A 57,671-nucleotide genomic window follows, 5' to 3' on the forward strand; every position below is an offset into this window, starting at 1 on the left:
GTCTGACCATAAAGAGGGAATTAGATCGCGTTGTGTGGTGATGTGCACGGTGTTTATCTATTTGTTTTTGATAATAATTCAAATAATACCGCGTTTTTACCGTGTAAAATTTGCCGTAGGATGGCCAAATCAATTTCAATTCATTGGATAAATAGCCATGTCACAGATACATTTTCAACAGGGCCCAATACGCCCACCATCAGAAGCAGACAGTTTGCTTATCAGAACCACACAAGGGTGCCCGTGGAATAAATGTAAGTTCTGCACCCTTTTTGAAGGCATGGAGTTCTCTATTCGTCCGGTTGAAGATATTAAGCGTGATATCTGGGCGGCGAGGGCGTTTTATAAAAACAGAACCTTTGATAGCTGTTTTTTGCAAGATGGCGACTCATTCGCCATGGAAACCCAAGACTTACTTGACGTGCTCAATACACTGAAAGAGGCTTTTCCGGAGCTTAAACAGATCAGCTCTTATGGCCGGGCGCAGACCATGACTAAAAAATCGCCAGCGGAGATGAAAGCAATCTGCGATGCTGGGCTAAACATGCTTTACTGCGGTATGGAGTCGGGATCTATCGAGGTTCTAAAACTGATGAAAAAGGGGATCACCCCGAAATCAATCTTGAAGTCAGCCGAATATGCCAAGCAAGCGGGTATGAAAATGATGACCTTCATTATCCTTGGCTTAGGTGGAAAAGAACTGTCAGAGCAACATATCGCAGCAACGGCCGAGCTACTGAATCAAATCAACCCAGACGAAATTCGCATACTCTCGCTGGCGGTTAAATCGGGAACTGAATTGGATGAGTTAGTACAAAACGGCCAATTTACACCACTAACAGAGCGAGAGATGCTTGAAGAACAATATCAGCTTATCAGCAAGCTAGACGGCATAACGGGTAATTATGGCAACTTCCATGGCATCAATGTATTGACGGAACTTAATGGACAATTACCACAAGATAAAGAGACATTTTTGCGCACCATTGAGCACTTTATGATGATGAGTGAAAACGACCAGAATAACTTTGTTTTAGGTCGCCGCATGCACTATTACGCCACACTGAGTGATATGCGAAATCAGCTTATGTATGACAGCGTACAAAAAGAACTAGACCGAATTAAGCTGCAAAATCTTGGCAATATTGACGATATTTTCTATCAACTCCGCCAACGTATGATCTAATAGTAAGGAACAGCGCAATGATAAACAATCTAGATAATTGGACGATTCAAAATGAAAACCCAGAGCACTGGTCGTTTAAAAATGAAGTGCTTACAATGCAAGTTCAAGAGGGCAATATCTTTGGTGCTGGCGCTAATGATGTAAAAAACATCTTTATTTATCCGGTAGACAAGCCAGAATACAGCGCGGAGGTGACGATTAATCTAGATCCGAACCTCAGTTTCGAGCAGGCTGGACTAGGGATTTACTGGGACAATGATAACTATATAAAAATCAGTAAAGAGATGTTTATGGGTGCGCGATCGCTGGTGTTTGTTGTAGAACAAAATGGTCAGCCTGATATTAAACATCGCTTATTATTCGGTGAGTCGACAGTATCGGTAAAGCTTGAAAGAAGCGACACTAAAGTTCGCGCTTATTATCGAACGCAAGATAACGACACATGGCAGTCAATTATAAGCACTGCCGCACTATCAGGGCACGAGCAAGGCGTTATGCTTTACACCTTTAGCGGCAGAATCACTGTGCCCAACTTTGCTGAATTTAGTGAGTTTGAGCTAACTGATTTGAACTAATGTGCATCCCGCATAAGATGAACTGGCCTGCTCCATTAATAAAGATTGAGTGGGTTAGTTAAGTGACGTTGCCATACTTTTAATGATCCATGTGTTGCTGAATTAGCAATTTCGCTAAAACGGAATTGTCCAAAAGTGATTTAGGCGCTTAAATAATACTTGCCTACAAACTTCTCTAATACAAAAAAAGCAGCTAACCACGGTTAGCTGCTTTTTAAAATTCTTTAATTCTTATGTGTATTCAGAAGAATAAGTTTCTGAATAAGAATGAGAATATAGTTCAAATAGGTTTCCAAATGGGTCTTCTAGATAGACCATTTTGTAAGGCTTATTATCATCTTCTGGATGATAGCGCATGATGTCCATTCTGACTTTACCGCCGAATTTTTCAACTCGCTCGATAACGCCTTCAAAGTCATCTGTTTCTAACGAGTAATGGAAGATACCGATTTTAGTGAAGTCGACATGATGTCTTTCTTCGCGGTCTTTCATTTCAAATAACTCAAAGCCGATGCCATCAGAAGTGACGAGGTGGGCGATGTTAAAACCTTTAAAACCATCACCAAATACCGCAATACACATTCTACCAATGGCAGTTTGTTTTTCTTCGATGACTGCTGAATTGCCCATGACAATTTCAAGACCTAATGCTTGGGTATAAAACTCGACGGCTTTATCCATGTCACCAACCATAATACCTACATGACTCATTTTCATAATAATCTCGCTTTATACGTTAATTGCTAAGTTGTTGCTTGTTCGTTTTGATGGAAGAAGTATAGGGCGAAGTAATGATTTAATAAAATTATCAAATTTTATAAAGATAATAATATTTTGTTATTAAATGTATAGTTGGATCTAGTGCATGCTTGGGTCAATTGTATGCTTGGGTCAATTGTATGGTTGGAGCCGAAAGAGATTTGCTGAAGCGGTTCGTGGTTAAGGCTTAGCACCTTTCGCCAGTCATCAGCTAACTGGCTTTAAAGGAGGTTTTGACTATAAAAGTAGATTACTGAGCTTTCATTGCGCGCCAAAATAATTCAAAGCTTGCTTGTCGCTGACTTGGGTCGTTGCCCCATTGTGGGTTGTCAGTAAAATAGCGAATAGCGGCAAGGTATTGGCCGTGACAGTTTTCAAGCATTAGCGCAACAGGAAAATCAGCAATAATCTTTTGTTGCTGGCCTTTACTAATAAGCTGAACAACAAAATGCAAAATACCGTTCATGGCTTGATCGCGGATTGCGGCATCAATGTCGTTGGACATAGAAAATTGTAAAAAGAAACGCTGCTTAATCGGGTGTTTTAAGGCCCAATCAATCGCTTGTTGCCAAAGGTATTCGGCATCGGTTTTTAAATCTTCGCCAGCATTGTCAAAGGTGGACAATGCTTGAGTAATGTCATCAGCAAATTCTTGTTTAATTGAAACAAATAAATGATTGAGTAAATCATCTTTACTGGGAAAGTGATGAAATAATGTCCCAGTGGCGACAGCGGCTTTTTTAGCGATGGATGCGGTGGATGTGCCATGAAACCCTTGCTCAACAAATAGCTGTAAAGCGCTATCGAGTATCGCTTGTTTCTTGTCTACTTTAGGTTTTTTGTTGGCTACAGTTTGGGTCATATGCTGTTCGTATTTTCAATGAGCTATTTATTAATGGGCTCTTTATTAAAGGAGTGTTGATGAATGAGCGATTTATTAATCGGGATTTTGAGCGTGCGAGTTTATCACCAAGGCGATAATCGCACACTCAATTATTGGTATTTATCTAGCGCGTTAGCGTAAGAAAAACTTCATCAACAAGGCTTGGATTTTAGTGCCATAAGGCGGGTGCACCAGTAAACCTGAATTGAACTTGCCGCTTTTTAACACCGTTTTCGCATGGCTAAAAGTCAAAAAGCCTTCTTTACCGTGATAATGGCCCATACCTGATGGGCCAATGCCGCCAAACGGCGCGTCATCGGCTGCCACATGGAAGATAGTTTCGTTAATACATACGCCGCCAGAGTGAGTTTGTTGGATAATATTTTGCTGGGTTTGACTGTTAAAACTCATGATATAAAGCGCTAATGGGCGTTCATTGTTATTGATATATTCAATGGCTTCATCAAGGTCTTTATACCCGATTATCGGCAGTAATGGCCCGAAGATTTCTTGTTGCATAATGGCCATATCTGCACTGACATTGGTCACTAGCTGTGTTGGTAATTTACGTATTTCGCTATCAATGTTGAACTCAGTCGCTGGGTGAATGGTCGCGCCTTTTTGTTTGGCGTCATCAAGTACCGCGAGTAAGCGACTGTATTGGCGCTGGTTAATCACATTGCCATAGTCTTCATTACTGGCAAAATCTGGGTACATGTTATTAAAACGAGTTTTGTAGGCACTGATTAGCGCATCGATTTTGTCTTCTGGACATAAAATATAATCGGGTGCGACGCAGATTTGGCCTGCATTTAAACACTTACCGTAAATAAGGCGCTCAACAGCAGTATCGATATCAATATCAGGCGCTACAATGACTGGTGACTTACCGCCTAGCTCAAGAGTCACTGGGGTGAGGTTATCAGCAGCTGCGCGCATGACATGGCGACCCACTGTTGTAGAACCTGTAAATAATAGGTGGTCAAAGGGTAGGGCTGAGAATTGCGCGGCAACATCGGCTTCGCCTTCCACTACGACCACTTCATCTTGGCTAAATATCTCTGCTAATAAGCGAATCAATACTTGGTTGGTGGCTGGGGTAAATTCTGACATTTTAAGCATGGCGCGATTACCTGCCGCAATGGCGGTAATTAACGGGCCAACAGCCAGCATGACTGGGAAATTCCACGGCACGATTATGCCAACAACGCCAAGGGGTTGGTAATGCACTGTGACCGAAGAAGGGGACAGTAATAACCCTGCATGGCGTTTATTGGGTTTCATCCATGATTTTAGATGTTTCAGACTGTAGTTGATGTTATTCACACAAGGCATGATGTCTGAAATCATGGTGTCATTGGCTGAGCGATGGCCATAATCTGTGGCTAATGCACTAACAAATTGCTCACTATAACTGAGCAACCCGGCTTTGAGTTTATTGAGTTTATCAACTCTGGATTGGTAACTAGGCGCAGGCATTGACTGATAGGCTTGGCGTTGCTGCTGAAGTAATAGTTGTAATGGACTTTGCTGAGCATTGTTAGCGGCCATATTCATAAAGCGCTCCTAGAGTGATATTGATGCTGACATCATTTTAATTAATTCAAACCGACTGATTAGTCGGTTTAGTATGTGCTGGGTTGGGATTAATTGCAAGCCTTTGGATTATTGTGCTGGGTCAAGGTGGTTTTTTGCTATTTGCACTACACTTTAATTAGGAGGATATTTAAGTAGTTTGTATCTGAGGCTGTCATGCTAAATTTGATGCTAACTATGATTGTTATTTATCACTATAGCCATGATTACATTGGTGATGCTTACTTTATAGCGTGAGCTATATTCAGCTAACGATATTCACATCGGTAAGTTGGATAAGTTAGTTTAATGCTCAAGCTTAGTTATTTTATCTACAGGAGGAACTCACATGCGTTCACGTTCAATATTATGGCCAACAGATTTTTCTGAAACGGCATCCCATGCGCTGCGATATGCCATTGAAATGGCCAATTTATATGAAGTGGGTATTCGTATTTTACATGTGGTTTCTCAGCCCCTTGGTGACGAGAACTACATGATTTTGGCTATTACTCCTGAGGAACTCGCTAAAAGCATGGAAGAGGCTGCAGCCACCAAAATGCAAAATTTACTTGCTGATTTAAATACTGACTTGAAGGTCGAAACCGTAATTAGGCGTGGTGATGCCATTGAAGAAATTGTCGATGAGGCCAACAAAGGCGACATTGGTATGGTGGTGATTGCCAGCCATGGACGCAGTGGTCTAGCGCATTTTCTGCATAGTAATGTTGCTGAAGAGGTGGCTAATCAGGCCAGTTGTCCTGTGCTTGTGGTTAAGTAGCGCTAGTTAACAAGTGCTAACTAGCGCTAACTCGCATTGGTTGATCATTTAGTGCCCGCTATTAGTTATTCTTCATTAGCCAATATGCCATTAAGATAAGCGTTTATATCCAATTACGGTAATCTTGCTTAATGGTTTGCATGGCTTTTTCGGCAATGAATAAGGCGTCTTTTTCAGCGATATAGGGCAGAGTTAAGCTGCCGCTAGCTAGGCCAATTTCGATATAGGCATGACCGCTGCGTTGTTGCCCTTTTGTTTGGGTGATAGATACGTGCTGTATTTTTTCATAAGGGATCCGTTTCCAATGATGGCCAAATAAGCCGCTATGTTGCCATAACACTTCATCTTCAATCACATAGCCCCACTGCTTGTACCGCAAAAATGTTAGTCCCATAACCGCAGTAGCAATCAATAAAGCCACTTCAGAGATCGGATTTAAGCCGGTAAAGATTAAAATTAATAGCGCTGGAATGTACATTAACAAGCCGCGTCTTAAAAACCATGCCAAAGCAATAGCTTGGTATCGCGCTGGGATATTAGTTGTCCCGCCTGCTAATTGCGGTATTTGCGCCAATATTGCAGCAATCTCTGCAGTTTTAACGCTGGGCAGTAACATATGCTCAGTAGTTTTTTGCTCAACCTCTTGGCCTTTAACCTGCTTAAAATACAGTGTCCATAAGCCTAATAATTTAGCTAAAAATGGCTGACTAAAGTGCACTAGCTGCACTCGGCGAATAGCTAATGCGTCTTGCTGGTGGGAGATCACCCCGCCGCTGCGCTGCAGGGTTTGTTGCTGTTTTTCTAATGTATAAGGATGATATTTAAGTACTGCCGCCACAATAGAAATTATTGAAAACAGGCAATACACCAACAACAATGTCAGCATAATGGCAATGGCTTGTAGAGCAATACTTGGGCCGCTATAGCTGACAACAGCGCTCCAAAATTGTTGAATAATAGGAAGCTCGACTATCTGCTCCCATTTAATTTGTCCCATAATGGGGCCTGCTATCACCGCAAACCAAATCAAATTATTTTGATAAAAACCAAATTGGATTAGCTGCTTTAAATTACGCACTACAATCGTGTTGTGGGTTTTATTGCTAGGTGTGTTAACACTATCGGCAGTGTTTTCAGTGCTGATTTCATCGATAGCGTCATTAGTTGCAAGTTGATGCTGGGGAGCGAGTTGCAGTAATTGCTGTTTAAGCTTGCTGGCTTGGGTTGAGTCAAGCGCCGATAAATGCGCTTCGTCATCTTTTGAGCCTGCAGTTTCAACGATTAAGGTGCCGAGCTTAAATGGCTTGAAATAAAATGGCTGGCTGTAACGAATATTTTGAATTTTGTTGAGTGGGATTTCATCTTTGCGGGTAAAAAACAGCCCACGTTTAATATTGAGTTGTTGCCCTGAAAGCTTAAAGCGGTATGTTCGCCATTGAATGAATGAGAATATTGTCAGTAAAAGTATTGCTACAACAAAGCCGAGTAGACCCATTTGTAAATCAAAACCACTCTGCCAACCGGCATACACCACAGGAATGATGGCGTAACCATTAGATAAAATGGCTTTTGCGCTGCCAAAAATAAAGCTTAGCATTGACCAAGGAGACAGCGATTGCCATTGGGTTAAGGCATTGACATTTTTGTCAGCTGTAGTGGATTTTGAGCTTGACGTTGAAGTCGCTTTTTTTGCTTGTGATGAAGGATTCTCAGAGGTTTGCAGTGAAGAATGCGCTACTGAAATCTTGTTATCTTTTTGAGGCTCATTTGGCTGGTTACTCATCAGCGGCCTCTTTTGTTAGCGGCTTTTCAGTGTTTATTGCAGGGCTTATATTTGAGCTTGTATCTGAACTTATGTCAGAGCCTATATTAGAGCTTATGTCAGAGCTTATATCTGAGGAGAGCGGTTGTTGATGATAAGAGGCTTTATTCAGTAAGTGCTGCCTTAACTTTTCTGCCAAGGTAAAGCTCAGTCCCGGGAGGAAAATCTCTGCCGCGCCACTGCCAGCACTGAAGCACTTTATGGTGGCTAAGTTGAAGCGCCTTTGCAATGGGTTTTGCGACAAACTCACGTGCTGCAAGCGGCTATAAGGTAAAGCTGTGGTCTTTATCCACCATAAGCCTTGGCGTATTAATATTTCATGTTCAAGTACGCCGTAGCGCAACTTTTTAGCCGCCAAAAAGCGGATCAATGTCAGCACGACTCCGGCAATCAATACTCCACTAATGATGAGGTATTCATTACGCCCTAAGGCTTGGTTTAATGTCATGACGACAACTAACGCGGCTAATATTAACAGTAACAGCCCAATGCTTTGGCTGAATATTTGCTTCGGGTAGTTTTTATCTACCTTGGTTAATGTCACTTCTGTATAGCTCTGCCACTTTGCCTCAGCTATGAGCAGTTTTTCTGAGGTGCTAGCTACTGTCACATCTGATTCTGGTGTGGCCGACATATATAAATCCTTTTGCTAAGTTAGTCGCAACTGTTTGCTAAAAGCTTGTTTACTAAAAGCTTGATTGGTAGAGATTGATGAATAATAAGTGTCGATTAGTCTTTCTTAACCACTCATAATCCATTACTTTAAGCTTATATAGTATATGGGATTGAGTAATATGGAAAAAGTAACTGCTGCAGCGGCTAATAATGGATTTTTAGTGCGACCTGTCTCTAAAGCGCAAAAAGCATTTTTACGTAAAATCTATCTGGCGGGACTCATTGAGCAGCAACAGCATAATTTGTTGTCATTACAAAAGCAGACCCAAATGCCAAGACGCACCTTGCAAGACAACATAGCAGCTTTCACTGACATAGGCATTGATGTGCAATTTGTACAGCAGGGGCAAAGACACAATGCGGGTTTTTATCAGCTGCTGGATTGGGGGCCGATTAATGGAGCTTGGGTAAACAGTCATTTTGATAAAATTACATTAGCACTTGAGCTATCTTTAACTGGCGACGCTATGGGTTAATGCCTGTTCACTATTACATATTCTGTTTCTGCCGGCTCGTTTAGCTTGATATAGGTGTTTATCGGCTTGTTCAATTAAGGCTGGTAATTGATAGATTTCAGCATTACTGGTCACTATGCCAATACTGGCTGTAACCTGCACTTTAACGTGTTGGTGCTGCAAATTGAGTTTGGCAATATTTTCACAAATCCGCATTGCTAAACTATCGGCCTCTTTTGCAGCCGTTTGCGGTAAAAAAACAATAAACTCTTCGCCACCCCAGCGCGCCACAATATCATTTTTTCGTAGGGTATCTCTAATGATAGATGCGACTTTAACCAAGACTAAATCACCAAAAATATGCCCATATTTATCATTAATATCTTTAAACTTATCGATATCAATCATTACGATAGAAGGGGTATTACTCGGCGATTCCATAGTGCCATTGGCTTGATTAAATTGCGGCTCCACTAATTGGTAAAAAGCGCGGCGATTATTAAGCAGGGTTAACGGATCCATTTGAGCCATCTTTTCTGCGATCAGTTTTTCATTTTCGATTCGTCTAAATCGCTCAGTTAATGCTAATGCCAGTAAAAGTACATCAATACCTACCCCTATTTCAGCAGCGCGATAAGTAAAGTCATTAAATGGAATATATGACCACACCGCAAGCGCGGTTATGGCAATACCTATCATTGATGATATTGAAGCCAGTAAAAATAACCGTGCGGAAATATTGCCGAAATTTAATGACAGCACCCCTAATACAATCATCAAGCCACTGAATAACAGCATCAAATCAAAAGCAAAAATCAACCCTAATACTCGGTCTTGCAGTATCACTGCCAACAGCATCAATATTGGAAAAAGTACGCATAAGCTTTTTAAGATCTTATGTAATAGCGGCAGTTGATATCGCAGACGTAAAAAGTGGCACGCGAATACAATGCCACTGGAGCAGAAGGTGACCATAAGGATTGGCACAGCCCATTGTTGCCAATAAGGCGAATTTGGCCAAAGCCATAACGAACCATGACCGCTATATGCCATATTTAATATTAGAAAGTTAAGCAGGTATAGGCAGTAGTAAAAGTAGCTTCTCAGACGTAAGCCTAAAAATAAAATAAAGTTATAAATCAGCAGCGCAATAATCGCGCCGTATAAAAAACCGTAACTATAGGAGTTAAATATACTGTTTTGAGCGCTTTGGCTTTCATCAAATAAATATACCGGAATGACCATGGCATCTAAGGTTTGAAGCCTAATTAATACCGTGGTTATACCTGGTGGATAGCTATATTGAAAATTATAGCTGGGTTGAAAAGTCGGTTGTTTATAAAATAGCGATAGATCACCTTGGTGCTCAAAATGAGCAATTCTATCTGAGCTTAGCCAATAAGCACTGACTTCATCGAGCCAGTAATTATCAAAGTGGATGATGCGGTTTATCTGAGTTTGAGTTGGATTATTAATGGATAGACTAATCCATACAGGGTTAGAGCCGATGCCGTAGTTGCTAATTTCCTCGCTGCCTGACTGGAAGTGGCCATTACGGAATAATTGATAAGCTTGCGATGCGTTAATACGATCTGTTTCGGTGTAATACCCTATAGATTGGCCTATTGGCGCGGTGTAAGTCTCAGTTAAGTTGAGCTTTTCAGCATGGGCATTGCTGATGTTGAACATGGCAATGCTTAAGCAGAACATAATGCTTAGATTGACAAGCAGATCCAATATCCATTTCATAAGTGCAATAAACTACCTTTATCTTTTATAGACTAACAGTGCTAAAACCGCCGATAAGATAGTGGCGGCGCTGCTGCAATGACGGTGTTGGGATAAACATTAAGGCGGTTCACCTAGCTTAATAAAACAGCTTACGTTGTAATTTTAGGCTCTCATAAAGTTTAGTGAGTTAATGTTAGAAAAGTGTAAAATAATGTATTGATATACTAAAGGATTAGTCACAAAGTGTCGGTTGTCAACGTTAGCCTCTCTTTAAGAGGCAAAAGGAGGGCGGGGGTGAAACAAATCGAGTTTAAATTATCTGATCAGCACAGCAGTGACAATCAAAATAGCCCCTGCGCTAAATCCAAGAGCCATGGCGCGCCAATAACGTATATAAAGGGCTTTTTATCACGCGGGGAGCAGCAACAGTTGCTAGCCGATGCCGATAGCTACCTCTTTGAAAAACCGATAATTACGCTTTTTGGTAAACAGCATCCTATCCCTCGCGCTCAAGTATGGTTTGCTGATCCTGGTTGTGAATATCAATATTCTTCTTTATTAATTTCACCGCAGCCTTGGCCACACTTATTAGCAGATTTAAGGCAGCGGCTGCGGGATGAACTGCAGTTTAATTGCAACGGGGTATTGGTTAATCGTTATCAAAACGGTTTAGATTCTATGGGCTGGCATAGTGATGATGAGCCTGAAATAGTAGCCAATAGCGCAATTGTGTCAGTCAGTATTGGCGCCAGTCGAACTTTTGCCTTACGGCATAAAAGCCTCAATATAAAACAAAACGTTGAGCTTGAAAGCGGTGATTTACTCATTATGCATCAAGGGATGCAATCACAGTGGCAGCATGCAGTACCAAAGCGTTTAAAGGTTAAGAACTGTCGGTTAAATCTAACCTTTAGGCAGTTAATTGTCGGCTATCATCAATTGAAGGGATAATTCATCAGCGTAATCTTTAACTTACTAGGTTAGCTTGCATTGTTAACTAAAATTGCCACTTAAATCAGATTGCCGACTGGCTAGTTTGATTTATGGGGAGTTAAGCAGTAGTCTTCAAACTTTAAAATGTAGTTATAAAGAGTTTGTTATGTCAGTTGAACAAATCATTAGCGATAAACTGAACCAGTCTTTTAGTCCGATACATTTAGATGTGCTTAATGAAAGCAATCGCCACCATGTGCCGCCTAACTCAGAAACACACTTCAAAGTGGTGGTGGTGAGTGAGCAGTTTGAAGCGCAGCGATTAATTGCCCGCCACCGAGCAATAAATGCTGTGTTAGCGGATGAGTTAGCCAACGGCGTGCATGCACTTTCCATTAATGCATATACTCAGGCTGAGTGGCAAGCATTAGATGCAGTGCCTAAAACGCCAAATTGTAAAGGTTAATCCATAAGGCCATTTATGGTCATTGTAGATTAAGGTAAACTAGCCAAATTAGCTTAAAAATCAAAACCTTGTCTTTAGATGAGGTTTTTTGCTTTTTAGTCTTTAGTGTTTTAATAAAAGTAATAAGTATCGGTCATCAGTTTGTCACACAGACAGGTTATTACATGAAGATAACTCCGGTTTATCCCATGTTTACATAGCTGTCTGGTTTCAATTTTGATGCTATGATGCCAAACATCTTTTACTTAGCCTTAAGGAATGAGTCATGCCTTTACTTGATAGTTTCACTGTTGATCATACACGAATGGAAGCTCCTGCTGTGCGTGTCGCAAAGCATATGAGTACACCTAAAGGTGACACCATTACGGTATTTGACTTGCGTTTTTGTACGCCAAATAAAGATATTTTAAGTGAACGTGGTATTCATACCCTTGAGCACTTATTTGCCGGTTTTATGCGTGATCATTTGAATGGTGACTCGGTAGAAATTATTGATATATCGCCAATGGGTTGTCGCACCGGTTTTTACATGAGCTTAATTGGTCAGCCGACAGAGCGGGTTGTTGCCGATGCGTGGCTTGCAGCAATGGGTGATGTACTTAAAGTGGTTGAACAAAGTGAGATCCCTGAATTAAATGAGTATCAGTGTGGCACTTATGACATGCACTCACTTGATCAAGCCCAAGATATTGCTCGTGCAATCATTGCCGCTGGTGTAAGTGTCAATCGTAATGATGACCTTAAATTGAGTGACGACATTTTAGGTACGCTATAGGCTAGCTGTTAATCCTAGGTTTTAGTTTGACACCAAAGCGGCTTCGGCCGCTTTGTTTTTTTTGTGGTTAATTTTATTAAAATACTGTTTTTATTTGCATGAAAACGTTATTGTTAAAAGTTAGTAATAGGATGTTATTTATAATAATAAAGGCGTAGCGGATTGCGATGCCGATGATGTATTTTGGGAGTTAACCATGTCTAAAGGCCAATTCAGCTTGTCTGTAATTGCTTCTGCTGTGCTGTTTGTGTGTCATTCTTCAAGTTTTGCTGCAAGCTCTGTGACGGCATCCTTGGATGAATCAAATAATACTGTTGTACTCGACCAGCCTCAGACAGCTCCATTTCATTATCGCAGCAGTACAATACCCCTAGCATTGTCAGGAATGACAATCATGCCTGCTGCCATGGGGCAAACCACTGACATCAGTCATCGCGGCGCGGTCAATGGCATTGCGATTTCTCAAGATAGAGTATCCTTTTCACCGTCTCCTTATTCAGCGCCTCATTTAGTGTTACAACCGAATTTAGCCTTACAAACCCAAGTGACTACAGCCAGCATGACTGGAGTGACAAAAGGCGGTAAAGGGGCTTTTGGTAGTGTGGATTACACCACGGCGCAGATCAGCCCAACAAAATTAGATGCTCAGGCTAACATCGAAATTAATGATAATGGTGGTGGCCGCGTGGGCGCCATTGCCAGTGGCTTAAATAAAGAATACGGCATGCTGTTTGCGGTGGATTACCAAAATACCGCCGAAGAAACAGGTTTTGTGACCAACCTTGATAGCGACCACAGCCAAACCGATATCATGTTCAAAATTAATGCTGATAGTCTTGCTGGCGCTAGAAACCCACAAACGACAGAGTTTATGTACCAATACACTAACTCAGAAAATGATCACTCCAATATCGGTTTAACCAGCCAAGATTGGCAGGCTAAACCGGGTAGGGCGTATTCGGCTACCGAAAATGATAACCGTGAAGGCCAGCGCCATAAGTATCAAGTGAGCCATATTGTTAATCTTAGTGATGGCTCGGTGGTGATGTCCGATTTTTATTACCAATCCTATGATGAGCAAATCTCGCAATTAAACTCGTTATCTGGCGTGTTTATTGGTACAACAGAATTATCAGCGATTTCAGCTTTTGATAAAGCCCCGACTACAGGCGGTTTGGCTTTAGGCTCTATGCTTGAAGATAATCAATATTCGGGCTATGGCTTGCAAACGGAAGGTGTAAGTCAATATGGCGCTCATCAAGTGACCTATGGTGCGCTGTTTCATTCAGATAAAGCCAAAATGCGTTTTGGCCAGCAAGATTGGACCTGGAGCCAAGATAGAAGTCTTGCGAGCACCAATATTGATAATGCGCTGCTAGCTTATATCGACGATGTTAACGTACTCATTACCAGCGCTGACGCCAAACTCAACTATGGCGCTTTGTCGATAAACTTAGGCTTGAGCTTTGAAAGTGTCAGTACTACTCGCGAAATTGACGTTGAAGCCTATGGCATAGAGGCGGCTGATTTTTCTGATGATGGCTGGATCCCGGCAATCGAAATTGCCTATACCACAGGTGCTTGGAAAGCGGCTGTTTCAGCTAAGCAAGCTTGGACAGCTGCATCAGCGGGCAATGCATTGCAACAAGCGCAGGAGTCGCTGCAGTATCAATTAGCACTTGGCTATAGCAATGATGCACTAAATGTTGGTTTAAATGCTTACGTACAAGACTTTGATAATCAACATGTGACTTGTATGTGGAGTATGGCGTGTGATTATTCACAGCGTTATGTACAAGACAATTTTAACGATACGTCCGTTAACGGCATCGACTTGTCGGTCGATTACACTGTCGGCTTTGATAGCTTTTCAATCCCTCTTTCTGCTCAATACCAATACAGCCAAGCTGAGTTTGGAGACTCTGGTTTTAACGACTTAATCGGTCTTTATGTAAAAGGCGAACAACTTCCTTGGGTACCTGAGCAACAATTAGCTTTAAATGCGGGCTTAATAATGGGGCAATTTAGTGTCATCGCCCAAGCTTTATATCAATCAGAAATGGGTTATGCCACTGCCATTAATGGCGGTGAACAAATTGATACACAATGGAAGCTAGACTTAGCAGCTAACTATCATATTTCTAATGTGCACGAAGTTTATTTGCGTATAGAAAACTTACTTGACGAGGATTTAGTCAGTCAACAGTCTAATTTAGGCATTACTTCTCAAGGCGAGATGCTGAGTTACCTTGGATATCAGGCCAGATTTTAACTGTCTCACCTCTTCTTCCTCTTGTAGGTGCTTGTTTTAATTCTGCTTTAGTATGGGCTATTTTAGCTCGTACTAAAGCGAATTTTGTTAACAAATCCGTAAATCACTTCTTATATTATTTCTTTTAAAATTAATGTTATAGTGCCTGTGTTACTGAAATATTGCATTCAATGACGTTAAATCAGACTGTTCCACACCCTATTTGAGTGAATTGTTTAAAAATGAACAATCTAAAAATTCAATCACTGGTTTTTTTCGTGGCGATAGCGCACATTTTGGGGTAAAATGCGCGCGACCAGCGTGATTGCGATCGCATTTCCGTGATAAATCTGCGCTAGCTCAACACTGAAGTGTTTGTTAACACTTTGTTTTCTTTTGGGTAGGAACGCGGCGCATTGTCTTTCCTTCAAACGTAGTGCTTGTGGATATGATTACAATAAAGAAAGGATTGGAACTACCTCTAGCAGGTGGCCCTGAGCAAGTTATCCATAATGGCCCAGCCATTAAGAACGTAGCGACTTTGGGTGAAGAGTATATTGGCTTACGTCCAACGATGAAAATCAAGGTTGGCGAAAAAGTCTTGAAAGGTCAGGTGATTTTTGAAGATAAAAAGAACCTTGGCGTTAAATATACTGCTTTAGCTAGTGGTACTGTATTAGAAATTAACCGGGGTGCGAAACGTGTACTTCAGTCAGTGGTTATTGGCGTTGAAGGTGATGATAAAGTCAGCTTTACTCAATATAGTGCTGATGAACTTAACACGTTAGATGCTAACGTTGTCAGAGAAAACTTGATTGAATCAGGTCTTTGGACAGCTTTACGAACTCGCCCTTTCAGTAAAGTACCTGCTGTTGATTCAGTCGCTGCTGGTATTTTCGTCACCGCAATTGATACTCAACCACTTGCTGCAGATCCTGCTGTAGTGATTGCTGAGCATAAAGATGATTTTGCTAACGGCTTGACGCTACTAGCGAAATTAACAGAAGGCAAACTTTTCCTTGCTAAAGCGCCTGGTGCTGATATCCCTTCTGGCAATGCTCAAGTTGAAGAGTTTGCAGGTATACATCCTGCTGGCCTAGTGGGCACTCACATTCATCATCTTCTTCCTGCTTCTGCAACACGTACGGTTTGGCATATTGGCTACCAAGACGTGATTGCTGTTGGTCAATTATTCACTCAAGGTGAACTTAACACTCAACGTGTTATTGCGATTACTGGCCCTGAAGCTAAAAACCCACGTTTAGTTCGTACAGTATTAGGTGCTAGCACTGTTGAATTAACTGCTGGAGAAATTGAAACTGACAATGTTCGAGTTATCTCAGGTTCAGTATTAAGCGGGCGCCAAGCGGCGGGTCCTCATGGCTATTTAGGTCGCTATCATCAACAACTTAGCTTGTTGAAAGAAGGCAATGAAAAAGAATTATTTGGTTGGGCTATGCCTGGTGCTGATAAGTTCTCTATCACTCGCGCATTCTTAGGTCACTTAAACCGTACAGGTCTGTTCAATATGACCACAACTACGGGTGGTTCAGATCGTGCCATGGTGCCAATTGGTAACTATGAACGTGTTGTTCCATTAGATATCTTACCGACAATGTTACTTCGCGATCTTGTTTCTGGTGATTATGACGGTGCTGCTGCACTGGGCGCACTAGAGCTAGATGAAGAAGATTTGGCATTGTGTACCTTCGTATGTCCAGGCAAGTATGACTATGCATCATATCTGCGTGATTGTTTAGATACGATCGAGAGGGAAGGCTAATGAGCTTGAAAGATTTTATCGAGCGTATTGAACCGCAATTTGAAAAAGGCGGCAAGTACGAGAAGTGGTACGCCCTTTATGAAGCGGCTGCTACTGTGTTTTACACTCCAGGTAAAGTAAACAAAGGCACCACGCACGTGCGTGACAGCCTTGATCTAAAACGTATGATGATTACGGTTTGGGCCTGTACTTTCCCGGCAATGTTCTTTGGTATGTACAACGTTGGCTTGCAAGCTCAAGATGCGCTGATGGCTGGCTTTGCAACTCCTGATGTATGGCAAGTCAGCCTATTCAGCCTATTTGGTACTGAATTAACCGCAAGTTCAGGTGTGCCTGCACTGATGTGGTATGGCGCTTGTTGGTTCCTACCTATTTATGCGGTGACTTTTGCCGTTGGTGGTTTCTGGGAAGTCTTATTCGCGTCTGTACGTGGCCATGAAGTTAACGAAGGTTTCTTTGTAACTTCCATTCTATTTGCGCTGACCTTACCAGCAACTATTCCATTATGGATGGTTGCACTGGGTATTACCTTTGGTGTTGTGGTTGCAAAAGAAGTGTTTGGCGGCACAGGTCGTAACTTCTTAAACCCAGCGTTAGCGGGTCGTGCATTCTTATTCTTTGCGTATCCGTTAAGCATGTCAGGTGACACAACATGGGTTGTGGCTGACGGTTTCTCTGGTGCTACGGCATTGAGCCAAGCTGCACAGGGCACGTTTGAATATACTAGCGCTAACTGGTGGGATGCCTTCTTAGGTTTCATTCCAGGTTCCGTGGGTGAAGTCTCTACCTTTGCTATTTTGCTAGGTGGTGCAGTTATCGTTTATACCCGTATCGCCTCATGGCGTATTATTTCAGGTGTGATGTTGGGCATGATTGCAGTTTCTTACCTACTTAACTTTATCGGTAGCGACACTAATGCAATGTTTGCAACACCTTGGTATTGGCATCTTGTTTTAGGTGGATTTGCCTTCGGTATGATGTTTATGGCGACGGACCCAGTTTCTGCGTCTTTCACTAACAATGCTAAATGGGCTTACGGTATCTTAATTGGTGCAATGGCAGTGTTTATTCGCGTCATTAACCCAGCGTTCCCTGAAGGAATGATGTTAGCCATCCTGTTTGCTAACTTATTTGCACCGTTATTTGACCATTTCGTGGTTCAAGCAAATGTGAAGCGGAGGATTGCTCGTGGCCAGTAATAAAGAATCAATCGGCAAAACATTATTTGTTGTAATCGGCCTGTGTTTTATCTGCTCAATGTTGGTATCAACTGCAGCAGTATTACTTAAGCCAATTCAGCAAGAGAATAAATTGCTAGATAAGCAAAAGTACATTCTTGAAGCGGCAGGTTTAGTGGATACTAAAGCTGGCAAAGTTGAGAAAGACGTTATTATTGCAAAGTATGGTAAGTACGTTGAAGCTCGTCTTGTTGATTTAAAAACCGGTGAGTTTGTTGAAGGTGATGCTGATACTTTTGATGTTGAAAAAGCGGCACGTACGCCTGCAACGTCTTTTAAGCCTGAAAATGACATTGCCTCTGTTAAGCGCGTTGCAAATCAAGGTGTTGTTTATCTAGTTAAAGATGACAACAATGAACTACAAACCGTGATTATTCCTGTTAAAGGCTACGGTTTATGGTCAACCATGTTTGCATTCTTAGCGGTTGAAGCGGATATGAATACCATTCGCAGCTTAGTGTATTACGACTTCACTGGTTCTGGTGAAACACCGGGCCTAGGTGGTGAAGTTCAAAACCCTCAGTGGATTGCTAAGTGGGAAGGTAAAAAACTTTATGACGACAATGGCGACTTAGCTATTCAAGTCACTAAGATCCCGACAATTGCATCTTCAGTTCACGGTGTTGATGCCTTATCTGGTGCGACGTTGACCAGTAACGGTGTTCAGTACTCGCTAACGTTTTGGTTAGGTGAAGAAGGTTTTGCACGCTTTATCGAAAAAGCACGCAATGGAGGACTAGGCTAATGGCTGACGTTAAAGAACTTAAACAGGTTCTGACTGGACCTATCATTAATAACAACCCAATTGCTCTGCAAATTCTGGGTGTATGTAGTGCACTGGCTGTTACCGCTAAAATGGAAACGGCTATTGTAATGACATTAGCATTGACTGCGGTGACCGCGTGTTCGAACTTATTTATTTCGTTACTACGTAATCATATTCCAAGCAGCGTTCGTATTATTGTGCAAATGACAATTATTGCTTCATTAGTAATTGTTGTAGACCAAGTATTGCAAGCTTACGCCTATGACGTAGCGAAGCAATTATCAGTATTTGTTGGCTTGATTATCACCAACTGTATTGTAATGGGTCGCGCAGAAGCATACGCAATGAAAACGCCGCCTCTGATGAGCTTTATGGACGGTATTGGTAATGGCTTAGGCTATGGCGCCATCCTATTATCAGTTGGTTTCTTCCGTGAACTACTCGGTAATGGTTCATTGTTCGGCGTTGAAATCCTCAGCAAAATCTCTGACGGTGGTTGGTATCAGCCTAATGGCTTGTTACTTCTTCCTCCAAGTGCGTTCTTCTTGATCGGTATGCTGATCTGGATTATCCGTACTTATAAGCCAGAGCAAGTAGAAGCAAAAGGGTAGGCGCAATGGAACATTATATTAGTCTGTTAATTCGTTCGATTTTCATTGAGAACATGGCGTTAGCCTTCTTCCTCGGTATGTGTACTTTCTTGGCGGTATCAAAGAAAGTCACCACTGCTATGGGTCTAGGTGTTGCGGTAATTGTGGTACTGGCAATTTCAGTGCCTGTTAACCAAATCATCTATCAAGGTTTACTGGCTCCTGGCGCATTAGCTTGGGCCGGTGTACCTGATGCAGATTTGAGCTTCTTGAAGTTCATTACCTTTATTGGTGTTATTGCTGCATTAGTACAGATTCTGGAAATGGCATTAGATAAGTACTTTCCACCTTTGTACAACGCATTAGGTATTTTCTTACCATTGATCACGGTTAACTGTGCAATTTTTGGTGCGGTTTCATTCATGGTTGAGCGTGATTATAACCTTGGCGAGAGCTTGGTATTCGGTATCGGCTCAGGTGTTGGTTGGGCATTAGCAATTGTATTGCTTGCCGGTCTACGTGAGAAAATGAAGTATTCTGATGTGCCTAAAGGGCTACGTGGTTTAGGTATTACCTTCATCACTTCTGGCTTAATGGCGCTAGGTTTCATGTCGTTCTCAGGTGTGTCTCTTTAAGACACCCGTACGACGTATTAATTTGAACCTTAAAGGATAAGTTAATGGATATTCTTAAAGCTACTCCGATAGATGTTTATCTAGGTGTGAGTATGTTTACCGCGATTGTACTGGTTTTAGTATTAGTGATTTTATTTGCTAAATCTAAACTAGTAGCCAGTGGTGATATCACTATCTCAATTAATGATGATAGCGAAAAAGCAATTAAAACCGGTGCTGGTAGCAAGCTGCTCGGCGCACTAGCTAACAATGGTATTTTCGTTTCAAGTGCTTGTGGTGGCGGTGGCTCATGTGGTCAGTGTCGGGTAAACATTAAGTCTGGTGGTGGTGATATTCTGCCTACTGAACTTGATCACATAAGCAAAGGTGAAGCACGTCAAGGTTGTCGTTTAGCCTGTCAGGTTAACGTTAAAACTGACATGGAAATCGAACTTGATGAAGAGATTTTCGGCATCAAAAAATGGGAATGTGAAGTTATCTCTAACGATAACAAAGCGACGTTCATTAAAGAGCTTAAGCTGCAAATCCCTGATGGTGAGTCTGTGCCGTTCCGCGCGGGTGGCTATATTCAAATTGAAGCCCCAGCTCACCACGTTAAATATGCTGACTTTGATGTACCAGCGCAATACCGTGGCGACTGGGAACACTTTGGTTTCTTCAACTTAGAATCTAAGGTTGATGAAGAAACTATTCGTGCATACTCAATGGCTAACTACCCAGAAGAGTTTGGCATCATCATGTTGAACGTGCGTATCGCTACGCCGCCGCCAAGAAACTTAACTTTACCTTGCGGTAAGATGTCATCGTTTATTTGGAGCCTCAAAGAAGGTGACAAAGTAACGATTTCTGGTCCATTTGGTGAGTTCTTTGCTAAAGATACCGATGCTGAAATGGTGTTTGTCGGTGGTGGTGCAGGTATGGCGCCAATGCGTTCACATATCTTTGACCAACTTAAGCGTTTACAGTCTAAACGTAAGATGAGTTTTTGGTATGGTGCTCGTTCTAAGCGTGAAATGTTCTACGTAGAAGATTTCGATGGCTTAGCGGCTGAGAATGAAAACTTTAAGTGGCATGTTGCGTTATCTGATCCGCAAGCGGAAGATAACTGGGATGGCTACACAGGCTTTATTCATAACGTATTGTACGAAAACTACTTACGTGACCATGACGCACCAGAAGATTGTGAGTTCTACATGTGTGGACCTCCAATGATGAATGCTGCGGTAATTGGTATGCTTAAAGACTTAGGCGTTGAAGATGAAAACATCTTACTCGATGACTTTGGTGGTTAGTGACTAACTGCTAACCCTTTGCAAAAGACATTGAACGTCATAAATTGCAGCTAGCTGACACGGTGGTCACCATTGTTAAGCTAGCTGCAATTTTTATTTTAGGGACTTTGTAGTTTAGTCGTTGTTGCTTTAGCCACTGTTGCTTTAGCTAAGAATGATTTAAACATTAACCATATAAAAATTGAGAATTTGAACATTTACATGATAAAAATTTCGATGAAGACGCTGGCAGTATTTTTTGGTTTGTTGATTTTAGTCGGCTGTGGAACTGAAGATAAGATAGTGTCACTGTCAGGCAATACCATGGGGACCACTTATCATATAAAAGTGGTACGTAATGAGCGCCTGCCAACCACTCAACTACTACAAGCTGAAATTGATATCGCTCTTGAGTTAGTTAATGATCAAATGTCCACTTACAGACCGAAGTCAGAACTATCACGTTTTAACCAGCTAGGTGTTAATCAACGCCTGAAAGTTTCAGCGGATACAGCCAAGGTTTTAAATGAAGGCTTACGCCTTTACGACACGACTCAAGGCGCGCTGGATATTACCTTAGGGCCATTAGTTAACCTATGGGGCTTTGGTCCTGATAAGCGCCCAACAGCGATCCCAAGCGCTGAAACGATTGCCGAGATGAAAGCTAAATCGGATATTCATGGTTTTAGTGTCAAAGATTTAACTGTCACCAAGTTAAGCCCTGATCTCTACATTGATTTATCTTCCCTTGCTAAAGGCTATGGTGTCGATAAAATTGCTGCACTACTCAATAAATACCAAGTAGAGGGATACTTAGTGGAAATTGGTGGTGAGATTAGCGTTAAAGGTGTTAAAAATGACGGCAGCCCATGGCGTGTTGCAGTTGAGAAACCTTCGAGCCAAGGGGCGGCTATTCAACAGGTGATAGAGCCTGGTAATATGGCGCTAGCGACATCTGGCGATTACAGAATTTATTATGAAGAAAACGGCGAGCGTTTTTCGCATTTAATTGACCCTAGAAGCGGTTATCCAATAAAGCATAAGTTAGCGTCAGTAACCGTTTTGCACCCTAGTAGTATGACTGCAGACGCTTATGCAACTGCAATGATGGTATTAGGTACGGAAGAGTCTTTAGCGTTAGCTGAGCGTGAGAAACTGCCAGTTATGCTGATTGAAAAAGACGACGATAATTATGACGTATTTTATAGTGAGTCGTTTGCACCTTACATTCGTTAATGGCATTTAAAGATTTATTTGATGACCAATTTAGCTTGGAGAATATGATGAGTACTTTTATCGCAGCATTTGTGGTGTTGTTATTATTTTTTTTATTAATGTCCGTGGGCTATATCGTGAAGCGCAAGGCGGTTGAAGGCAGTTGTGGTGGTTTAGGTGTTTTGGGTATTGAGAAAGCTTGTGATTGTGATGACCCATGCGATAAACGCAAACGCCGCATGGCTGAAGCTGAAAGAGAAGCAAAACTGAATCAAAACCGGATTATCTAGTGCGCCAGCATTAACTTTAAGCCCACTTTCAAGTGGGCTTTTTTACGACTGTTACAAAATTTACAAAACTAATTACAGCTAACATTTACCCTTACTAGTGTGATTATTGTCACTATTAAAAACCAGCAGAATTAGCTAGAGATGTGATTCTATTAAGAAATATTCAAACGTGAAAATGCTGAAGCGAGATAAGAACCTAAGTTATAATGATAATAGTTATCAATGACTAAGTTTATGATAATAAAGGGGAATTGTTTTTTGAAGTCACATGTACTATGCTGGTCGAAATTGATCCAGATCAATCTAGCATTTAAGGACTAAATCATGAAAGGCCATCCAAAAGTAATTAGTCAGCTTAATCGTGTACTGACATGTGAGCTCACTGCCATTAATCAATATTTTCTTCACGCGCGTATGTTCAAGCATTGGGGACTCGAAAACCTCAATGAGAAAGAATATAAAAAATCTATTCAAGATATGAAACATGCAGACAAGTTAATTGAGCGGGTATTGTTTTTGGAAGGTTTACCTAACCTTCAACAATTAGACAAGTTACGCATTGGTGAGCATTGCGAAGAAATGTTTGATTGTGATCAGCAAGCGGTAGTCGAGCAGTTGGTCGTTTTACGAGAGGCGATTAAGCTTTGTGAAACAGAGCGCGATTACGTTACTCGTGATTTATTAGAAGATTTACTTGAAGATGAAGAAGAGCATCTAGACTGGATTGAAACCCAAAAAGAGCTGATTAACCAAACCGGTATTCAGAACTATCTTCAATCACAAATTAAAGATTAATAGGACATTATCATGAAAGGTAATCCAGAAGTTATTGCAGCTTTAAATGCATTATTAACCGGTGAGTTGTCAGCGATGGATCAATACTTTGTACATGCACACATGTACGAAGATTGGGGATTTGATGAGCTTTATACGCGCATCTTACATGAGTCAGATGACGAAAAAGCCCATGCTGCTAAGTTAGTTCAGCGCATTCTTTTCTTGGAAGGCACGCCAGATGTTGCAAGTCGTGAAGCATTAAACATCGGTAAAGACGTAGAAGAGATGCTTAAAAATGACTTGAGCTACGAATATCAAGTTGCTGATCATTTACGTGAAGTCATCGCTTTATGCGAAGTAAAAAGCGACTTCCAAACCCGTGAAATCTTAGAAGTACTACTTGATGATACTGAATCTGATCACATGTATTGGTTAGAAAAACAAATTCGATTAATTGATCGCGTTGGTTTACAAAATTATCTGCAAACCAAAATGTAATCATTGAGTTTGCTTCAAAACAAAATGTAATCATTGAGTTTGCTACAAAACAAAAGCCTAACTGAGTTAGGCTTTTTTTATGGGATTTTTAAGCGTTATATGTATTGGTAACGCTATAGTTTGAACTGATTAATCATATTGGTTAGCTCCACATTGATTGTGGCAATATTATCCGTTTCATTTCGCTGCATAATGCCTTCATCATTTAAGGTTTCAACCATATCGTGAATTTGGTGCATGCTTCGATTAATTTCCTGAATAACAATATTTTGCTCATTTGCTGAAGTGGATATCTGGCTATTGAGGGCATTGATTTGAGCAACAATAGTACTCATGGTTTGTAAATTATCAGAAGTATTACTGACCTCAGTAACCGTGTCTGAGCAGGCTCGTTCAGTACTGCCAATGGCCGACACCACCGCAGTGGCTTCAGCTTTTAATTTTGCCAGCGCGATTTCAATTTCACTGGTACTTGTTTGGGTGCGACTGGCAAGGGCGCGCACTTCATCTGCAACCACAGCAAAACCACGCCCTTGCTCTCCGGCCCTTGCAGCTTCAATCGAGGCATTAAGCGCTAACAGGTTGGTTTGCTCTGCAATACTCCCAATCACATCAACAATGCTTTGAATACTGCTGGTTTCATTATTCATGTGCTCGACATTACCAGCAGTTTGATGGATTTCAGCAGCTAAACCTTGGATACCCACTTGGGTTAAGTTAATGGTCTTCAGTGATTGCTCGCCAGTAATATTAGCCTCATTAGTATGCTTGGCTGCGGTTTCGGTATTCTCAACCACAGTGACAGCGGTATTTGATAGCTCTTCAATGGCGGTCACAATTTGGGTTGTTTCATTGGTATGGGCTGTCAAAATTTGTTCGCTGTTTTGGCTATAGTGCTGCAGCTTATCAATACCGGTAGATAATTTAATTGTCGATTTATTGATGGCTAACAACATGGTTTGTAGTTGTGAAATAAAGGCGTTAATTCCGAGGGAAATTTTTCCGATATCGTCATCATTTTTGACTTCCAAACGACGGGTTAAATCACCATTACCTTGAGATAAGCCAGTGACTAAGTCACGTAGTTCATTAATCGGTTGATAGAGCTTATTCAGTAGTATTAATAACGCCACAACAGATAAGCCAAGTACCAATAATATGATGCCGCTGAGTTTTAATGTGGCATTAACAAGCGGTGCGAAAGCTGTTGCTTCATCGAGGGTGACAATCACATACCATTGGTTGTTATCAATTAAAGGGATTTTTTGACTAGCAATAATCGTGCTAACGTCATTTATATCACTGAGCGCCCATGAGCTATCCTGACCGAGAATACTTTGATAGATCTCGCTTAGTTGGCTATTGCTGCTGATATTGTCTTTTTGATTAGTTAAGGCTGAATTAGAGGCTAACACTAAGCCATTTTTATCAATAATAAAGCCAGTGGCACCTTCAATATCTGCTAATGCTTGTAGTTGCAGTTGCAAGTAGTCAAAACGTAAATCCGCCATGATGATCCCGCCATCAATTGGGTGCATAACCCCGACCATAGGTATACCGTCTGTACGGGTAAAAAACACTTCGCTGAGGGACAAGGTATTTTTTTGTTTGCCGTTTTGGTACCAAGGACGAGTGCGGGGATCATATTTATCGACTACACCGACGCCGTCAGGAAAAGACTCTGAAGCAATAGAGGCAAAGGATTGGCCATCATCAAACCCCATAATGACTTTAGAGACGCCACCTAATTTGGCTGTGTATTGAGTCATGGCGACATGGCCGGCATCCACATTGTTATGACGGTATAGACTCGCGAGTTCAGTTACCGCGGAAGTGGTGCGATTAAATGAGTTTTCTATTTCACTGACTTTGGTTTTTATTTGGTGGTGGATGTCGGTTGTCAGCTTGTCTGTTATTTGTTGTTTTAATAATTGGTGAGTGACCAGCCCGCTAATGATCAAGGCGAAAGCTAATAGAATTGTTAACGCAAATAGTAAACTCGCTTTAAAGCCAAACTTGTTCATAACTCACCTAATTGTATTATTATTTTTGTTTGATTGTACCTGCTTATAAATCAAAATATACCCTAAGCTCATAAAAAAGTTAGTGATTTGCATCATGTAATGTTGATTTTGTTTTTGTGTTGTCTGATGTTTAGTGTTCTTACTGTTATTTATTTGTATTGCAAATTAGCGCTATTTTGTAATTTGAAGCTTTCAACGCGACTGGTGATAAAGGTTTAATTTGAACACTGTTTTTATATACAGTATCATGATGTCATTCAGTGACTTCTTTATGAAAACGCCATGCGTAAAATTATCCACATTGATATGGATTGCTATTATGCCGCAGTTGAAATGCGTGATTTTCCACAATTGCGTGGTAAACCTATTGCTGTAGGTAGGCGCAGCGATCGCCGTGGTGTTATCAGTACCTGTAGTTATGAGGCGCGTAAATATGGCGTTCGTTCTGCTATGTCGAGTTATCAGGCATTAAAACTCTGCCCAGATTTGATATTGGTGCCAGGCAGGATGGAGGTTTACAAAGCGGTTTCGCTGCAAATCCGTGAAATATTCCATCGTTATACAGAATTAGTTGAGCCGTTATCATTGGACGAGGCGTATCTTGATGTTACTGATTGTGATGCATGTAAAGGTAGCGCCACCTTAATTGCTGAGCAGATCAGAGCTGAAATCTTTACGGTAACCGGGCTTACTGCTTCCGCGGGAGTCGCACCGATTAAGTTTTTAGCTAAAATAGCTTCTGACTTAAATAAGCCTAATGGTCAATATGTGATCACGCCTGCTGAGATCCCTTCGTTTATAAAATCATTATCCTTAAGTAAAATCCCTGGGGTGGGAAAAGTAACCTCGGCTAAGCTTGCAGCGCTCGGGCTTGAAACCTGTGAAGACGTGCAGCGCTACCCGAGTGACAAGCTCATCAGCGGTTTTGGTAAATTTGGCCGCGTGTTAATTGAGCGCACTCAAGGTATCGATACACGTCAAATAAGCCCAAATCGTATCAGAAAGTCGGTTGGGGTTGAGACCACCTTAGCCCAAGATATTTTTACTATAGAGCAATGCAGCAATGTCATGCCGCAGTTAATCCAAGAGCTTATTAGCCGGGTGCATCGCAGTGCTAAAGACCGGCAAATTCATAAACAGGTAGTAAAACTTAAATTTAACGATTTCAAGCAAACTACCATTGAGCATCGCAGTGATGAAATGTCGCTTAACTTATTCCAGACATTGTTAACTCAAGCACTAGAGCGGGCCAATGGCCGAGGTATAAGATTAATCGGTGTCAGTGTTGGTTTAGCTGATAATAGCCAGCCAGAAGTGGTTACAGATGATAATAGCGAGCAATTAGATTTGCAGTTCTAGTGATTATCGCTAGAAACAAAAAGGCTGCCTTTTCTTATATCAAGAATAGAGCAGCCTTTTTATTAAGCGCGTAATTTAATAGAGAGTTAAAGCTCAGCCTTTTGCTGGAATACGCTCTAGTACCGCAAGCAGTAGTTCCCAATATTGGCCAACAGTGGTGATATTCACCATTTCGTCTGGGCTATGTGGGAAACGAATGGTTGGGCCAATAGAGACCATATCCATGGTTGGGTATGGTTCTTTAAATAGTCCACATTCAAGACCGGCATGGATAACCATAATCGTCGGGTCTTTCTTATAAATATCATTATACGTTTCACGGACAATGGCCATCACTGGTGAGCTATTATCAGGCTTCCAACCAGGGTAAGCGCCTGATAGATCAATGCTAGCACCTGAAAGGTTTGCTAATGCCGTTAATTGCGTTTCAATTTGCACTCGGCCTGAGTCAATCAATGAGCGGATAAGACATAGCACTTCAACAGATTCGTTGTCAGTGTTAATCACTCCGACGTTAAGCGATGTTTCAGTCACACCTTCAACTTCATCGCTCATACGCATTACGCCGTTAGGGCAGGCGTGCAGTAAATCGATTAAGGTATTTTGCGCATCTTCACTCATGACTTTTGCTGGAGCGTCAATGGCTGCAAGTGTTAGCAACATGTCAGGGTCAGCAATTGCCAGCTCTTCACGAACAATCGCTTGATATTGAGCAATGGCTTGCTCAAGCTTGGCTTTATTTTCGCTTGGCAGCATAAAGTTGATGCTAGCTTCACGGGGGATAGCATTACGTAAAGAGCCGCCAGTGAAGTTAACTAATTCAATTTGTAAATCATCACCATAACTAAATAAGAAACGGGCTAATAATTTATTGGCATTGCCGCGACCTAAATGAATGTTGACGCCTGAATGGCCGCCCTTTAAACCTGAAAGGGTTAAGCTAAAGCTGGCATTGCTTTGCTCAGGTGCTTGCCATGACATAGGAACGCTTAGCTGTGCATCAACACCGCCAGCGCAACCCATGTAGATTTCGCCTTCTTGTTCTGAGTCAGTATTAATTAAAATATCAGCATCAAGGTAACCAGCTTCAAGGCCGAAAGCGCCAGTCATGCCCGCTTCTTCATCAATGGTAAGCAGCACTTCTAATGGACCATGTTTAATGTTGTCAGCGCCAAGAATTGCTAACGCTGAAGCCATACCAATACCGTTATCAGCACCTAAGGTGGTGCCCTTGGCTTTTAGCCATTCGCCATCTACATAGGCTTCAATAGGATCTTTTTCAAAATCATGCACTTTATCGGCATTTTTTTGTGGAACCATATCAATGTGGGCTTGTAATACCACAGTCTTGCGTTCTTCCATTCCAGCATACGCTGGCTTTTTAATGATCAAGTTACCGACTTTATCTTCGACGACAGGCAAACCTTTCGATTTAGCCCATTGCTGGATATGTTCACTAAGTGCTTGTTCAAACTTGGATGGATGCGGAATCGCACAAATTTGTTCAAACCATTGCCATAATGGCTGGGGATATAATTGATTAATGGCGGTCACGAAGACTCCCTAAATGCTATGAATGTGGGAATAGATGCGCTGAAGTTTACCATATTGTCGTTACTAAGTAGTGACCTAGAGCAAGTAGAGAGGCTGGATTAAATTAATTTTTGTAAATATATTTTAACTCTATCGTAAAGCTAAGCTTATATACTTTAACCACCATTGGTCGTTATGATTTGTGATTCAGCACCTGAAATTACTGATTAGCAAGCAATAATAACAATCTATTTAAAAAGGATGCCCCATGTTTCAAGTCAATATCGTTGATGTAGCAAATGATCAAGCCATTTTTGAAGGCCATGGCTGGGACGCCGTAGTGGTAGTCGCCACCGATTTAGCCGCCATTGCCCAAGATGAAATAAAAATACTCGCCAAGCATGCGAAACAAATCGATCAGCGCATTGGTCAGTCGGCAACATTGTTACTGGCGCCCGGACTTGCGGGTGGCAGACTGATTGTCGCCCCAGTTGTTAATGCCACTAATGAATACAGTGATGTGAGTGTGTTTGCCAAAGCAGCTAGAGAAGGCATTGTTATTGCTAAGGCTGCGGGAGCAAAACAACCGCTGTTGGTGGTAGAAACCAGCCAAGATAAGCGCTATCAATTTGCTAAACAGGTTGCTGCACTTGCCTGTGGTCAGGAACTATGGCAATCACTGGAGCTGCGAGAAGCCACAGCAATTACCCCAGCATTTAGCGCCATTGGTTTGCTTGGCAGCGACAATTGCAGTGGCCTGCTCAATGCTGTCGAAGCCGGTAAGATTTTGGCAAGGGATCTATGCGGCACTGAGCCAGAAAGAATGGCGGCGCCAGCATTTGCTGATTATTGCGTTGAGGCGCTAAAAGACAGTGGTTTAGCAATCAGAGTCATTGAAGAACGTGAAGAGTTAGAGCGCGATTACCCGCTGCTTTGCGCAGTAGGGAGAGCCTCATTTAATGTGCCTCGGCATCAACCTCGCGTGGTTAAACTGGAATATGTGGCAGAGGGCGCCATTGATCGCACCTACTTGTTTGCTGGTAAAGGAGTTATTTACGATACTGGCGGCGCAGATATTAAAGTCGCCGGTGGCATGGCGGGTATGAGCCGAGATAAAGGCGGCGCTGCAGCGGTGGCAGGCTTAATGAAAACCTTATCTATCTTAAAGCCCAAAGGCATTAGAGTGATAGCAGAGTTAGGTTTGGTGCGAAACAGTATTGGCAGCGATGCCTTTGTTCCTGATGAAATCATTACCAGCCATGGCGGTGTTAGAGTGCGTATTGGTAATACTGATGCCGAAGGGCGCTTAGTGCTGGCAGACTTATTATCTCACTTAAGACTTCAGGCAATGACAGCAATTAAGCCGCAAGTATTTTCTGTGGCAACCTTAACCGGCCATGTGGTGCGCTGTTATGGCGGCTATACCGCACTAGTCGAGAACAAAGTGGCACAACAAGCTGGTATGGGTCACACCCTAGCTGGCATTGCTGAGCAATGGGGCGAACCATTTGAGTTATCTAGCTTGCGTCATGATGATTTTGCCAAGGTACATAATATCTCTGGCCAAGGGGAGTTATTGTCATCTAATAACGGCCCTTCTGCCATTACTGCCAGAGGCCATCAATATCCCGCAGCATTTTTAATTAATGCTTCAGGCTTGGGCCAACATGGCACAGGCTCTGCCATGCCATTGCCTTTTGCGCATCTTGATATTGCCGGTAGTGCCACAGAAGGCCATAGTTTGTATGGGAAACCCACAGCCTCGCCTTTGGTAACTTTATTACAAAGCGTTTTGGGCGGCAATGTGTAGTTTGTTTTTTGCTCAACCACTATATATTGTGCTATTTAGTGGTTGATTGTTTGCTAATGAGAACTCTAAATTCTTAATTTGTCATACAAGTGTGCTTTTATTTCATTTTTTGATTGAAATATAAAATAATTAAATAAATACTTGTAATAAAATTACACTTTGGTATTATTCCTCTCGTTGGACAGCGACGGTGCTTTCCAATTCTAGTTAATCCAGGATGGATATAGTCTCCAAGGAATCGAGTGATGAGTTGTCTCAATGGATTGAGAAAAGTTTGTTCCAAGGAACCGAGCCAAGCAAGACTAGGTTTTCGCAACTTTATTTGGAGTATGATTATGTCTTCTACAGACAGCTATACTATTTATGGACAAGGCACTTGGTTAAATCCAGCTGTTCTGTCTTTTGGCATTTATGCCATGACGTTTAAGGGCTAACCCTCCTTATTCATTGATTTACCGTATCAACCCTTTTTTCTGTCGCCTTTGGGCGGTTTTAGACAACAAGTAAATTGGTTCTCTATTGCCAATTTACTTTTTAAGTTTTATCACTTAATTGTGATGCAGTTTTCCTCTCCCCATACGGAAAACTTTTAACTTGTCTGCCTACTCTTTTGAGTAGGCATTTTTTTTGCCTGAAATTTATCAACCACTGGCTTTTCATTGAGTTAAATTGTCTTTCATACGAATATAAGTGTTTAGTTATCTAACATGGCTATAAACCTTATAAGTACCTATAATCCGAACGAATTAATTCACCTCTGATTTTGACTGTAATTAGCCAGTAGCGGCTATAGCAGCCAATTACACCCCCTTTTCAAGGAACAAGGCTTCATGTTAGAGAAACTGTTTAAACTCAAAGATAATCAAACGAATTTAAAACAAGAAGTTGTCGCGGGTCTCACTACCTTTCTCACCATGGCTTACATTATTTTTGTTAACCCTATGATGTTAGCTGATGCCGGCATGGATCATGGTGCAGTGTTTGTGGCCACTTGTTTAGCCGCGGCAGTGGGCTGTTTAGTGATGGGCTTAGTGGCCAATTACCCCATCGCATTAGCGCCGGGTATGGGGCTTAATGCTTTCTTCACTTATACCGTTGTCGGCGAAATGGGCTATAGCTGGGAAACTGCACTTGGCGCAGTATTTATGTCTGGTATTTGTTTCTTAATTTTATCTTTGGTGAAAATTAGAGAATGGATAGTTAACAGTATTCCAATGAGTCTGCGATTAGGTATTGCCGCGGGTATCGGTTTGTTCTTGGCCTTTATTGGCCTTAAAAGCGCCGGTATTGTGGTGGCAAGTCCGGCAACATTAGTCACTATGGGGGATATCACTTCATTCTCAGCTGTGATGGCTGCGGTGGGGTTTTTCTTGATCATTGCTATGGTACAGCGTGGCTACAAAGCGGCGGTGATATTAAGTATTTTCATTGTCACAGCCATTGCATTGTTAGCTGGTGAAGTGAGTTATAACGGCGTTATGTCGATGCCACCATCGATAGCACCGACATTCATGAAAATGGATTTATCCGCAGTGCTTGAAATCAGTATGATTTCAGTGATATTTGCCTTCTTGTTTGTGGATTTATTTGATACCTCAGGCACCTTGGTTGCAGTCGCGCAGCGTGGCGGATTTTTAGATGAACAAGGGCGTTTACCAAGAGTGAAACGCGCCTTAAGTGCAGACAGCTTAGCCACCATCGCAGGGGCGACGTTAGGAACATCAACGACCACTAGTTATATTGAAAGCACGGCAGGCGTTAGCGCCGGTGGCCGTACTGGCTTAACCGCTGTTGTCGTCGGTTTGTTGTTTATTGCTGCATTATTTTTTGCCCCACTTGCCGGCATGGTACCCGCTTATGCTACCAGTGGCGCCTTGTTTTATGTGGCGATTTTGATGATGTCTGGCTTAGTCAATGTTGAGTGGGAAGACTTAACAGAAGCGGCGCCTGTGGTCATTGTGTGTTTATTGATGCCATTAACCTTTTCAATTGCTAATGCCATAGGGTTTGGTTTTATCTCTTATGCGGTGATTAAACTACTTACTGGCCGTTTTAAAGAGTTAAATCTTGGTATCTTGTTTATTGCGGCACTATTTTTAGCTAAGTTTATTTGGGGTTAACCTTGGCTTTGCTCGCCATAACACCTGCTGAGTAAGCTCATGTGTGGGTTATCAAGCTGTAATTAAGCAGCAATGATAAATTAGTGATTTTTGTTAAGGGTTATGCAATGCATAGCCCTTTTTTATGCTGTATAACAAATAAATATAGTATTTGTTTACTCAATTATGGGCTTTACTATGAATTATTCGCTGAATTAGGTATAAAAATATTTCAGTCAATATTTTTGAGTTTGAAAAGGCAGTCATGACTTACAAGCGGGTCGTCGTAAAATTAGGTACCAGTGTCTTAACTTCGGGCAGTAACAAGCTCGATAAAGCACATATGGTGGAACTGGCCAGACAAATGTCTGTGCTTGTGCGTTCAGGTATTGAAGTTGTATTGTGCACATCTGGCGCAATAGCGGCTGGTCGCGAACATCTGCAATACCCCGTATTGCCCGATACTATGCCCAATAAACAATTATTAGCCGCCGTGGGTCAAAGTCAGCTTATTTTAGCTTGGTCAGAACTGTTCAGTATTTATGGTTTGCACGTGGGGCAATTATTGTTAACCCGCGCCGACTTACATGATCGTGAACGCTATCTAAATGCTCGAGATACACTCAATGCATTGTTAGATAATAATATTATTCCGATTATTAATGAAAATGATGCCGTTGCCACCAATGAAATTAAAGTGGGCGACAATGACAATTTATCAGCTAGGGCCGCATTATTATGTGATGCTGACTTATTAGTGTTATTGACTGATCAAATCGGCTTATTTGATGCCGATCCACGCAATAACCCCGATGCCAAGTTAATTACTTCAGTGGTCAATATTGATGATAACTTACGCTTGTTAGCGGGTGGCGCTGTTTCAGGTTTAGGCACTGGCGGCATGGCGACTAAGTTAGAAGCGGCCGATGTGGCTAGGCGAGCAGGTGTTGAAGTGGTCATTGCTTCAGGTCATTTGCCTAATGTGATTTCACAAGTAGTCAGTAAAGAATCGGTCGGCACTCATTTTAGTGTCACTAAAAATCCCCTTGAAAGCCGAAAACAATGGATTTTAGCTGGCCCTGCAACAGAAGGGCGGCTGATATTAGATGATGGCGCCTGTAAAGCGGTCGTTGAAAATGGTCGCAGCTTATTGCCTAAAGGGATTGTCAGCGTAGAAGGGCAATTTGAACGTGGCGCAACTGTGTTGATTGCCGATAAATCAGGTCACGTGCTTGCTAAAGGCATGAGCCGTTATTGTGCTAAAGCATTAACGATAATTGCAGGAAAGCACTCCAACGAGATTGAAACATTACTTGGCTATGATTACGGCGTAGCAGCAATACATCGTAATGACATGGTGGTACTAGATAGTGAATAAATTAAAGGACGAAAACATGTCACAGCAGCAATATTTAACCACGCTAGGTAAGCAAGCAAAAGCAGCAAGCTTTGCCCTTGCTAATTTATCGAGCCAAAACAAAAACGCTTTGCTTCGTTGTATTAGCGAGCAACTAACGCTAAATACCGAAGCGATTTTAGCGGCGAACGACCAAGACGTGCAGGCAGCAAGAGCCAATGGTTTAACCGATGCGATGATCGATAGATTATTGCTAGATAGCGAGCGATTAGCTGGCATTATTGCTGATATTGAAAATGTGATTAATCTTGCCGATCCTGTGGGCAGTGAATCAGCTAGCCAGTTATTAGATAACGGTTTACGTTTAACTCAACGCAAAGTGCCACTGGGAGTTGTTGGGGTGATTTACGAAGCACGCCCTAACGTCACTGTTGATATTGCCGTACTAGCACTAAAAACCGGTAATGCAGTGATCCTTCGTGGCGGTAAAGAAACCTTAACCTCAAATAAAGTTTTAAGTGAGGTGATCCGCACAGCGCTGACATTACAAGGTTTACCTGAAGATGCTGTGCAGCTGATTAACTCTACCGATCGCGACTTAGTGACTGGCTTACTGCGCCTTGACCAATATGTGGATATGATTATTCCTCGCGGCGGCCAAACCTTACAACGCCTTTGCGCTGAAAAAGCCACTATTCCGGTGATTTTAGGCGGCATTGGTATTTGTCATTTATACCTTGATAAATCAGCGGATTTATCTCGCAGTGCTGAGGTGATCATTAATGCAAAAGTGCAGCGTCCAACAGTGTGTAATGCCTTAGATACCTTACTGGTTCACGAAGCTGTTGCGGCTGAGTTTTTAGCAGATTTGTTTACGCAGATGTCGGCATTAGGCGTGAGTTTTTATACTTGTGAAAAAACGCAGCAGTTATTTGCAGCAAGTCAGTTTGATATTCATCCTGCAACGGATGAAACCTTCAGTACTGAGTGGTTGTCATTAACACTTGGGGTTAAGATTGTGACTGATATTGACCAAGCAATTACCCATATTCGTCAACACTCTAGCGGTCACTCTGAAGCGATTTTATCTGACGATATTAATGCGACCTGCCACTTTATGAATCAAGTAGACTCAGCAGCGGTATATGTCAATGCCAGCACCCGTTTTACGGATGGCTCGCAATTTGGTTTAGGGGCTGAAGTGGCGGTCAGTACCCAAAAGCTACATGCTCGCGGACCAATGGCTCTTGATGCACTAACGACTTATAAGTGGTTGGCAACTGGTGATTATACTTCTCGCAGCTAAAATAAACTAACCCAAGCCAGATTTGAAGCTGACGATGCTGTGAGTGACAAACTGACTTGATTTGCGCTTAAAACTTAAAAAGCACCTCGGTGCTTTTTTTGTTTTTTTGAGCACTGAAATAGCAGCAGCTTTGAAATGTGCCGCTAGAGGTTATTGTCGCCAGAGGTTATTGCCGTTATAGGATTATTGCAGGTATAGCCCATGGCTGGTAATCGCAGGAGTAGATAAACGTATATAAGTGGTGTAACACCAAATCAAAAAGCTGCTCAGCGTCATAAATATGCTTACAAGCCTAGCTGCTTGAACATACTCCATGATAAGCGGGAAGTACTTTTCTTGTATGCTATTAGTGAAGTAGACCGCAGGAAAAACAAAAATACATATATACATGGCGGGGTATTGGGTTGAGATATCACCGTTGAGATATTCATAAAGCATAATAGCCGCGGTAAGCATTAAGCTATAGCTGCGAATTTTATTTTCAGTGGTGTCACTTAAATTCCATCTCGGCATTCCCATTGCCAATCTCCTCCTTGAAGCATCCTTTGTATCTTGTACACCGTATTAACTGCACACCTTATTAATAGCAACTAACTGCCATGTTGACAATAAAGTTTAAATTTTAATCGTTTAAATATCGTAAAATGCTTTAACCACTGCTACTTATTATGCTTATGGCTGATCTTTAAACTGGATTTTCTCAACAGCTGTGGGATTACCTTTTGCAATATTAACCCCGTTAAAATAAAGCATAGACCAATATAGGTACTGCTGGCGATTTGCTCTTTTAAGATTAGCGCGATAAACCCAACAGACAGCACAGGGGTTAAAAATACAAGCGTGGTGATGTTAGAGGTTTTCTCGGTGCTTTTAAGTGCCATAAGCCATAAAACAAAGGTGATACCCATTTCAAATAGCCCCACATACACTCCAGCAGTTAGCGCTTGCCAACTCAAGTCGCTTATGGGTTGATGGATTAGCATGGCAATAGTCACTAAAGGTAAACCAATTAAAAAGCTAAGTAATAAGCTTACAGTGGCATCGCCGTCATCCTTGGTATTGGTTACCCAATATAAGCACCAAATCACCGTACTGCTTAATACAAAAGCAATCCCTTTAGGGCTATCAAAGTTAAATGCGGTGATATTGCCGCCGGTTGCGATAATGTAAACGCCGCTATAGGCAATCAGCGCGGCAATGACATCAACCTTTGTGAGCTTATGACCCAGCAAAGGGACAGCTAAAATGGGCAATAAAATCGCCCAAGTGTAATTAAGGGATAAGGCTTGTTGAGCTGGAAGCAAATCGTAAGCTTCAAACAGCACAAAGTAATAAAGAAACGGATTCAGAATACCGCTAAGCAAATAAAATCCTGGGCGACGTTTAAATTGTCGCAGCATTAATGTGTGCTTTCTTTGCCATAGGATAATCACACTCAATGCAATAATAGAGGTGAGCACTGCAACAAATACCAATTGTAAGGGTGTATAAAAACTTAGCGCGACTTTAAATGCAGTCGCGACTGTCGACCAAAGTAAAACGGCAACTAAACCATAGACATAGGTAAGAGAAGTGTTTGACAAAATCATTCCTAATAATAGTAATTATGCATAATATCCAAGGGGTGGATTAGCAAAGCAAGCAAGTATGGACAGATTGTATGCAATATACAAAATGAGGTCACGGCATATTTACTTAAGATATTTTTAATAATTTTTTTGATCAGCCCTTGTATTTTAGTTAGCTGTCCCAATATATGCAGTAAGGCTGATATGAGAGGCAAAAATTAGGACTTGAAAAATCAATTCCTGACCCCATATCAACAAACATAATCAAATTAGTTACATTAAAATTTTATATTTCGGAGATCCTCATGGGCAAAATTATTGGTATTGACTTAGGCACAACTAACTCTTGTGTGGCTGTCCTTGATGGCGGTACTGCTCGCGTAATCGAGAATGCTGAAGGCGAACGTACAACAGCATCTATCATCGCATATACCGATGACGAAACATTAGTAGGCTCACCTGCTAAGCGTCAAGCAGTTACAAACCCAACAAATACTTTTTTCGCGATTAAGCGTTTAATCGGTCGTCGTTTTAAAGATGACGAAGTTCAACGTGATGTTGACATCATGCCTTTCAAAATCATTGGTACTGACAATGGTGACGCATGGGTTGAAGCTCACGGCAAGAAAATGGCACCACCACAAGTATCTGCTGAAATCTTGAAAAAGATGAAGAAAACAGCTGAAGATTTCTTGGGTGAAGAAGTAACAGAAGCGGTTATTACTGTTCCTGCATACTTTAATGATTCACAACGTCAAGCAACTAAAGATGCTGGTCGTATTGCTGGTCTTGATGTTAAACGTATCATCAACGAGCCAACTGCTGCTGCACTAGCTTACGGTATCGACAAAAAACAAGGCGACAACGTTGTTGCAGTATACGATTTAGGTGGTGGTACTTTTGATATCTCTATCATTGAAATTGATAGCAACGATGGTGACCAAACTTTCGAAGTACTTGCTACTAACGGTGATACTCATTTAGGTGGTGAAGATTTCGATAACCGTCTAATTAACTATTTAGCTGATGAGTTCAAAAAAGAGCAAGGTCTAGACTTACGTAACGACCCGCTAGCAATGCAACGTGTTAAAGAAGCTGCAGAAAAAGCGAAAATTGAACTTTCAAGCACAACACAAACTGAAGTTAACCTGCCTTACATCACTGCTGATGCAACAGGTCCTAAGCATTTAGTGGTTAAAATCACTCGTGCTAAGTTAGAGTCTTTAGTTGACGACTTAATCCAACGTTCTTTAGAGCCATTAAAAGTTGCGCTAGCTGATGCAGACTTATCTGTTTCAGACATCAACGAAGTGATTTTAGTTGGTGGTCAAACTCGTATGCCTAAAGTACAGGCTGCAGTAACTGACTTCTTCGGTAAAGAGCCACGTAAAGACGTTAACCCAGATGAAGCCGTAGCCGTAGGCGCAGCAATTCAAGCTGGTGTACTTTCTGGCGACGTGAAAGACGTATTGCTACTTGACGTTACACCACTATCATTTGGTATCGAAACCATGGGTAGCGTAATGACTAAGCTTATCGAGAAGAACACCACTATCCCGACTAAAGCGAGTCAAACGTTCTCAACTGCTGAAGATAATCAAAGTGCAGTAACAATTCACGTACTTCAAGGTGAGCGTAAGCAAGCTAGCTACAACAAATCTCTAGGTCAATTCAACCTAGAAGGTATTGAACCAGCGCCACGTGGCATGCCACAAGTTGAAGTATCTTTCGACATCGATGCTGATGGTATCTTAAACGTATCAGCAACTGATAAGAAAACCGGTAAAGCGCAAAACATCACTATTAAAGCTAACTCAGGTCTAAGTGACGAAGAAGTAGAGCAAATGGTTCGTGATGCAGAAGCTCACGCTGATGAAGATGCTAAATTCGAAGAGCTAGTGACTGCACGTAACCAAGCTGATGGCATGGTTCACGCAACTAAGAAGCAAATCGAAGAAGCGGGTGAAGCATTACCAGCTGAAGAAAAAGAGAAAATTGAAGCAGCAATGGCTGACGTTGATACCGCAACTAAAGGTAACGACAAAGAAGCAATTGATAAAGCGACTCAAGCATTAATGGAAGCGTCTGCTAAGTTAATGGAAATCGCTCAAGCGAAAGCACAAGCGCAACAAGGTGAAGCTCCAGCACAAGATGCGCAAGAAGCTAAGCCTGAAGATGACGTTGTTGATGCTGAGTTTGAAGAAGTAAAAGACGACAAAAAGTAAGCTAAATTAGTTAGTTAACTTTCAGGCGGGCGTTGGGAGAAATCTCTAACGCCCGTTCGTACAATACCTGCTTGAGAAAACTGAGATTATGTCAAAGCGAGATTATTACGAAGTTCTAAGTGTCGGTCGCGATGCCAGTGAACGAGAAATCAAAAAAGCCTATAAGCGTCTAGCGATGAAATATCATCCTGACCGTAACCCAGGCGACAAAGAAGCTGAAGTTAACTTTAAAGAAGCTAAAGAAGCTTATGAAATTTTAACTGACGCGAATAAGAAAGCGGCTTATGACCAATTTGGTCATGCAGGCGTTGATCCTAATCGTGGCGGCGGTCAAGGTGGCGGCGGTGATTTCGGTGATATCTTTGGTGACGTGTTTGGCGATATCTTTGGCGGCGGTCGTCGTGGCGGTGGACAACGTCAAGCGGCTCGCGGTAGTGACTTACGTTACAACTTAGACTTATCACTTGAAGAAGCGGTTCGTGGCCTTACTAAAGAGTTACGTATTCCTACCTTAGCATCGTGTGATAGCTGTGATGGCAGCGGCGCTAAGAAAGGCTCGTCAGCAACCACTTGTGGTACCTGTCATGGTCAAGGCCAAGTACAAATGCGTCAAGGCTTCTTTGCTGTTCAGCAGGCGTGTCCGACTTGTCATGGCCGCGGCAAGATCATTAAAGATCCTTGTAAGAAGTGTCATGGCGAAGGCCGTGTTGAAAAGAGCAAAACCTTATCAGTTAAAATACCAGCTGGTGTTGATACTGGCGATCGTGTTCGCTTAACCGGTGAAGGTGAAGCGGGTGAGTTTGGCGCGCCTCCGGGTGACTTATATGTACAGGTGAGCGTTCGTGAACATAATATTTTTGTTCGTGATGGTAATAACCTCTACTGCGAAGTGCCAATTTCATTCAGCAAAGCTGCATTAGGTGGCGAGATTGAAGTGCCAACACTTGATGGTAAAGTGAATTTGAAAATACCTGCAGAAAGCCAAACTGGCCGTATGTTCCGCTTGCGCGGTAAAGGTGTTAAATCGGTTCGCAGCCACGCCGTTGGTGACTTACTTTGTAAAGTCGTCATGGAAACACCAGTTAAACTTAACGAAAAGCAAAAAGAGCTACTTCGTGAGTTTGAAGCGACCTTAACCGGTGAGTCAAAGAAGCACAGCCCTAAAGCTGAAGGGTTCTTTGATGGCGTAAAAAAGTTTTTTCACGATTTAAATAGCTAAATTTATTTATTAAATTTAGCTATTAGCGAGTCGATTAAAAGGTTAATTACTGCAAAGTAATTAGCCTTTTTTATTGGCAAGTTTTTAAAGCACTTTGCAGGCTATTAAACAAACACAGCTTAAGACAATGACGTCAGTGTGCGGTAGACTGCATCTCATTGCTTCTTTGGATCACTATTTCGATGTCTTTTTTACAGTTAAACCTCAATCCAAGCCTTATCTCAGCTTTACCTAAGCAGTTAACAGCGGCCACTAAAATTCAAGCGCTGGCCATTCCTGCTGTGTTATCAGGTAAAGATGTATTGGCTTTAGCACAAACAGGGAGCGGTAAAACATACGCCTTTGGTTTGCCTATGCTGCAAGCTATTGATCTAGATAAAGCTGACCCTGTTCAAGCGCTAGTGATTGCGCCGACTCGTGAGCTGGCTAATCAGGTTTATCAAACGCTTAATCAGGTTGCGAAGCCTTTAGGCATAAAGGTGCAGCTTTTATGTGGCGGCATTGATGTTGAAGCCCAAGTCGCTGATTTGAAGAGATCGCCGCAGATTATCATCGCCACCCCATCAAGGTTAGTGCAGTTTATAAAGCTGGAACATGTGTCTTTATCAGCGCTGAAGTTGTTAGTACTTGATGAAGCAGACCGGTTACTAGATATGGGCTTTTGGGCAGACATTAAAACCATAGTGCAGCAAACGCCGGTAAATAAGCAGACACTATTATTTTCAGCCACCATAGATGACACAGTAGCTAAACAAGTTAGTGTGATTTTGAAACATGATCTGATCCGTATTGAAGCTGATAAAGCCAATTCAGTGGTAGATCACATTGAAGAGCAGCTTTATTTGGTCAATAAAGGCAGTAAAGCACAAGCACTGATTGCGCTAATAAAGCAGCATCAATGGCAGCAAGTGTTGGTGTTTAGCAATACTAAAGATAGCGCAGATGCACTAACCAAAAAGCTGGTAAAAGCTGGAGTTAATGCGGCAGCATTGCATGGCGATAAAGAGCAAGCGATACGTACTAAAACCTTAAAGGACTTCAAATCAAAGGCGTTAACCGTATTAGTGGCAACTGATGTGTTAGCCCGCGGTATAGACATTGATGCATTACCTGTGATTATTAATGTGGATTTACCCGCAAGCGCAGCAGTGTATGTGCACCGCATTGGCCGCACGGCAAGGGCGGGTGCTAATGGTTTGGCGCTATCGTTAGTGTGTCATGGTGAATCTGATGCACTACAAGCTATCAGAACCTTAACTGAGCGCGCGCTGCCAACACTCGTCTTAGCAGATTTCCCGGTGACGGATAAACCGAGTTCGGGTAACAGTCAACGGCCAAAAAAAGATAAGCAAGCAAATCGCCGCAGTCAGAAAAAGCGCAGTATTAAGGACTTTAAAGGTAAATAAACACCAAGGTAAGCTGCTGTTTTTAGTGATTGCTGAGCTAAAAATGACTTACAATAGCGCGCAATAGGTTCATTTGTAATCAATCTATTGAGTACTAAATATATGATGAACTATTGCCAACGCTCACAAAATAATAAAAGGATAATTATTATGAAAGCCGTTTTTTGGGGGCTATTTGCCACCATTATTATCTCAGGTTGCGCAACCCACAAATCCCCAACTGGCCGCAGCCAAATGCTGTTATTTGATGAGTCTCAAATGTCGCAAATGGGGGCGCAATCATTCGATGCGATGAAAAAAACGGAAAAAATCAGTACCGATAAACAGCAAACCGCCTATGTGAACTGTGTTGCCAATCGCATTACTGCAGTATTACCTGATCAAAGCTTAAACTGGGAAGTTGTGTTATTTGATTCAGATCAGATAAATGCTTTTGCACTGCCTGGTGGACATATTGGCGTGTACACAGGATTACTTAAGGTGGCGAGCGATCAAGACCAGTTAGCGACAGTAATAGGTCATGAAGTAGCCCATGTGCTAGCAAGGCATGGTAATGAGCAAGTTTCGCGTTCACAAATGACCAATGCAGGTATGCAAATGGCTGATATAGCCCTAGGTGCTGGCGGCGTGGCCAATAAAGATCTTTATATGGCGGGCTTAGGCTTAGGTGCGCAAGTCGGTATTTTATTACCCTTTGGCCGCGATCAAGAAAGTGAATCCGATGAGCTTGGTTTAGAGTTAATGGCTAAAGCGGGTTTTAATCCTGCTAAAAGCGTTACGCTTTGGCAAAATATGGCCAAAGCCGGTGGTGAACAAGGCCCTGAGCTATTTTCAACCCATCCATCTCATTCGACACGTATTGCCGATTTAAAAGCCCTTCAAGCTAAAGTGACACCAGTGTATCAAGCAGCTCTAAAGAAGACGCTTGCCAAGTGTCATTAAGGCTACTGAAAAATAGTCATAATCGAGGTAGATTAGCACCCATCAGCAACGAAAGTGTGGTAAACTGCCCCGCAAATTTTAACCGATGAATTAAGAGTAAATACGATATGTCAGAGTTCAACACAATGGAACAGCAAGCAAGTTACGGTGTAGGTCGTCAAATGGGTGAGCAATTAGCTGCTAACCCTTTCGAAGGCATCGATATCCCTGCTGTACAAGCTGGTCTAGCTGATGCATTCGCTGGTAAAGAAAGTGCTGTAGCGATGGAAGACTTACAAGTTGCTTTCACTGAAATCAGCCGTCGTTTACAAGCTGTTCAAGAAGCTGCTGCTGAAGCTGCATCTGCTGAAGGTGAAAATTTCTTAGCAGAAAATGCTAAACGTGAAGACATTATTGTTACTGAGTCAGGTCTTCAATACGAAGTAATTACTCAAGGCGAAGGCGAAAAGCCAACACTTGAATCAACTATTCGTGCTCATTACCACGGTACATTCATCAATGGTGAAGTATTCGATAGTTCTGTAGCTCGTGGCGAGCCTGCTGAATTCCCAGTTTCTGGTGTTATCGCTGGTTGGACTGAAGCACTTCAGTTAATGCCTGTTGGCACTAAGCTTAAATTATTCGTTCCACAACACTTAGCTTACGGCGAACGTGGTGCTGGCGCTTCAATCCCGCCATTCTCGGCGTTGGTATTTGAAGTCGAATTGTTAGAAATCGTTTAATGAAAAACGCCTAAGTTAACTTAGGCGTTTTTGTATCACTGGGAGAAAGTAGATGACTGCAAAAGTAAGAGTCGCCGTTGTTGGTGCCAGTGGCCGTATGGGTCGCACACTGATTGAAGCTGCAAAGCAACATGAGGTGATATATTTGGGTGCTGCTATTGAGCGAACTGGTTCTACACTAATAGGTGTTGATGCTGGTGAACTTGCTGGTGTTGGTACTATGGATGTCGCGATTACAGATTCATTAGATATAGCATCAGAACATTTTGATGTATTAATTGATTTTACCTCTCCAGAGTCGTCGCTAGTTCACCTTGATTGGTGCGCTAAAAACCATAAGGCGATTGTGATTGGTACTACTGGGTTCAATCATGCTCAAAAAGAGTTGATTGGTGCTTATGCTGAGCAAACACCGGTTGTGTTTGCACCGAATATGTCAGTAGGCGTTAACTTAACGCTGAAACTATTAGAGTTAACGGCAAAAGTAATGGGTGATTACACCGATATCGAAATCACCGAAGGCCATCATCGCTTTAAGAAAGACGCCCCTTCAGGGACTGCATTAAAGATGGGCGAAGTTATCGCTGAAACTTTAGGTCGGGATCTTGAAGAGTGTGCTGTATATGGTCGTGAAGGTATGACTGGCGAACGTGATAGAAATACCATTGGTTTTTCTACTATACGTGCCGGTGATATTGTTGGTGATCATACGGTGATGTTTGCAGATATTGGTGAGCGAGTTGAAATAACGCATAAAGCCACCAGTCGAATGACCTTTGCAAATGGCGCAATGCGCGCCGCCTATTGGCTATCCGATCAAGATGCTGGTCTTTATGACATGCAGCAAGTATTGGGACTCAATTAATATTTAAAAAAACCACCGTTGGTGGTTTTTTTTTGGGAAAATATTGTTCCCAAAAAAACATAACTCAAGCATAGACGCTTACACATAATTCATATAGAATCGCTGGAATTTGCCAAATTTTCGTAATTTTGTAAATCTGTAGAAATTAAAATTCAATAATTTCAGTGGTTTGACTCTTATTTTTGGAGGTCACGTTGACACAGTCTGCCTTACTTGTACTCGAAGATGGAACCGTATTCTCTGGCACAGCAATTGGTGCCGATGGACTAACTGTTGGTGAAGTTGTATTTAATACTTCAATGACAGGTTATCAAGAGATTTTAACGGATCCGTCATATTCTCGCCAGATTGTCACTTTGACTTACCCGCACATTGGTAACACCGGAACAAACGATGAAGATACCGAATCTGATTCAGTTCATGCCTGTGGTCTAATCATCCGAGATCTCCCTCTATTAGCTAGCAACTTCCGTAATCAACAATCCTTAAGCGATTATTTAAAAGCGAATAATGTTGTTGGTATCGCTGATATCGATACCCGTAAATTAACTCGTATTTTACGTGAAAAGGGTGCCCAAGCCGGTTGTATTATGGTCGGCGATATCGATGAAGCTAAAGCATTAGCAGCAGCCAAAGCATTCCCTGGTTTGAAAGGCATGGATTTGGCTAAAGAAGTGACCACAGAGTCGACCTACCAATGGCGCAAAGGCACTTGGCGCTTAGTGGGTGGTTTACCGGACGAAACTCCAGCTTCAGAGCTTAAGTTTAAAATTGTTGCTTTTGATTATGGTATCAAGCGCAATATTTTACGCATGCTAGTTGACCGCGGTTGTGATGTTACTGTTGTCCCTGCACAAACACCGGCAGCTGAAGTATTAGCAATGAATCCTGATGGGATTTTCCTATCAAATGGCCCTGGCGACCCAGAGCCATGTGATTATGCGATTACGGCTATCCAAGAAATTTTAAAAACTGAAATCCCAGTATTTGGTATTTGTCTTGGTCACCAATTACTTGCATTAGCATCTGGGGCAAAAACTTTGAAAATGAAGTTTGGTCATCATGGCGCTAACCACCCGGTAAGTAATATTGAAAAAGGTAATGTGATGATCACCAGTCAAAACCACGGTTTTGCTGCTGATGAAGCGACGTTGCCTGCGAACATCAAAGTGACTCACAAATCGTTATTTGATGGGTCTTTGCAAGGTATTCACCTTACTGATAAACCAGCGTTTAGTTTCCAAGGTCACCCAGAAGCAAGCCCTGGACCGACCGATGCGTCACCACTGTTTGATCACTTTATTGAGTTGATTGAACAATATCGTCAAAACGCTAAATAGTTAGGTCATTCGGAGAATAGATAAGCAATGCCAAAACGTACTGATATTAAAAGTATTCTGATCCTAGGCGCTGGCCCAATTGTGATTGGTCAAGCCTGTGAATTTGACTATTCTGGCGCACAAGCGTGTAAAGCGCTGCGTGAAGAAGGTTATCGAGTTATCTTAGTTAACTCTAACCCTGCAACCATTATGACTGATCCAGAAATGGCTGATGCGACATACATCGAGCCAATTCACTGGGAAGTTGTGCGTAACATTATCGCTAAAGAAAAACCTGATGCGATTTTGCCAACTATGGGTGGCCAAACCGCACTTAACTGTGCACTGCAGCTAGAAGCTGAAGGTGTACTAGAAGAGTTTAACGTTGAAATGATTGGCGCGACAGCTGACGCAATTGATAAAGCTGAAGACCGTAGTCGTTTTGATACAGCAATGAAGTCAATTGGACTTGACTGTCCTCGTGCTGGTATTGCCCATACAATGGAAGAAGCTTACGGTGTTTTAGACCAAGTTGGCTTTCCGTGTATTATTCGTCCATCTTTCACCATGGGTGGCAGTGGCGGTGGTATTGCGTATAACAAAGAAGAGTTTGAAGACATTTGTTCTCAAGGCCTTGAGTTATCGCCAACTAGCGAGCTGCTAATCGATGAGTCACTAATCGGTTGGAAAGAGTACGAAATGGAAGTGGTTCGTGACCGCAATGATAACTGCATCATTGTGTGTGCCATTGAAAACTTCGATGCCATGGGCGTGCATACCGGTGATTCAATCACTGTTGCACCAGCGCAAACACTGACCGATAAAGAATACCAATTAATGCGTAACGCTTCTTTAGCGGTACTGCGTGAAATTGGTGTTGAAACCGGTGGTTCAAACGTTCAGTTTGGTATTTGTCCAAACACTGGCCGTATGGTCATTATTGAAATGAACCCGCGTGTTTCTCGCTCTTCTGCGTTAGCTTCTAAAGCAACCGGTTTCCCGATTGCTAAAATCGCCGCGAAATTAGCGGTAGGTTTCACCTTAGACGAGCTAATGAATGATATTACTGGTGGTCGCACCCCAGCATCATTCGAGCCTGCAATTGATTACGTTGTGACTAAAGTGCCGCGCTTTAACTTTGAAAAATTTGCTGGCGCTAATGACCGTTTGACGACGCAAATGAAGTCAGTGGGTGAAGTCATGGCCATTGGCCGTACTTTCCAAGAGTCATTACAAAAAGCATTACGTGGACTTGAAGTTAACCGTAACGGTTTTGACCCGATTGTTGACCTTGCATCGCCTGAAGCAATGCAAACAATTCGTCATGAGTTAAAAGAGCCTGGTTGTGACCGTATTTGGTACATTGCTGATGCCTTCCGCGCTGGTCTAAGTCGTGATGATATCTTCAAGCTAACTAATGTTGATCATTGGTTCTTAGTCCAAATTGAAGATCTTATCGCCCAAGAAGCTAAAGTGGCTGAAGTGGGGATGTCAGGTCTTAACGAAGCCTTCTTACTGCAACTTAAGCGTAAAGGTTTCTCTGATGCACGTTTAGCACACATCTTAGGTGTCAGTGATAGCGAAGTGCGTAAAATTCGTGACCGCTTTGATATGCACCCAGTGTATAAGCGTGTCGATACCTGTGCGGCAGAATTTGCCACAGACACTGCTTACATGTACTCAACTTACGAAGAAGAATGTGAAGCCGCGCCATCAACCCGTGAAAAAATCATGATTCTTGGTGGCGGCCCTAACCGTATTGGTCAAGGTATTGAGTTTGATTACTGTTGTGTTCATGCGGCATTAGCATTGCGTGAAGACGGTTACGAGACCATTATGGTTAACTGTAACCCTGAGACTGTTTCGACCGATTATGACACCTCAGATCGCTTGTACTTTGAGCCAGTGACCTTTGAAGATGTGCTTGAAATCGTTCGTATTGAGAAGCCAAAAGGCGTTATCGTACAGTACGGTGGTCAAACACCGCTAAAACTGGCACGTGAACTAGAAGCGGCAGGTGTACCGATTATTGGTACAAGCCCCGATGCCATTGACCGCGCTGAAGACCGTGAGCGTTTCCAGCAAGCGATTCAACGTCTTGAAATGAAGCAACCTGAAAACGATACCGTAACAACGGTTGAAGGTGCGGTACTTTCTGCTGCCCGTATCGGTTACCCGTTAGTGGTTCGTCCATCTTATGTATTAGGTGGACGCGCAATGGAAATCGTTTATGACGAGCAAGACTTACGTCGCTACTTCAATGAAGCAGTAAGCGTATCTAACTCATCACCAGTATTGCTTGACCGTTTCCTCGATAATGCCATTGAAATCGATATCGATGCAGTTTGTGACGGCGAAATCGTGGTTGTGGGTTCTATCATGGAGCACATTGAACAAGCGGGGGTTCACTCAGGTGACTCAGGTTGTTCGTTGCCGCCATACAGCTTAAGCGAAGATGTTCAAAACCGTATGCGTGAGCAAGTGGCTAAATTAGCCATGGAGCTGGGCGTAATTGGTTTGATGAACGTTCAGTTTGCGGTTAAAGATGACGAAATCTACATGATTGAAGTCAATCCACGTGCTGCGCGTACAGTGCCATTTGTCTCTAAAGCAACCGGTATCCCGCTAGCGAAGATTGCTGCACGTGTAATGGCTGGTCAAAGCTTAGCATCGCAGAACTTCACTAAAGAAGTGATCCCACCATACTTCTCAGTAAAAGAAGTGGTATTGCCGTTTAACAAGTTCCCAGGTGTTGACCCAATGCTTGGCCCTGAAATGCGCTCTACAGGTGAAGTAATGGGTGTGGGTGAAACCTTTGCTGAAGCTTATGCTAAAGCCCAGCTTGGTGCCACAGCTGAAGTACCTAAGTCTGGCCGTGCATTAATTTCTGTGCGTAACAGTGATAAAGCGCGTGTGGCTGAACTTGCAGCTGAACTGATTGAGCTAGGTTATCAAATTGATGCAACTCATGGCACTGCAGTTATTCTAGGTGAAGCAGGTATTAATCCGCGCCTAGTTAACAAGGTACATGAAGGCCGTCCACATATTCTCGACCGTATTAAAAATGGTGAATACACTTACATCATTAATACCACTGAGGGGCGTCAAGCGATTGAAGATTCTCGTCAAATTCGTCGTGGTGCACTGCGTTATAAAGTGAACTACACCACAACATTGAATGCTGCATTTGCTACCTGTATGGCGCATTCAGCAGATGACCGTAATAACGTCAATTCAGTACAAGAATTGCATGAACGAATCGCTAAAAGTTAATAATATTTAATTTAACGTCGATTTGGTTAAAAAGGCTGCAGTCATGCAGCCTTTTTTATTACTATTTTTTGACACTCACTAGTAACTACTCGCAAGCTTATGTAAGCTTAGCTATCATCATTTGCTAGCCCTTCAGCGCGCGAGACTGTTTTGTTGCCACATGTCGCTATAAGTGAATGTGAGCATGACGACTCGACGTTTAATAATATAGATTTTACTGTGTTGATATGCGTGTCGACACGGGGTGCTTTTGTTTTTAAAGGAGACATAAGACATTATGAATACCGTCCCTATGACGATCATCGGAGCTGAACAGCTGCGTAAAGAATTAGATGAATTAAAATTTGTGCGTCGTCCAAGCATTACTGAAGCTATTGCTTCTGCACGTGAATTAGGCGACTTGAAAGAAAATGCTGAATATCATGCAGCCCGTGAAGAACAAGGTATTTGTGAAGCACGTATTCGTGATATTGAAGGCAAGTTATCAAATGCACAAATCATTGATGTGACATCAATGCCAAACAATGGCCGAGTGATTTTTGGCACAACAGTGACCATTGTCAATGTTGATACCGATGCAGAGTCAACTTACCGTATCGTCGGTGATGATGAAGCAAACATTAAAGAAAATCTTATTTCAGTGAATTCACCGATAGCGCGGGGATTAATTGGTAAGAACCTTGATGATGAAGTTGCCATTACCACACCTGGTGGCACCGCAGAATATGAAATTATCGCTGTAGAATACGTTTAATAAGTTACGACTTAAGACTGGTTTGCTATAGCGATAAAAAAACCACTGCATGGCAGTGGTTTTTTTAGGTCATATTCAATACCAGTTAATCAACAATCGACTAATATTAAGTAACCAGATGTTTGACGAAATTATTTTGCTTTTGGAACGGCAATTTTCATTTCAGCAGACTGACGGAAAATAACTAAGGTGTGACCGATAAGCTGTACTTTGGTAGATTGAGTTTCGCGAATAATCGCGTCAACTACAGCATTTTTAAGCTCTCTATCAGAAGAGCCTACTTTCACTTTAATTAGTTCATGATGAGTGAGTGCACTATCAATTTCAGCCAGTACACCTTCGGTCAAACCATTAGCACCAAGCAGCACTACAGGCTTTAAATTATGCGCCAGGCCTTTTAAATGCTGTTTTTGTTTGGTTGTTAAGTTCATTTGTACCAACTTTTTAAATGTTACTGTTGAAAAACGGCTATTCTACCCTTATATAAGCATGATGTAACTCCAAATCGTTACGGAATTTAAATGGCAACGAAGAAACGCTCGGCAAGTTCAAGCCGATGGATGCAAGAACATTTTGATGATCACTATGTAAAACTGTCTCAAAAGCGAGGTTTACGCTCTCGAGCTGCATTCAAGTTGGAAGAAATCCAACAAAAAGACAAATTAATTAAACCTGGTATGACAGTAGTAGACTTAGGCGCAGCGCCTGGCGGTTGGTCTCAAATTGCAGTTAAACTAGTGGGAGAAAAAGGTAAATTAGTCGCATGTGATATTTTACCTATGGATCCCATCGTGGGCGTCGACTTTTTACAGGGCGATTTCCGTGAAGAAAAAGTACTTGATGCTTTACTTGACCGCGTTGGTGAAGATAAAGTTGATGTAGTACTATCAGATATGGCGCCTAATATGAGTGGTTCAGATGGTGTGGATCAACCAAGGGCAATGTATTTAGTAGAATTAGCATTAGATATGTGTCATCAAGTTTTGGCATCTAATGGTAGTTTTGCAGTCAAAGTTTTTCAGGGGGAAGGTTTTGACGAATATATGAAAGCAGTGCGACAAGCTTTTACAACAGTGAAAACACGCAAACCAGATTCATCACGACCACGTTCACGTGAAGTTTATATAGTGGCGACTGGTTACAAGTTATAGTAGTCTAACGATTAATTATCGTGGGTCTTCAAGAGGTCTAACAATTTGAGTGACATGGCAAAAAATTTAATTCTCTGGGTTGTCATCGCCGTCGTGTTGATGTCAGTGTTTCAGGGCTATTCCCCCTCTTCTTCGTCAACGCAGAAGATGGATTATTCCGTATTCTTAGATAGTGTCCGAAACGGCAATATCAATTCGGTAGAAATTAAAAGTGATCAACGTACCATTGAAGGAGTAAGACGCTCTGGAGAGAAGTTCACTACAATCATGCCAATGTATGACCAAGATTTAATCAATGATCTTGATCGTAAAGGGATTTCAATGAAGGGCCAAGAAGCTGAAGAGTCAGGCTTCCTAACCCAAATCTTTATCTCTTGGTTCCCGATGCTGTTATTAATTGGTGTGTGGATATTCTTCATGCGCCAAATGCAAGGTGGTGGCGGTAAAGGCGCGATGTCATTTGGTAAGAGTAAAGCCAAATTGATGAGCGAAGACCAAATAAAAACCACTTTTGGTGATGTTGCAGGTTGTGACGAAGCAAAAGAAGACGTAAAAGAATTGGTTGATTACCTAAAAGAGCCAACCCGTTTCCAAAAGCTTGGTGGCCGCATTCCTACCGGTGTTCTTTTAGTTGGCCCACCGGGTACGGGTAAAACCTTACTTGCAAAAGCCATTGCTGGTGAAGCTAAAGTTCCGTTTTTCACTATTTCTGGTTCTGACTTTGTTGAAATGTTTGTCGGTGTCGGTGCATCACGTGTACGTGACATGTTTGAGCAAGCTAAAAAGTCTGCACCATGTATCATCTTTATCGATGAAATTGATGCTGTAGGTCGCCAACGTGGCGCTGGTGTTGGTGGAGGTCACGATGAGCGTGAGCAAACCTTGAACCAAATGCTGGTTGAAATGGATGGTTTTGAAGGTAACGAAGGTATTATTGTTATTGCTGCGACCAACAGACCAGATGTGTTGGATGCTGCATTGCTACGTCCAGGTCGTTTTGACCGTCAAGTGGTTGTTGGCTTACCGGATGTTCGTGGTCGTGAACAAATTTTAAAAGTTCATATGCGTAAAGTACCGTTAGCAGATGGTGTCAAAGCCAGCGTTATTGCTCGTGGTACCCCAGGGTTCTCAGGTGCTGATTTAGCAAACTTGGTGAATGAAGCTGCGCTATTTGCTGCTCGGGGTAATCGCCGCGTAGTGAGCATGGAAGAGTTTGAAAGTGCTAAAGACAAAATCATGATGGGTGCTGAGCGCCGCACGATGGTGATGTCTGAAGATGAAAAAGAAATGACCGCATACCATGAAGCAGGTCATGCGATTGTTGGTTGTTTAGTGCCTGAGCATGATCCTGTGCATAAGGTTACTATTATTCCACGCGGCCGTGCATTAGGTGTGACTTTCTTCTTACCTGAAGCTGATGCAATTAGTCAAAGTCGCCGTAAACTTGAAAGCCAAATTTCAGTTGCCTACGGCGGACGTTTAGCGGAAGAGATGATCTACGGTACAGAGCGCGTATCGACAGGTGCTTCACAAGACATTAAATATGCAACGTCAATTGCACGCAACATGGTGACCCAGTGGGGCTTCTCTGAAAAATTAGGCCCGGTACTTTATGCTGAAGATGAAAACGAAGTATTCCTTGGACGCAGTATGGGTAAAACCCAACATATGTCCGACGATACCGCCCGTATCATCGATGCCGAAGTAAAACACTTAATTGATTCAAATTACGATCGTGCGCATACTTACTTAAATGACAACATGGATATCCTCCATGCCATGAAAGATGCGTTAATGAAATTTGAAACCATCGATGCCGATCAAATTGATGATTTAATGAATCGTCGCGAAGTTCGTCAGCCAGCCGATTGGGATGCTGATGACTCAATTGATGATAAAGATAAAGGCACGCCTGCAAACACGACAGAGACTAAAGCTGACTCTGAAGCTGCAGACGCAGATAAAGCAGATGATAAATCAGAATCGACACCAGATACTGATGCGCCTGCTAAATAACGCTGAGTTAAATTAACGTAAAAAACCCCGAAAGGGGTTTTTTTATATTTATTGCTTTGTGAACAAAAGTATTTTAATTCAGCTAATAGAGTTAAATATTATCTAACTCATTAAATTGAGTATAAGTGAGGTTGTGTGTTTGAACTTAAATCGGGAGATAAAACCCTCTCGCTAGCCAGTCCGATTGTTATGGCTATCATTAATGTAACCCCAGATTCTTTTTCTGATGGCGGTCAACATGCCACGTTTGAAAGTGCTTGTCAGCAAGTTGATAAAGTCATCAGTCAAGGGGCTAAAATAGTTGATATTGGCGGCGAGTCAACCAGACCAGGTGCTATAGCAGTTACTTTAGAAGAAGAGCTCGCTAGAGTTATTCCTGTCATCGAATATACTGCCCAAAACCATGATGTGTGGATTTCAATCGATACCAGTAAGCCGCAAGTCATGGAAAAAGCAGTTTCTGCTGGCGCCCATATTATTAATGATGTTCGTGCGCTACAAGAGCCCGGCGCGCTGGCAATGGCAACTATGCTCGATGTGCCCGTATGTTTAATGCATATGCAAGGGCAACCAAAAGATATGCAAGACTCACCAGAATACGACGATGTTATCCAACAAGTTAATGACTTTTTGTCGCTAAGGGTAGATTATTGTTTAGCAGCAGGTATGTCTCGAGAAAATATCATTTTAGATCCAGGCTTTGGCTTTGGTAAAACCCTTGAGCATAATTATCAGCTGTTAGCCAAGTTACCTGAACTACATAGTTTGCATTTTCCCGTGCTGGTAGGTTTATCAAGAAAAAGCATGATCGGGGATTTATTACAGCGTGATATTAATAATCGCTTAGCGGGTAGTCTTGCTGGGGCGATGATTGCGGCGCAGCAAGGGGCGCAAATTATACGGGTACATGATGTTGAAGAAACCGTGGATGCACTCACTGTGATGTCAGCGACAATGGCAAGTTTACATAACTAACCTTTTCAGTCATTTTAAACATGCATTTTTTGCCTAGGTTACGTTATCAAGTGGTATGAATTCACTTTGAGAGGTACACATGCTGCAAAGACAACTTTTTGGAACTGATGGTATTAGGGGCAAGGTCGGCGCGGGTAAAATGACCCCCGAGCTTGCTCTTAAGCTTGGCTGGGCAGCGGGAAGGGTGCTTTCACGCAGTGGCACCAAGAAAGTGATTATCGGTAAAGACACACGGATTTCGGGTTACCTGTTTGAATCCGTACTGGAAGCCGGCTTATCTGCCGCTGGCTTAAATGTATTATTGGTTGGGCCTATGCCGACGCCAGCTATTGCTTATTTAACCCGAACTTTTAGGGCCGAAGCTGGCATTGTTATTAGTGCCTCCCATAATCCCTATTACGATAATGGTATTAAGTTTTTTTCAGCTGACGGCAGTAAGTTAGATGATGCGCTTGAATTAGAAATAGAGCATGAACTTACCAAAGACTTAGTTTGTGTTGAGTCTCATTTATTGGGCAAAGCGGCAAGAATTGATGATGCAGCAGGGCGCTACATTGAATATTGTAAAGGTCATTTCCCTGCTGAGCTGACTTTAGCTGGGCTTAAAATTGTGGTTGATTGCGCTCACGGCGCAACATATCACATTGCTCCTAGTGTTTTTAAAGAGCTTGGCGCAGAAGTGATCACCATTGGTGATAAACCTAATGGATTAAATATAAATGACAATGTTGGCGCGACATCCATGGCGTCAATATGCGAGCAAGTGCTGCTAGAACAGGCTGATGTCGGCATTGCCTTAGATGGCGATGGTGATAGGATCATGATGGTGGATCACCAAGGTAATGTGATTGATGGCGATCAAATTCTTTATGTGCTTGCCGCTAATGCGCTTAATAATGGCACTTTGAAGGGCGGGGTTGTTGGCACCTTGATGTCAAATCTAGGCTTGGAGTTAGCGCTTAAGAGATTGAATATCCCCTTTATGCGCTCAAAAGTAGGTGACCGTTATGTCATGGCGTTGATGCGTCAACACCACTGGCGTATTGGCGGCGAAAGCTCTGGACATATACTCGATTTAGATCACGGCACGACAGGGGACGGTATCGTGGCGGGAATTTTAGTGTTAGCGGCAATGCAGCAGCAACAATTACCGTTAGCACAGTTGGTTAAACCGCTAAAAATGTTGCCTCAAGTATTAATTAATGTCACTTTTAATAGTGAGACTGATCCATTATCAGCGTCAGCGGTCATCACTACCCTGCAGCATGTAGAGCAGCTATTAGGTAAAACCGGTCGAGTTTTACTTAGAAAATCCGGCACTGAGCCCTTAATAAGGGTGATGGTTGAAGGTGAAGATGTGGCATTGGTCACATCTTTTGCACAACAGATTGCTGATGCAGTGCAACGCGTTAGTAAATCCTAAATGTTATATATTAATTGTTTATTTATTAATACTTAATCGTACCGAGTAAAAAAACAACACTCTGACACGTTATAGTAATTATTCCTAACTTAGGTATTGTAACTTGTTTGGTGGTTCGTTATTATTCACGCCGCTTTGAAAGGAGACAGTAATGGCACTCAGACGTCCTATGGTAGCTGGCAACTGGAAAATGAATGGCAGTTCGGCTTTAGCCCAAGAGTTATTCAGCAAGTTCGCTACAAAGCTCCAAAATGATTCTGCTGAAGTAGTTTTGTGTCCACCTTCAATTTACCTTGAAAGTGTAAGACAACTACTTGAAGCAAATAAGCAAACCTTAGATGGCGCGCTTGTAAGAATGGGCGCACAAAACCTTAGTCAGCATGACTTTGGAGCCTACACTGGTGAAGTTTCCGGTAAAATGCTAAAAGATTCAGGATGTCGATATGTGATTATCGGCCATTCCGAACGCCGTCGTATGTATGGCGAAACAAGTAATATCGTTGCAGAGAAATTTGCTGCAGCACAGAAACATGGTTTAACGCCGATTCTTTGTGTTGGTGAATCTGGTCCAGCTCGTGAAGCAAGACGTACTTTTGAAGTGATTGCCGAAGAGTTAGACATTGTGATTGAAAAGAATGGCACCATGGCTTTTGATAATGCCATTATTGCTTACGAGCCTTTATGGGCTGTAGGTACTGGTAAGAGTGCAACTCCAGAGCAGGCACAAGAAGTCCATGCGTTTATTCGTCAAAGACTTTCTGAAGTGTCGCCGTTCATCGGAGAAAATATTCGTATTTTGTACGGTGGTAGTGTTACGCCTTCAAATGCAGCCGATATTTTTGCACAGCCAGATGTTGATGGTGGACTGATTGGCGGTGCTAGCTTAAACTCTAGCGAGTTTTTAAGTTTATGTTCCATAGCGATGAGCGCTTAATATTATGTATGAAGTTTTAATTGTAGTTTACTTGGTTGTTGCGATTGGTCTTGTTGGCCTAATCCTTCTTCAGCAAGGTAAAGGTGCTGATATGGGGTCTTCTTTTGGTGCTGGTGCATCAGGAACTCTATTTGGCTCAGGCGGTTCAGGTAATTTCCTGACACGTAGCACAGCTGTGCTAGCGATTGGTTTTTTCACTTTAAGCCTAGTATTAGGTAACTTAAGTGCTAACCATTCAAAGCAAGATGATGCATGGAATGATTTAGGTTCTGCAGTAGAGCAAGTTGAACAAGCTCCTACTCAAACTGAAACAAAGATTCCAGACTAAACAACAAATTGAGGCAACATAGTTTGTTGCTTCCATTAAGTCTTGTCTCTATTAGCTAAGTTAAGTTTCCCTCTCTCAAACTTAACCTCAGATTAGCTAATAGAAAATAGTAACAGTTACATATGCGGATGTGGCGGAATTGGTAGACGCGCCATCTTGAGGGGGTGGTGAGCTATGCTCGTGTGGGTTCAAGTCCCACCATCCGCACCAAATTTGATTAATCAAAGTTAATTGGATTAATCATTGCAAGAGAAGACGTAAGTTAATATAATTGCGCAAGTTGACGCGGGGTGGAGCAGTTTGGTAGCTCGTCGGGCTCATAACCCGAAGGTCGTCGGTTCAAATCCGGCCCCCGCAACCAGCTTATTGTCGATTGATTTTACGAAATTGCGTAAAACATTCTTCAATTAAAAGGTTCTATATTAAGACCTCGTCATTACGGGGTTTTTTGTTATATGGAGCTTGGTAACTCCGTGATTATACGGACTTTTTTGGGGCTTATGCCCTTTTTTTCGTTTTTGGGGGTCATTTTTGGCAACATTAGAAACTAAACTGACAGAAATGCTGACAGTACCTGTTGAGGCTATTGGTTTTCAACTTTGGGGTATTGAGTTTGTCCATGCTGGGCGTCATTCAATATTACGTGTATTTATTGATGGTGAAAGTGGTGTCAATATCGAAGATTGTGCCGAAGCCAGCCGTCAAGTTAGTGCTGTTCTAGATGTTGAAGACCCAATCTCGACAGAATACACATTAGAAGTTTCTTCGCCTGGGGTTGATAGACCTTTATTTACTGCAGCGCAATACGCTGCATATATTGGCGAAGATGCAAAAGTACAATTGACGATGCCAGTAGCGGGTAGTCGTAATTTAAAAGGTGTCATCACGGCAATCGAAGGGCAAATGCTAACGATAAACGTAGATGGTGAAGATTTGATAGTGGCTTTAGATAATGTACGCAAAGGCAACATTATTGCGAAGTTTTGATAGTTTCAAGGTGAACGAGGCAAGACATAATGAATAAAGAGATTCTGCTAGTCGCAGAGGCGGTATCAAATGAAAAAGCCGTCCCGCGTGAAAAAATATTCGAAGCGCTAGAAATTGCTCTAGCCACTGCAACTAAGAAAAAGTAT

The 57,671-nt window shown here is 42.2% G+C and carries 51 protein-coding genes and 2 tRNA genes (1 of these 53 only partly in view); 42 read left to right on the forward strand and 11 right to left on the reverse strand.

Features of this window, described 5'->3' with window-relative positions:
- The first annotated feature begins 157 nt into the window (after positions 1–157).
- Entirely contained in the window at positions 158–1,186 is a 1,029-nt protein-coding gene (locus Q4546_RS04230) for a radical SAM protein (RefSeq protein ID WP_303445757.1), read from the forward strand.
- Between the two features lie 17 nt (positions 1,187–1,203).
- On the forward strand, positions 1,204–1,761 hold the full coding sequence (locus Q4546_RS04235; RefSeq protein ID WP_198589518.1) for a DUF1349 domain-containing protein: 558 nt from the start codon (positions 1,204–1,206) through the stop codon (positions 1,759–1,761).
- Positions 1,762–1,992: 231 nt separating this feature from the next.
- Here the strand turns inward: Q4546_RS04235 and Q4546_RS04240 are convergent, their stop codons facing one another.
- From Q4546_RS04240 to Q4546_RS04250, 3 genes are all read right to left on the reverse strand, one after another.
- Positions 1,993–2,478 (reverse strand): VOC family protein, encoded by a 486-nt coding sequence (locus Q4546_RS04240; protein ID WP_102531975.1) that lies wholly within the window; start codon positions 2,476–2,478, stop codon positions 1,993–1,995.
- A 292-nt stretch (positions 2,479–2,770) separates the two neighbouring features.
- Complete coding sequence (locus Q4546_RS04245; protein WP_303445758.1) at positions 2,771–3,382, reverse strand: TetR/AcrR family transcriptional regulator; 612 nt, start codon at positions 3,380–3,382, stop codon at positions 2,771–2,773.
- Positions 3,383–3,535: 153 nt separating this feature from the next.
- A complete protein-coding gene (locus tag Q4546_RS04250) occupies positions 3,536–4,960 on the reverse strand; it encodes a coniferyl aldehyde dehydrogenase (RefSeq protein ID WP_303445759.1) in 1,425 nt (474 codons plus the stop codon).
- Positions 4,961–5,327: 367 nt separating this feature from the next.
- Between Q4546_RS04250 and Q4546_RS04255 the strand changes: the two genes are divergently transcribed.
- A complete protein-coding gene (locus tag Q4546_RS04255; protein ID WP_102437970.1) occupies positions 5,328–5,759 on the forward strand; it encodes a universal stress protein in 432 nt (143 codons plus the stop codon).
- 103 nt (positions 5,760–5,862) lie between these two features.
- Here Q4546_RS04255 and Q4546_RS04260 read toward each other — a convergent pair whose 3' ends face one another.
- Entirely contained in the window at positions 5,863–7,542 is a 1,680-nt protein-coding gene (locus tag Q4546_RS04260) for a PH domain-containing protein (protein ID WP_303445760.1), read from the reverse strand.
- Positions 7,535–8,215: a PH domain-containing protein gene (locus tag Q4546_RS04265; protein WP_303445761.1), complete on the reverse strand. Its 681-nt coding sequence runs from the start codon at positions 8,213–8,215 to the stop codon at positions 7,535–7,537. The genes Q4546_RS04260 and Q4546_RS04265 overlap by 8 nt, the downstream gene beginning before the upstream one ends.
- Before the next feature lie 160 nt (positions 8,216–8,375).
- Between Q4546_RS04265 and Q4546_RS04270 the strand changes: the two genes are divergently transcribed.
- The gene (locus Q4546_RS04270; RefSeq protein ID WP_102437967.1) at positions 8,376–8,732 is read left to right on the forward strand and encodes a winged helix-turn-helix domain-containing protein; all 357 of its coding nucleotides are present in this window, start codon (positions 8,376–8,378) and stop codon (positions 8,730–8,732) included.
- Here the strand turns inward: Q4546_RS04270 and Q4546_RS04275 are convergent.
- Positions 8,709–10,400 carry a diguanylate cyclase gene (locus Q4546_RS04275; RefSeq protein ID WP_198590424.1) on the reverse strand — a complete coding sequence of 564 codons (1,692 nt, stop codon included), beginning with the start codon at positions 10,398–10,400 and terminating at the stop codon, positions 8,709–8,711. The genes Q4546_RS04270 and Q4546_RS04275 overlap by 24 nt on opposite strands.
- A gap of 336 nt (positions 10,401–10,736) precedes the next feature.
- On the opposite strand from Q4546_RS04275, the gene Q4546_RS04280 reads away from it, so the two are divergent.
- The 14 genes from Q4546_RS04280 to bfr (Q4546_RS04345) all read left to right on the forward strand — a co-directional run bounded on the left by Q4546_RS04280 (position 10,737) and on the right by bfr (Q4546_RS04345) (position 23,930).
- Positions 10,737–11,393: an alpha-ketoglutarate-dependent dioxygenase AlkB gene (locus tag Q4546_RS04280; protein WP_303445762.1), complete on the forward strand. Its 657-nt coding sequence runs from the start codon at positions 10,737–10,739 to the stop codon at positions 11,391–11,393.
- A 148-nt stretch (positions 11,394–11,541) separates the two neighbouring features.
- Complete coding sequence (locus Q4546_RS04285) at positions 11,542–11,841, forward strand: BolA family transcriptional regulator (protein WP_102437964.1); 300 nt, start codon at positions 11,542–11,544, stop codon at positions 11,839–11,841.
- Between the two features lie 265 nt (positions 11,842–12,106).
- Positions 12,107–12,616: an S-ribosylhomocysteine lyase gene (gene luxS, locus Q4546_RS04290; protein ID WP_102437963.1), complete on the forward strand. Its 510-nt coding sequence runs from the start codon at positions 12,107–12,109 to the stop codon at positions 12,614–12,616.
- Positions 12,617–12,812: 196 nt separating this feature from the next.
- Positions 12,813–14,888, forward strand: a complete 2,076-nt coding sequence (locus Q4546_RS04295; protein WP_102477146.1) for a TonB-dependent receptor — start codon at positions 12,813–12,815, stop codon at positions 14,886–14,888.
- A 427-nt stretch (positions 14,889–15,315) separates the two neighbouring features.
- A complete protein-coding gene (locus Q4546_RS04300; RefSeq protein ID WP_102437983.1) occupies positions 15,316–16,650 on the forward strand; it encodes a Na(+)-translocating NADH-quinone reductase subunit A in 1,335 nt (444 codons plus the stop codon).
- Positions 16,650–17,849 carry an NADH:ubiquinone reductase (Na(+)-transporting) subunit B gene (locus tag Q4546_RS04305; protein WP_102437961.1) on the forward strand — a complete coding sequence of 400 codons (1,200 nt, stop codon included), beginning with the start codon at positions 16,650–16,652 and terminating at the stop codon, positions 17,847–17,849. The genes Q4546_RS04300 and Q4546_RS04305 overlap by 1 nt, the downstream gene beginning before the upstream one ends.
- Positions 17,839–18,633 carry a Na(+)-translocating NADH-quinone reductase subunit C gene (locus Q4546_RS04310; protein WP_102437960.1) on the forward strand — a complete coding sequence of 265 codons (795 nt, stop codon included), beginning with the start codon at positions 17,839–17,841 and terminating at the stop codon, positions 18,631–18,633. The genes Q4546_RS04305 and Q4546_RS04310 overlap by 11 nt, the downstream gene beginning before the upstream one ends.
- Entirely contained in the window at positions 18,633–19,265 is a 633-nt protein-coding gene (locus tag Q4546_RS04315) for an NADH:ubiquinone reductase (Na(+)-transporting) subunit D (protein WP_076542777.1), read from the forward strand. Before Q4546_RS04310 ends, Q4546_RS04315 begins: the two co-directional genes overlap by 1 nt.
- A gap of 5 nt (positions 19,266–19,270) precedes the next feature.
- Complete coding sequence (gene nqrE / locus Q4546_RS04320; protein ID WP_076542779.1) at positions 19,271–19,879, forward strand: NADH:ubiquinone reductase (Na(+)-transporting) subunit E; 609 nt, start codon at positions 19,271–19,273, stop codon at positions 19,877–19,879.
- Positions 19,880–19,923: 44 nt separating this feature from the next.
- Positions 19,924–21,171, forward strand: coding sequence for an NADH:ubiquinone reductase (Na(+)-transporting) subunit F (gene nqrF / locus Q4546_RS04325; RefSeq protein WP_102437959.1), 1,248 nt, complete (start codon positions 19,924–19,926; stop codon positions 21,169–21,171).
- A 216-nt stretch (positions 21,172–21,387) separates the two neighbouring features.
- Positions 21,388–22,386, forward strand: a complete 999-nt coding sequence (locus tag Q4546_RS04330) for an FAD:protein FMN transferase (RefSeq protein ID WP_241903506.1) — start codon at positions 21,388–21,390, stop codon at positions 22,384–22,386.
- 47 nt (positions 22,387–22,433) lie between these two features.
- Entirely contained in the window at positions 22,434–22,655 is a 222-nt protein-coding gene (nqrM, locus tag Q4546_RS04335) for a (Na+)-NQR maturation NqrM (protein WP_076542875.1), read from the forward strand.
- Positions 22,656–22,979: 324 nt separating this feature from the next.
- Positions 22,980–23,450, forward strand: a complete 471-nt coding sequence (gene bfr / locus Q4546_RS04340) for a bacterioferritin (RefSeq protein ID WP_102520116.1) — start codon at positions 22,980–22,982, stop codon at positions 23,448–23,450.
- Between the two features lie 12 nt (positions 23,451–23,462).
- On the forward strand, positions 23,463–23,930 hold the full coding sequence (gene bfr, locus Q4546_RS04345; protein ID WP_303445763.1) for a bacterioferritin: 468 nt from the start codon (positions 23,463–23,465) through the stop codon (positions 23,928–23,930).
- Positions 23,931–24,043: 113 nt separating this feature from the next.
- Here the strand turns inward: bfr (Q4546_RS04345) and Q4546_RS04350 are convergent, their stop codons facing one another.
- Positions 24,044–25,954: a methyl-accepting chemotaxis protein gene (locus Q4546_RS04350; RefSeq protein WP_303445764.1), complete on the reverse strand. Its 1,911-nt coding sequence runs from the start codon at positions 25,952–25,954 to the stop codon at positions 24,044–24,046.
- Between the two features lie 282 nt (positions 25,955–26,236).
- On the opposite strand from Q4546_RS04350, the gene dinB reads away from it, so the two are divergent.
- Positions 26,237–27,313, forward strand: coding sequence for a DNA polymerase IV (gene dinB / locus Q4546_RS04355; protein ID WP_303445765.1), 1,077 nt, complete (start codon positions 26,237–26,239; stop codon positions 27,311–27,313).
- A gap of 93 nt (positions 27,314–27,406) precedes the next feature.
- On the opposite strand, the gene Q4546_RS04360 is transcribed toward dinB, so the two are convergent.
- Positions 27,407–28,867 carry an aminoacyl-histidine dipeptidase gene (locus Q4546_RS04360; RefSeq protein ID WP_102530881.1) on the reverse strand — a complete coding sequence of 487 codons (1,461 nt, stop codon included), beginning with the start codon at positions 28,865–28,867 and terminating at the stop codon, positions 27,407–27,409.
- A 247-nt stretch (positions 28,868–29,114) separates the two neighbouring features.
- Here Q4546_RS04360 and Q4546_RS04365 point away from each other — a divergent pair, with 247 nt between their 5' ends.
- From Q4546_RS04365 to Q4546_RS04380, 4 genes are all read left to right on the forward strand, one after another.
- The gene (locus Q4546_RS04365) at positions 29,115–30,656 is read left to right on the forward strand and encodes a leucyl aminopeptidase family protein (RefSeq protein WP_303445766.1); all 1,542 of its coding nucleotides are present in this window, start codon (positions 29,115–29,117) and stop codon (positions 30,654–30,656) included.
- An 830-nt stretch (positions 30,657–31,486) separates the two neighbouring features.
- Positions 31,487–32,776: an NCS2 family permease gene (locus Q4546_RS04370; RefSeq protein WP_076542805.1), complete on the forward strand. Its 1,290-nt coding sequence runs from the start codon at positions 31,487–31,489 to the stop codon at positions 32,774–32,776.
- 244 nt (positions 32,777–33,020) lie between these two features.
- Positions 33,021–34,133 (forward strand): glutamate 5-kinase, encoded by a 1,113-nt coding sequence (gene proB, locus Q4546_RS04375; protein WP_102477151.1) that lies wholly within the window; start codon positions 33,021–33,023, stop codon positions 34,131–34,133.
- 16 nt (positions 34,134–34,149) lie between these two features.
- Positions 34,150–35,418 carry a glutamate-5-semialdehyde dehydrogenase gene (locus Q4546_RS04380; RefSeq protein WP_102477152.1) on the forward strand — a complete coding sequence of 423 codons (1,269 nt, stop codon included), beginning with the start codon at positions 34,150–34,152 and terminating at the stop codon, positions 35,416–35,418.
- Between the two features lie 183 nt (positions 35,419–35,601).
- Here the strand turns inward: Q4546_RS04380 and Q4546_RS04385 are convergent, their stop codons facing one another.
- Together Q4546_RS04385 and Q4546_RS04390 are read right to left on the reverse strand one after the other, a co-directional pair.
- Positions 35,602–35,931: a hypothetical protein gene (locus tag Q4546_RS04385; protein WP_303445767.1), complete on the reverse strand. Its 330-nt coding sequence runs from the start codon at positions 35,929–35,931 to the stop codon at positions 35,602–35,604.
- Between the two features lie 146 nt (positions 35,932–36,077).
- The gene (locus Q4546_RS04390) at positions 36,078–37,001 is read right to left on the reverse strand and encodes a DMT family transporter (protein WP_303445768.1); all 924 of its coding nucleotides are present in this window, start codon (positions 36,999–37,001) and stop codon (positions 36,078–36,080) included.
- Positions 37,002–37,291: 290 nt separating this feature from the next.
- On the opposite strand from Q4546_RS04390, the gene dnaK reads away from it, so the two are divergent.
- The 9 genes from dnaK to greA all read left to right on the forward strand — a co-directional run bounded on the left by dnaK (position 37,292) and on the right by greA (position 49,711).
- The gene (gene dnaK / locus Q4546_RS04395) at positions 37,292–39,211 is read left to right on the forward strand and encodes a molecular chaperone DnaK (RefSeq protein ID WP_102437933.1); all 1,920 of its coding nucleotides are present in this window, start codon (positions 37,292–37,294) and stop codon (positions 39,209–39,211) included.
- Positions 39,212–39,299: 88 nt separating this feature from the next.
- Positions 39,300–40,430 carry a molecular chaperone DnaJ gene (gene dnaJ / locus Q4546_RS04400; RefSeq protein ID WP_102437931.1) on the forward strand — a complete coding sequence of 377 codons (1,131 nt, stop codon included), beginning with the start codon at positions 39,300–39,302 and terminating at the stop codon, positions 40,428–40,430.
- A gap of 182 nt (positions 40,431–40,612) precedes the next feature.
- Complete coding sequence (locus Q4546_RS04405) at positions 40,613–41,836, forward strand: DEAD/DEAH box helicase (RefSeq protein WP_303445769.1); 1,224 nt, start codon at positions 40,613–40,615, stop codon at positions 41,834–41,836.
- Between the two features lie 150 nt (positions 41,837–41,986).
- The gene (locus tag Q4546_RS04410; protein ID WP_102477155.1) at positions 41,987–42,778 is read left to right on the forward strand and encodes a M48 family metallopeptidase; all 792 of its coding nucleotides are present in this window, start codon (positions 41,987–41,989) and stop codon (positions 42,776–42,778) included.
- 107 nt (positions 42,779–42,885) lie between these two features.
- Entirely contained in the window at positions 42,886–43,500 is a 615-nt protein-coding gene (locus Q4546_RS04415) for an FKBP-type peptidyl-prolyl cis-trans isomerase (RefSeq protein ID WP_303445770.1), read from the forward strand.
- Between the two features lie 52 nt (positions 43,501–43,552).
- The gene (gene dapB / locus Q4546_RS04420) at positions 43,553–44,365 is read left to right on the forward strand and encodes a 4-hydroxy-tetrahydrodipicolinate reductase (protein WP_102437923.1); all 813 of its coding nucleotides are present in this window, start codon (positions 43,553–43,555) and stop codon (positions 44,363–44,365) included.
- A gap of 182 nt (positions 44,366–44,547) precedes the next feature.
- Complete coding sequence (gene carA, locus Q4546_RS04425) at positions 44,548–45,705, forward strand: glutamine-hydrolyzing carbamoyl-phosphate synthase small subunit (protein WP_102437921.1); 1,158 nt, start codon at positions 44,548–44,550, stop codon at positions 45,703–45,705.
- A gap of 27 nt (positions 45,706–45,732) precedes the next feature.
- On the forward strand, positions 45,733–48,957 hold the full coding sequence (gene carB / locus Q4546_RS04430) for a carbamoyl-phosphate synthase large subunit (protein WP_102477158.1): 3,225 nt from the start codon (positions 45,733–45,735) through the stop codon (positions 48,955–48,957).
- 277 nt (positions 48,958–49,234) lie between these two features.
- Positions 49,235–49,711, forward strand: a complete 477-nt coding sequence (gene greA / locus Q4546_RS04435) for a transcription elongation factor GreA (RefSeq protein WP_076542843.1) — start codon at positions 49,235–49,237, stop codon at positions 49,709–49,711.
- A 131-nt stretch (positions 49,712–49,842) separates the two neighbouring features.
- Here the strand turns inward: greA and yhbY are convergent, their stop codons facing one another.
- Positions 49,843–50,142 (reverse strand): ribosome assembly RNA-binding protein YhbY, encoded by a 300-nt coding sequence (gene yhbY, locus Q4546_RS04440; protein WP_076542846.1) that lies wholly within the window; start codon positions 50,140–50,142, stop codon positions 49,843–49,845.
- Positions 50,143–50,232: 90 nt separating this feature from the next.
- On the opposite strand from yhbY, the gene rlmE reads away from it, so the two are divergent.
- The 10 genes from rlmE to nusA form a co-directional block, all read left to right on the forward strand.
- Positions 50,233–50,862 carry a 23S rRNA (uridine(2552)-2'-O)-methyltransferase RlmE gene (rlmE, locus tag Q4546_RS04445; protein WP_055023704.1) on the forward strand — a complete coding sequence of 210 codons (630 nt, stop codon included), beginning with the start codon at positions 50,233–50,235 and terminating at the stop codon, positions 50,860–50,862.
- Between the two features lie 54 nt (positions 50,863–50,916).
- On the forward strand, positions 50,917–52,878 hold the full coding sequence (gene ftsH, locus Q4546_RS04450; RefSeq protein ID WP_241901040.1) for an ATP-dependent zinc metalloprotease FtsH: 1,962 nt from the start codon (positions 50,917–50,919) through the stop codon (positions 52,876–52,878).
- Positions 52,879–53,013: 135 nt separating this feature from the next.
- Positions 53,014–53,853: a dihydropteroate synthase gene (gene folP / locus Q4546_RS04455; protein WP_303445771.1), complete on the forward strand. Its 840-nt coding sequence runs from the start codon at positions 53,014–53,016 to the stop codon at positions 53,851–53,853.
- A 79-nt stretch (positions 53,854–53,932) separates the two neighbouring features.
- A complete protein-coding gene (glmM, locus tag Q4546_RS04460; RefSeq protein ID WP_303445772.1) occupies positions 53,933–55,276 on the forward strand; it encodes a phosphoglucosamine mutase in 1,344 nt (447 codons plus the stop codon).
- Positions 55,277–55,427: 151 nt separating this feature from the next.
- Positions 55,428–56,210: a triose-phosphate isomerase gene (gene tpiA, locus Q4546_RS04465; protein ID WP_076542857.1), complete on the forward strand. Its 783-nt coding sequence runs from the start codon at positions 55,428–55,430 to the stop codon at positions 56,208–56,210.
- 4 nt (positions 56,211–56,214) lie between these two features.
- Entirely contained in the window at positions 56,215–56,538 is a 324-nt protein-coding gene (gene secG, locus Q4546_RS04470; protein ID WP_076542859.1) for a preprotein translocase subunit SecG, read from the forward strand.
- 124 nt (positions 56,539–56,662) lie between these two features.
- A tRNA-Leu gene (locus Q4546_RS04475) sits at positions 56,663–56,748 on the forward strand.
- Between the two features lie 74 nt (positions 56,749–56,822).
- Positions 56,823–56,899: transfer RNA gene (locus tag Q4546_RS04480), tRNA-Met, on the forward strand.
- Positions 56,900–57,069: 170 nt separating this feature from the next.
- On the forward strand, positions 57,070–57,525 hold the full coding sequence (rimP, locus tag Q4546_RS04485; RefSeq protein WP_076542862.1) for a ribosome maturation factor RimP: 456 nt from the start codon (positions 57,070–57,072) through the stop codon (positions 57,523–57,525).
- 29 nt (positions 57,526–57,554) lie between these two features.
- Positions 57,555–57,671, forward strand: the start of a protein-coding gene (gene nusA / locus Q4546_RS04490; RefSeq protein WP_076542863.1) for a transcription termination factor NusA. It continues 1,383 nt past the right edge of the window; the window shows 117 of its 1,500 coding nt (coding positions 1–117); it begins with the start codon at positions 57,555–57,557; its stop codon lies beyond the right edge, outside the window.

Origin of the sequence: Shewanella sp. 4_MG-2023 (genome assembly GCF_030548015.1) — a bacterium.
Taxonomy (GTDB): domain Bacteria; phylum Pseudomonadota; class Gammaproteobacteria; order Enterobacterales; family Shewanellaceae; genus Shewanella.

What these genes read in the sequence shown, in the direction of transcription:
- Q4546_RS04230 (WP_303445757.1), top strand. Translation starts at nt 158, where the DNA reads ATGTCACAGATACATTTTCAACAGGGCCCAATACGCCCACCATCAGAA.
- Q4546_RS04235 (WP_198589518.1), top strand. Translation starts at nt 1,204, where the DNA reads ATGATAAACAATCTAGATAATTGGACGATTCAAAATGAAAACCCAGAG.
- Q4546_RS04240 (WP_102531975.1), bottom strand. Translation starts at nt 2,478, where the DNA reads ATGAAAATGAGTCATGTAGGTATTATGGTTGGTGACATGGATAAAGCC.
- Q4546_RS04245 (WP_303445758.1), bottom strand. Translation starts at nt 3,382, where the DNA reads ATGACCCAAACTGTAGCCAACAAAAAACCTAAAGTAGACAAGAAACAA.
- Q4546_RS04250 (WP_303445759.1), bottom strand. Translation starts at nt 4,960, where the DNA reads ATGAATATGGCCGCTAACAATGCTCAGCAAAGTCCATTACAACTATTA.
- Q4546_RS04255 (WP_102437970.1), top strand. Translation starts at nt 5,328, where the DNA reads ATGCGTTCACGTTCAATATTATGGCCAACAGATTTTTCTGAAACGGCA.
- Q4546_RS04260 (WP_303445760.1), bottom strand. Translation starts at nt 7,542, where the DNA reads ATGAGTAACCAGCCAAATGAGCCTCAAAAAGATAACAAGATTTCAGTA.
- Q4546_RS04265 (WP_303445761.1), bottom strand. Translation starts at nt 8,215, where the DNA reads ATGTCGGCCACACCAGAATCAGATGTGACAGTAGCTAGCACCTCAGAA.
- Q4546_RS04270 (WP_102437967.1), top strand. Translation starts at nt 8,376, where the DNA reads ATGGAAAAAGTAACTGCTGCAGCGGCTAATAATGGATTTTTAGTGCGA.
- Q4546_RS04275 (WP_198590424.1), bottom strand. Translation starts at nt 10,400, where the DNA reads ATGTTCAACATCAGCAATGCCCATGCTGAAAAGCTCAACTTAACTGAG.
- Q4546_RS04285 (WP_102437964.1), top strand. Translation starts at nt 11,542, where the DNA reads ATGTCAGTTGAACAAATCATTAGCGATAAACTGAACCAGTCTTTTAGT.
- luxS (WP_102437963.1), top strand. Translation starts at nt 12,107, where the DNA reads ATGCCTTTACTTGATAGTTTCACTGTTGATCATACACGAATGGAAGCT.
- Q4546_RS04295 (WP_102477146.1), top strand. Translation starts at nt 12,813, where the DNA reads ATGTCTAAAGGCCAATTCAGCTTGTCTGTAATTGCTTCTGCTGTGCTG.
- Q4546_RS04300 (WP_102437983.1), top strand. Translation starts at nt 15,316, where the DNA reads ATGATTACAATAAAGAAAGGATTGGAACTACCTCTAGCAGGTGGCCCT.
- Q4546_RS04305 (WP_102437961.1), top strand. Translation starts at nt 16,650, where the DNA reads ATGAGCTTGAAAGATTTTATCGAGCGTATTGAACCGCAATTTGAAAAA.
- Q4546_RS04315 (WP_076542777.1), top strand. Translation starts at nt 18,633, where the DNA reads ATGGCTGACGTTAAAGAACTTAAACAGGTTCTGACTGGACCTATCATT.
- nqrE (WP_076542779.1), top strand. Translation starts at nt 19,271, where the DNA reads ATGGAACATTATATTAGTCTGTTAATTCGTTCGATTTTCATTGAGAAC.
- nqrF (WP_102437959.1), top strand. Translation starts at nt 19,924, where the DNA reads ATGGATATTCTTAAAGCTACTCCGATAGATGTTTATCTAGGTGTGAGT.
- Q4546_RS04330 (WP_241903506.1), top strand. Translation starts at nt 21,388, where the DNA reads ATGAAGACGCTGGCAGTATTTTTTGGTTTGTTGATTTTAGTCGGCTGT.
- nqrM (WP_076542875.1), top strand. Translation starts at nt 22,434, where the DNA reads ATGAGTACTTTTATCGCAGCATTTGTGGTGTTGTTATTATTTTTTTTA.
- bfr (WP_102520116.1), top strand. Translation starts at nt 22,980, where the DNA reads ATGAAAGGCCATCCAAAAGTAATTAGTCAGCTTAATCGTGTACTGACA.
- bfr (WP_303445763.1), top strand. Translation starts at nt 23,463, where the DNA reads ATGAAAGGTAATCCAGAAGTTATTGCAGCTTTAAATGCATTATTAACC.
- Q4546_RS04350 (WP_303445764.1), bottom strand. Translation starts at nt 25,954, where the DNA reads ATGAACAAGTTTGGCTTTAAAGCGAGTTTACTATTTGCGTTAACAATT.
- dinB (WP_303445765.1), top strand. Translation starts at nt 26,237, where the DNA reads ATGCGTAAAATTATCCACATTGATATGGATTGCTATTATGCCGCAGTT.
- Q4546_RS04365 (WP_303445766.1), top strand. Translation starts at nt 29,115, where the DNA reads ATGTTTCAAGTCAATATCGTTGATGTAGCAAATGATCAAGCCATTTTT.
- Q4546_RS04370 (WP_076542805.1), top strand. Translation starts at nt 31,487, where the DNA reads ATGTTAGAGAAACTGTTTAAACTCAAAGATAATCAAACGAATTTAAAA.
- proB (WP_102477151.1), top strand. Translation starts at nt 33,021, where the DNA reads ATGACTTACAAGCGGGTCGTCGTAAAATTAGGTACCAGTGTCTTAACT.
- Q4546_RS04380 (WP_102477152.1), top strand. Translation starts at nt 34,150, where the DNA reads ATGTCACAGCAGCAATATTTAACCACGCTAGGTAAGCAAGCAAAAGCA.
- Q4546_RS04385 (WP_303445767.1), bottom strand. Translation starts at nt 35,931, where the DNA reads ATGCCGAGATGGAATTTAAGTGACACCACTGAAAATAAAATTCGCAGC.
- dnaK (WP_102437933.1), top strand. Translation starts at nt 37,292, where the DNA reads ATGGGCAAAATTATTGGTATTGACTTAGGCACAACTAACTCTTGTGTG.
- dnaJ (WP_102437931.1), top strand. Translation starts at nt 39,300, where the DNA reads ATGTCAAAGCGAGATTATTACGAAGTTCTAAGTGTCGGTCGCGATGCC.
- Q4546_RS04405 (WP_303445769.1), top strand. Translation starts at nt 40,613, where the DNA reads ATGTCTTTTTTACAGTTAAACCTCAATCCAAGCCTTATCTCAGCTTTA.
- Q4546_RS04410 (WP_102477155.1), top strand. Translation starts at nt 41,987, where the DNA reads ATGAAAGCCGTTTTTTGGGGGCTATTTGCCACCATTATTATCTCAGGT.
- Q4546_RS04415 (WP_303445770.1), top strand. Translation starts at nt 42,886, where the DNA reads ATGTCAGAGTTCAACACAATGGAACAGCAAGCAAGTTACGGTGTAGGT.
- dapB (WP_102437923.1), top strand. Translation starts at nt 43,553, where the DNA reads ATGACTGCAAAAGTAAGAGTCGCCGTTGTTGGTGCCAGTGGCCGTATG.
- carB (WP_102477158.1), top strand. Translation starts at nt 45,733, where the DNA reads ATGCCAAAACGTACTGATATTAAAAGTATTCTGATCCTAGGCGCTGGC.
- greA (WP_076542843.1), top strand. Translation starts at nt 49,235, where the DNA reads ATGAATACCGTCCCTATGACGATCATCGGAGCTGAACAGCTGCGTAAA.
- yhbY (WP_076542846.1), bottom strand. Translation starts at nt 50,142, where the DNA reads ATGAACTTAACAACCAAACAAAAACAGCATTTAAAAGGCCTGGCGCAT.
- rlmE (WP_055023704.1), top strand. Translation starts at nt 50,233, where the DNA reads ATGGCAACGAAGAAACGCTCGGCAAGTTCAAGCCGATGGATGCAAGAA.
- ftsH (WP_241901040.1), top strand. Translation starts at nt 50,917, where the DNA reads ATGGCAAAAAATTTAATTCTCTGGGTTGTCATCGCCGTCGTGTTGATG.
- glmM (WP_303445772.1), top strand. Translation starts at nt 53,933, where the DNA reads ATGCTGCAAAGACAACTTTTTGGAACTGATGGTATTAGGGGCAAGGTC.
- tpiA (WP_076542857.1), top strand. Translation starts at nt 55,428, where the DNA reads ATGGCACTCAGACGTCCTATGGTAGCTGGCAACTGGAAAATGAATGGC.
- secG (WP_076542859.1), top strand. Translation starts at nt 56,215, where the DNA reads ATGTATGAAGTTTTAATTGTAGTTTACTTGGTTGTTGCGATTGGTCTT.